The sequence below is a fragment of the Micromonospora sp. DT178 genome, assembly GCF_049841695.1.
Classification (GTDB): Bacteria; Actinomycetota; Actinomycetes; order Mycobacteriales; family Micromonosporaceae; genus Micromonospora.
In genome coordinates this window covers 1-56,167 of record NZ_JBNCKV010000019.1, presented here as the reverse complement: position 1 = coordinate 56,167, position 56,167 = coordinate 1, and the positions used below count along the sequence as shown (strand labels likewise).

The window sequence follows — 56,167 nt, the reverse complement described above, 5'->3', positions numbered from 1 at the left end:
CCGCCCTGCACGCCGCCCTGGGCCCGGGGCGGCACGTCTGCCTCTCCGCCGCGCTCGGTCCCGCCCGGCGCTACCGGGCGTTCCTCGCCGCCCGGCGCGGCGACGCGGCGGTGGTGGTCGGCACCAGGGCCGCGATGTTCGCCCCGGTCGCCCGGCTCGGGCTGGTGGCGATCTGGGACGACGGCGACGACCTGCACGCCGAGCCCCGGGCTCCCTATCCGCACGCCCGCGAGGTGCTGCTCACCCGCGCCCAGCTCGGCGACGCCGCAGCGCTGGTGGGCGGGTACACCCGCACCGCCGAGGCGCAGCTGCTGGTGGAGACCGGGTGGGCCCGCGAGGTGGTGGCCGACCGGGCGACCGTCCGGGCCCGGATGCCGGCGATCGCGCCCACCGGCGACGACCCGCAGCTGGCCCGGGACCCCGGGGCGGCCACCGCCCGGCTGCCCAGCCTGGCCTGGACCACCGCCCGGGAATCGCTGCGGGCGGACCTGCCGGTGCTGGTCCAGGTGCCCCGCCGCGGCTACCTGCCCTCGGTGGCCTGCGCCGAGTGCCGCACCCCGGCCCGGTGCCCGCACTGCGCCGGCCCGCTCGCGCTGCCCTCCGCCGAGGGCACCCCGGCCTGCCGCTGGTGCGGGCGGGTCGCCGCCGCGTACGCCTGCCCGGAGTGCGGCGGGCGGCGGCTGCGCGCCTCCGTCACCGGCGCCCGGCGCACCGCCGAGGAGCTGGGCCGGGCCTTCCCCGGCGTGCCGGTGCGCACCTCCGGGCGGGAGGAGGTGCTGGCCGCGGTCCCGGGTGGCGCCGGCCTGGTCATCGCCACGCCCGGCGCCGAGCCGGTCGCCGAGGGCGGCTTCGGGGCGGTGCTGCTGCTCGACTCGTGGGCCCTGCTCACCCGGGCCGACCTGCGGGCGGGGGAGGAGGCGCTGCGCCGCTGGCTGGCGGCCGCCGCGCTGGCCCGTCCCGCCTCCGCCGGTGGCCGGGTGGTGGTGGTCGCCGACGGGGCCCTCGCCCCCGTGCAGGCGCTGCTGCGCTGGGACGCCGGCTGGTTCGCCGCCCGCGAGCTGGCCGAACGGCGGGAACTGGGCTTCCCGCCGGCGGTACGGATGGCCAGCGTCACCGGCCTGCCGGCCGCGGTGGCCGACCTGCTGGCCGAGGCCCGGCTGCCGGCGGAGGCCGAGCTGCTCGGGCCGGTGCCGGCCGACGGGGAACGGGAGCGGATGCTGGTCCGGGTCCCCCGGGCCCGGGCCGGCGCGCTGGCCGACGCGCTGCACTCGGCGGCGGGGGTGCGTACCGCCCGCAAGGCCGCCGAGCCGGTCCGCCTCCAGGTCGACCCGCTGGCCCTCTTCTGACCGGCGGTCCGGCCGGTCCCGCGCCGCTCCCGCCGCCCGACCTGGCCCCTCGTCGCACGCCGTGTCCGGCGGTGTGTCGACACGCGGGTGATAGCATCGCCCGTCATGCCCGGGCGTACGACGGCTCCAGGTCGCGGCGCGGCGCCGGACGCGCCGAGCCGGGGTCGTCGCAGGATCGCGCGACGATGGCGGGAGCGCGTCGGTTTCGGCGCGGTGTCGATGATTCCAAACAGCCGGTGATCAGGGGTGGACCAGTCGTGACCGTTCGTCAGTCGATCGTCTTCAATGGTGACCTCGGTAGCGGCAAGAGCACCGTCTCCGTGGTCATCGCCGAGCGGCTCGGCCTGCGCCGGGTCAGCGTCGGCGACCTCTACCGCCAGATGGCGCAGGAGCGGCAGATGACGGCGCTCCAGCTCAACCTGCACGCGGAGCTGGACCAGGCCGTCGACGGCTACGTCGACCAGCTCCAGCGGGACATCGCGGCCTCGGGCGAGCGGCTCGTCATGGACTCCCGGCTGGCCTGGCACTTCTTCACGGACGCGCTCAAGGTGCACATGATCACCGAGCCGGGCGAGGCGGCCCGACGGGTGCTCGCCCGCCCCTCCGGCCCGGCCGAGAGCTACGCCTCCATGGCGGAGGCCAAGGCCAAGCTGCGCGAGCGCAGCGAGAGCGAGCGGGGCCGGTTCATCGTCCGTTACGGGGTGGACAAGGCCCGGTTGCGCAACTACGACCTGATCTGCGACACCACCCGCGCCTCGGCCTCCGAGGTCATCGAGCACATCATCGACGCGTACGAGGGCCGGCTGTGCGCGGACGTGCTGCGCGACGCGCCGCCGCTGCTGCTGCTCGACCCGGCCCGCGTCTACCCGACCGAGGACATCGCCCACCTGCGCGACCTGTGGGACTCGGAGTTCGTCGGCGAGGTGGCCGCCGCCGGCGACGAGGCACTGGAGCCCCTGCGGATCGGCTACACCGGCGAGTACTTCTTCGTCGTCGACGGGCACCGCCGCCTCAGCGCGGCCCTGCAGAACGGCTTCCGCCTGGTGCCGGCCCAGCTCGTCGCCGAGGTGGACGAGCCGGTGGTCGGCGGGATGAGCGCGGTCGACTACTTCGCCGCCCAGGTCCGGCCCGGCCTGATCCACGACTGGGAGGCCGCCCACAAGATCGAGCTGCCGCTGCCCGAGCACGCCCTGCTCGGCGGCGACGCGGTCCTGGCCGGGGAGCCGGGCACCGGCGTCTGAGCCGAGCGCGCCCCCGTGCCGCCCGGGCGCGGGAGCGCCGCCGCCGGTCCCCGGTGGGCCGGTACGCCACCCGCCCCGGCGGGGCAGCCGGATGTCGCCGTCCGGGGCATGATGAGGTCTCCCGGCCACGGACGGGAGGCTGACCATGGACGCCGCCGACGCCGTCGCGCTGCTCATGTCGCCGGGAGGGCGGATCGACCCCTACCCGACGTACGAGCGGCTGCGCGCCCTCGGGCCGGTGGTGCAGGCCGGTCCGGCGATGTACGCGGTCACCGGCTACGCCGAGGCCGACGAGCTGCTGCGTGACCCCCGGATCGGGGTGCTCGACGACGCGCTGCGCGACCGGTTCATGCCGGGCTGGCGGGGCAGCCCCGCCATCGCGTCGATCTCCCGGTCGATGCTGCGCACCAACCCGCCCGACCACAGCCGGATGCGCCGGCTGGCGGCGGGCGCCTTCACCCCCCGCCGGATCGCCGCTATGCGGGACGTGGTGGCGGCCCAGGCCGAGGAGCTGGCCGACGCCATGGCGGAGCGGGGCGCCGGCGGCGAGCCCGTCGACTTCCTGGCGGAGTTCGCGTACCCGCTGCCGGTCGGGGTGATCTGCGCGTTGCTCGGCGTGCCGGCGGCGGACCGGCCGCTGTTCCGGCGCTGGGCGGCCGACCTGACCGGGGTGCTGGAGCCGGTGATCACGCCGGACGAGCTGGCCGTGGCCGACCGGGGCGCGATCGAGCTGCGCGACTACTTCGCCGAGCTGGTCGCGGCCCGCCGGCGTACGCCGGCCGACGACCTGACCACCGCGCTGGTGCAGGTGCACGACGCCGACGGCGAGCGGCTCTCCGGCGACGAGCTGCTGGCCAACCTGGTGGTGCTGCTGGTCGCCGGCTTCGAGACGACCACCAACCTGCTCGGCAACGGCCTGGCCGTGCTGCTGGCGCACCCGCGCGCGGCCGACGCGTTGCGCGGGCATCCGCAGCTCGCCCCGGCGTACGTCGAGGAACTGCTCCGCTACGACCCGCCGGTGCAGCTCACCACCCGGCTGAGCAGTGCGGCGGTCACCGTGGGCGGCGTCGAGGTGCCCGCCGACGGCTGGGTCCTGCTGCTGCTCGCCGCGGCCAACCGGGATCCCCGGCGCTACCCCGAGCCGGAACGCTTCGACCCGTGGCGGGCCCAGAGCCATCCGCTGTCCTTCGGCGCCGGTCCGCACTACTGCCTCGGGGCCGGCCTGGCCCGGCTGGAGGCGCAGGTCGCCTTCCCGCTGCTGCTGCGCCGACTGCCCGGGCTCGCCCTGGCCGCCCCGCCGCGGCACCGGTCCCGGCTGGTCCTGCGCGGCTACGAGAGCCTCCCCGTGACCATCGACACGCAACGGTCCGCGCCGCTTCGCGGCACGCCGGCCGGGGCGGCCGACGGCACTCCGTAGACTGGTACGGCACCAGTCCGCCCGCCGAAGGAGCCATGCCGAGTGACCGTCCAGCCCATCCGTCTGTTCGGGGATCCGGTGCTGCGCACGCCGGCCGATCCGGTGGTCGACTTCGACGTCGAGCTGCGCAAGCTCGTCGCCGACCTGACCGACACGATGCGTGAGCAGAACGGCGCCGGCCTCGCCGCGCCGCAGCTCGGTGTGGGCCTGCGGGTGTTCACCTTCGACGTCGACGACGTGGTCGGCCACCTGGTCAACCCGGTGCTGGAGTTCCCCGACGCCGAGGAGCAGGATGGTCCCGAGGGCTGCCTGTCCATCCCCGGCCTCTACTTCGACACCAAGCGCCGGCAGAACGTGATCGCCAAGGGCTTCAACGGCTACGGCGACCCGATGCAGATCGTCGGCACCGGTCTGATGGCGCGCTGCGTGCAGCACGAGACCGACCACCTCGACGGGGTGCTCTTCGTGGACCGGCTGGACCCGGCCGGGCGCAAGGAGGCGATGAAGGCGATCCGCCAGGCGGAGTGGTACGACCCGGCCACCCCGCCGACGGTCAAGCTCAACCCGCACGCCTCCGGCAGCCCCTTCGGCCTGGGTCGGTGAGCCGGTGCGCGTGATCTTCGCCGGTACGCCGGCCGTCGCCGTTCCCGCCCTGGCCGCCGTGGCGGCCTCCCGTCACGAACTCCTCGCCGTGGTCACCCGGCCGGACGCCCCCGCGGGGCGCGGTCGCGGGCTGGTCCGCTCCCCGGTGGGGGCGTGGGCCGACGAGCACGGGATCGAGGTGCTCACCCCCGCCCGGCCGCGTGAGCCGGAGTTCCAGGACCGGCTGCGTGAGCTGGCCCCCGACTGCGTCCCCGTGGTCGCGTACGGCGCGCTGGTGCCGCCGGCCGCCCTGGAGATCCCCCGCCACGGCTGGATCAACCTGCACTTCTCGCTGCTGCCGGCCTGGCGTGGGGCCGCGCCGGTGCAGCACGCCGTGCTGCACGGCGACGAGCTGACCGGGGCGAGCGTGTTCCAACTGGAGGAGGGGCTGGACACCGGTCCGGTCTACGGCACGCTGACCGACGAGATCCGTCCGACCGACACGTCCGGCGACCTGCTGGAGCGGCTGGCCCACTCCGGTGCCGGCCTGCTGGTGGCCGTCCTCGACGCGATCGACGACGGCACGGCCCGGGCCGAGCCGCAGCCCGCCGACGGGGTGTCGCTGGCGCCGAAGCTGACCGTGGAGGACGCCCGGGTGCGCTGGTCCGACCCCGCCTTCGCGGTGGACCGGCGGATCCGCGCCTGCACCCCGGCGCCCGGCCCCTGGACGACGTTCCGGGGCGAGCGCGTCAAGCTGGGCCCGGTCACCCCGGTGCCCGACGGTCCGGAGTTGAAGCCGGGCGAGCTGCTGGTGGAGAAGTCCCGGGTGCTGGCCGGCACGGCCACCACCCCGGTGCGGCTCGGCGAGGTCCGGGCGGCGGGCAAGCGGGCGATGCCGGCGACCGACTGGGCGCGGGGCGTCCGGGTCGCCGCGGGGGAGGAAGTCGCGTGACGGGCACTTCGGAAGGGCCCTCGGGCGACCGTCTCTCCGGCGAACGGCGCGGTGAGCGCTCCGACGGCGAACGACGCGGTGAGCGCTCCGACAGCGGGCGTTTCGGCGGTGAGCGCTCCGGCGGGCGCGAGCAGCGTCCCGCGGGCGGCCAGCGCGGCGAGCGGCCGGCGCGGGGCGGTCAGTGGGGTGCCCGGGCCGGCGGTGACCGCCGCGACGGCGGCCGGCGCCCCCCGGCCCGCCCGACGGTGGACCTGCCCCGCCAGGTGGCCTACGAGGCGGTCGCGGCGGTGCACCGGGACGACGCGTACGCCAACCTGGTGCTCCCGTCACTCCTGCGCGACGCGGGGCTGGTCGGCCGCGACGCCGCCTTCGCCACCGAACTGACCTACGGCACGCTGCGCCACCTCGGCACCCTCGACGCGATCCTCAGTGACGCCGCCGGGCGGGACGTGCAGCGCATCGACCCGCCGGTGCGCGACGCGCTGCGGCTCGGGGCGTACCAGCTGCTGCACACGCGGGTGCCGGCGCACGCCGCGGTCTCCTCGACCGTCGACCTGGTCCGGGCGGTCGGCCCCGGCGCGACGGGCTTCGCCAACGCGGTGCTGCGCGAGGTCGCCGGCCGCGACGCCGACGCCTGGGTGGCCAAGTTGGCCCCGTCGGCGGAGAGCGACCCGGTCGGGCACCTGGCCCTGGCGTACAGCCATCCGCAGTGGATCGTGCGGGCCTTCGCCGAGGCGCTCGGCGGCGACCTCGGCGAGACGACCCGGCTGCTCATCGAGGACAACGAGCGCCCGCCGGTGCACCTGTGCGCCCGGCCCGGGCTGGCCGATCCGGCGGAGCTGGCCGACGAGGCCGGCGGCGCACCTGGGGCCTTCTCCCCGTACGCGGTCTATCTCTCCGGTGGCGCGCCCGGCGACCTGCCGGCGCTCGCGCAGGGGCGTGCCCACGTGCAGGACGAGGGCTCCCAGCTGGTGGCCAACGCCCTGGCGGTGGCCCCGCTCGACGGCCCGGACGGGCGCTGGCTGGACCTGTGCGCCGGCCCGGGCGGCAAGTCCGGCCTGCTCGGCGCTCTGGCTGCCCAGCGGGACGCGCGGCTGACCGCGGTCGAGGTCTCCGAGCACCGGGCCCGGCTGGTCGAACAGGCCACCCGCGGCCTGCCGGTGACCGTGCTGCACACCGACGGCCGCACCGTCGGCGCGGACCCGAAGCTGCCGGAGGCGCACTTCGACCGGGTCCTCGTCGACGCACCCTGCACGGGGCTGGGGTCGCTGCGCCGTCGCCCGGAGTCCCGCTGGCGGCGCCAGCCCTCGGACCTGCCGCCGCTGACCCGGTTGCAGCGCGAGCTGCTGGCCGCGGCGCTGCGCGCGACCCGCCCGGGTGGGCTGGTCGCCTACGTGACGTGCTCCCCGCACACCGTGGAGACGCACGTGACGGTGACCGAGGCGGCCCGCCGCTCCGGCGTGCCGGTCGACTTCGTCGACGCCCGGCCGCTGCTGCCGGCGGGCATGCCCGGCCTCGGCGACGGGCCGACGGTGCAGCTGTGGCCGCACCGGCACGGCACCGACGCGATGTTCCTCGCGATGCTCCGCCGCACCTGAGCGGGGGTTCCCACGGGCTCGTCCGGCCGCGACGCGGAGGACCACGGCCGCGACGCGGAGGACCACGGCCGCGGCACGCTCACCGGGCGTGCCGCGGCCGTGGTCCGCGTACGGTGACCGTCGGGACCTGAAGGGCACCCGTCACCCCCGGTCGAGGTCCCAGACGAAGCAGAAGGGTTTGCCGGCGGGATCGGCGTACACCCGCCAGTTGTCCCCCTCGCCGGGCAGGCGGGTGGCGCCGAGCGCGAGCGCCGCCGGCTCGGCCGCCGCCACGTCGTCGACCCGCACGTCGAGGTGGATCTGCTGCGGGTGGGCGGGGTCGGGCCAGCGCGGCGGCGAGTAGTCGGCCACCTGCTGGAACAGCACCGGTTGGGCGCCGTCCTCGCCGATCATCGCCATGCCGTCGCCCTCGTAGGTCACCGGCTTGCCGAGCAGTTCCGCGTAGAACACGCTGAGCGCCCTGGCGTCGGGGCAGTCCAGCATCACGCCCGCCAGCGTGGTGCGCGGGTCGTCGGCGTTGAGGCACAGGTCGAACGGGTGCCCGGCGGGGTCGGCCAGGGTGTGCCACCGCTCGTTGCGACGCAGCAGCGTCGCGCCCAGCTCCTGCGCCCGGGCGGTGGCCGCCGCCAGGTCGGGCACCCGCAGGTCGAGATGGGCCTGCTGGGGGCGGGCGGGATCCGGCCACCGCGGTGCCACGTGGTCCGGCGCGAGCTGGGCCGCCACCCGCCAGCCGTCGTCGGTGGTCATCGTGATCCAGTCGTCCTCGGCATGGATCTGCCGCCACCCGGCCAGCTCCTGGTAGAACCTTGCCAGGCCGGCGAGGTCACGGGTGTCCAGGGCGACGGTCCACAAGGTGCCGATCATCGGTCCTCCCCCCTCCGTCGGGCGTCGACACATGATTGCCCACCGGTACGACACCACGCCCGTCGGTCCGTCGCCGGTACGCGGGCGCGGCGGGAAGCCCCGCCCTTTCGTCTGCTTCCACGATCGCGCTCCACGGTGGCATCATCAGGCGGCCACCTATCGAGGAGCGTCCATGAAACGAAGAATCCTGACCGCCGGCCTCGCGCTCGCCGTCGTCACCGGCGGCATGGCGGCGCCGACCGCCGCGCTGGCGTCGGCGGCCCCGGCCGCCGGCGTGCTCGCGCCCGCCGCGCAGGCCCTGGCCGCGCCGGACATCGCGATCGCCGACGTCCAGGCCCACCTGACGCAGTTCCAGACCATCGCCACCCAGAACGGCGGCAACCGGCGGGCCGGCTCCGCCGGCTACACGGCCTCCGTCGCGTACGTCAAGACGAAGCTCCAGGCCGCCGGGTACACGGTGACCGAGCAGGTCTGCACCGACTGCACCTACCGGTCGAACAACCTGATCGCCGAGTGGCCGGGCGGCCCCGCCGACCAGGTCGTCATGTTCGGCGCGCACCTCGACGGCGTCTCCGCCGGCCCGGGCATCAACGACAACGCCACCGGCTCGGCCGCGCTGCTGGAGAACGCGCTGGTGCTGGCCCGGCAGAACCCGACGATGACCAAGCGGGTCCGGTTCGCCTGGTGGACCGACGAGGAGCAGGGCCTCAACGGCTCGGACTTCTACGTGCGTTCCCTCAGCGCCACCCAGCGGGGATACGTCAAGGGCTACTACAACTTCGACATGGTGGGCTCCACCAACGGCGGCTACTTCATCAACCGGATCACCTCCACCACCGCCGCCCCGCTGAAGGCGTACTGGGACTCGCTGAACATCCAGCCCGAGGAGAACGTCGAGGGCCAGGGACGCTCCGACGACTACTCGTTCCAGCAGGCCGGCATCCCGACCTCCGGGTACGCTGCCGGCGCCAGCGCCCGGAAGACCTCGGCGCAGGCCGCCAAGTGGGGCGGCACGTCCGGCTCGGCGTACGACCCGTGCTACCACCGGTCCTGCGACACCACCTCGAACGTCAGCGCCACGGTGCTCAACCGCAGCGCCGACGGGATCGCGTACGCCCTCTGGCAGCTCGCCGTGGGCACGGGGACCAACGACTTCTCGGTCGCGGTGAGCCCGACGTCGGGTTCGGTGCAGCGGGGCGCGTCCACCACGGCGACGGTCGCCACGGCCACCACCGGCGGCACCGCCCAGACGGTCAGCCTGTCGGCGACCGGCGCCCCGGCGGGCGTCACCGTTTCCTTCAGCCCGTCGTCGGTCACCTCCGGCGGCTCCGCCACCATGACGGTCAGCGCGTCGGCCTCGGCCCCGGTGGGCACGTACACCCTCACGGTCACCGGCGCGGGCTCCGGCGGCGTCTCGCGCTCGGCCAGCTACACCCTGACCGTCGGTGGGGGTGGCGGTTGCGCCGGTGGGCAGGTGATCGGCAACGGTGGGTTCGAGAGCGGGTCGTCGCCGTGGACCGCCTCGTCGGGTGTCATCACGAACGACACCCGCCAGCCGGCGCGGACGGGTTCGTACAAGGCGTGGCTGCTGGGGTACGGCTCGTCGCGGACCGAGACGCTGTCGCAGTCGGTGACGATCCCGGCGGGCTGTGCGAGCTACACGCTGTCGTTCTGGCTGCACGTCGACACGGCGGAGACGACGACGAGCACCGCGTACGACCGGTTGGTGGTGCAGGTGGGGACGGCCACCCTGGCGACGTACTCGAACCTGAACGCGGCGGCGGGCTACACGCAGCGGTCGTTCAACGTGGCCGGGTACGCGGGACAGACGGTGACGCTGAAGTTCACCGGCACGGAGGACGCCTCGTTGCAGACCAGCTTCGTCATCGACGACGTGACGCTCCAGGCCAGCTAGGCGCGGCAGGGGTCGGGGCGGCCATCCGCGGTGGCCGCCCCGGGCCTCAGGTGACCGGCAGGCCCCTCGTGCCGGCGCCCTTCACCGACCTGGTGAGGTTGCGGTCGCTGACCCACAGGAAGCACTGCACGCCCCGGTTGCCGTTGCGCCACTCCCGCTCGAACGGGTGGTAGTAGATCGAGCCGGCCCGGTACTGCAGGTCGCCGTTGTCCGGCACCCTGGCGTACTTCGCGATCAGCGTCCGGCACGCCCGGTGCACCTTCCGGGTGTCCCGGCTGAAGTCGTCGTAGCTGGTGTCGGGGGCCTGCCACACGCCGACGAACTCGGCGCGGTGCTTGCTGGTGCAGGCCACCGGCACCATCTCCCGCACCTCGTCGGCCCGCGTCTTCGGGTTGAAGCAGCGGTGGGCGAGCGGGGCGGCGCCGCTCAGCGCGCCCTTCAGGCTGCCCGTGCGGGCCTTCGCGGCGGCCTCGTCGAGGCTGGTCTGTTCGCTCAGGTCGCAGCGGAACCAGCGGGCGCCCCCGCCCCACGCCTGCGGCGACGGCAGCACCACGCTCAGCCCGAGCCGGCCGGACCGCCAGTCGCCGCCGACCAACTGGTTGACCTTCGCGTCGCACTCGGCGCGGGCGGCGCGCATGCCGGCCGAGCCGGCCGGCGGGGGCGTGACCCGGTCGGCCCCCGCCCCGGTCAGCGTGCCGACGTGCACGGTCTCCGTGCGGTGTGACGTTGCGCAGTCGACGGGGTGGTAGGCGGTGAGGTAGCCGACGTCCTGCACGCCGGCGTGGCAGACCCCCGCGGCGGGCACGAACGCCTGCGGCGCGGCGGGCGCCGGCCAGTCGTCGGTCAGGTCACGGTCGGTGCCGGCCGGGGTGCCGCAACCGGCGAGCGCCAGGGCCGCCACCGCGCCCACCGTGGCCGCCGTCCACCACCGTCGCATCCCGACCTCCCGCGGTTCGTGGGCCGCACCCGGCGGCGGCCAGCGCGGCGGTCCCGCCGGCGCGGAGGCGGCCGGACACGCCACGGTGCGGCAGCATACGGCACCCTCGCTCAGCTCGCGGGCAACCCTTGCGGGCCGGCGCCCCGCATGGAGCGGGTCAGCTTCCGGTCGTCGCTCCACAGGAAACACCGCACCCCCCGGTCGCCCTCCTGCCACTCCCGCTGCGACGGGGGATAGAAGATCGAGCCCGCCCGGTACGGCAGGTCGCTGTTGTTGGGCACCTCGGCGAAGGCGGCGATGAGCGCCATGCAGCGCGTGTGCGCCTGCCGGTGGGACCGGCCGAACTCGGCCCAGGTGACGTCCCGCTCCAGGTAGACGCCGACGAACTCGGCGCGGTGCGGCTCGGTGCACAGCACCGGTGCCATGTAGTTCAGGTTGTCGCCGATCAGCTTGGGGTCGAAGCAGCGGTGCAGCAGCGGGGAGTCGCCGATCATCGCGCCCCGCAGGCTGCCCGTGCGGTTCACCGGCCGGGTGTTGTCGATGCTGCCGGTCTCGCTCAGGTCGCAGCGGAACCAGCGGGCGCCCCCGCGCCACGCGGGCGCGGAGGGCAGCGCGACGGTGAGCGTGATGCGGGCGGCGTGCCAGTCGCCGCCGAGCACCTCGCGGGCGCGCTGGTCGCACTCGGCGCGGGCGGGACGCAGGGTCGCGGATCCCGGTTCGGGCCGGTCGCCGTCGGCGGCCGGGCCGGCGAACCTGCCCACGTGCACGGTCTCGGCCAGGTGGTTGCGGGAGCAGTCCACCGCCTCGTAGGTGCGGGCCTGCACGACGGCGGTGATCCGGGGCAGGCAGGCGTCCGTGGCCGGCACGAACAGCTGCGGCGCCCGCAGCGCCGGCCAGTCGTCGGTGAGGTCGCCGTCGGAGCCGCCCGGTCGTACGCAGCCGGACAGCAGGACCGTCAGCGTGCCGGCCAGCGCCAGCGCCGCGAGCCACCGTCGCATCGTCCGCCCTTTCCGGGAGCTGACGCGTCGACCGCCGCCGGGCCACCGCGAGGGCGTCACCGTCCCTGATGGAGTCTTGCCGCGTTTCCGTCGTCCGGCCAGTCGCGGATGGCCCTTCGTCCGGTTTCGCCGACCCGGGAGGACCAATTCTGCACCACTGGTCACCGTCGGGTCACCGGGTGTCCCGGTTGGTGGCGCGCTGCGGGTGGTCGTCGGCCGCGTTCGTACACTGGCCCCGTGACCGTACCGCCGCCGATCGTCGCGCCCAGCATCCTCGCCGCCGATTTCGCCCGCCTCGCCGAGGAGGTCCGCGCCGTCGAGAACGCCGCGGACTGGCTGCACGTGGATGTCATGGACAACCACTTCGTGCCCAACCTGACCATCGGGCTGCCCGTGGTGCAGAGCCTGCGGGCCGCCACCGAGCTGCCCTTCGACGTGCACCTGATGATCGAGGACCCGCGCCGCTGGGCGCCCGGTTACGCCGACGCCGGGGCGTACAACGTCACCTTCCACGCCGAGGCGTGCGACGACCCGGTGGCCCTGGCCAAGGACCTGCGCTCGGCGGGGGCCAAGGCCGGGCTGGCGATCGACCGGGACACCCCGATCGAGCCGTACCTGGAGCTGCTGCCGAGCTTCGACACGCTGCTGATCATGACCATCAAGGCCGGTTTCGGCGGGCAGCGGTTCATCCCGCAGCTGCTGGACAAGGTGCGTACGGCCCGCCGGCACGTCGACGCCGGCCACCTCGAACTGCGCATCGAGGTCGACGGCGGCATCGCCGCCGACACCATCGCCCAGGCCTCCGAGGCGGGTGCCGACGCGTTCGTCGCCGGCACCGCCGTCTACGGCGCCGACGACCCCGCCGAGGCCGTCCGGAAGCTGCGGGCACTCGCGGAGCGCGCCGCCCCCGGGGCCTGACGTGGAACCGGCCGGGGACCGCCCGGACGTCATCCTCGTCGTCGACGACGACGAGGACATCGCGCGTTTCGTCGCGTTCAACCTCCGGCTGCACGGCTTCGAGGTGATCCACGCCAGCGACGGGCAGGAGGCGCTCGAGGTGATCGAGCGCCAGCGCCCCGACCTGGCGGTGGTCGACCTGATGATGCCGCGCATCGACGGGCTGGAGCTGACCCGGCGGCTGCGCGCCGACCCGATGACCTCCGCCCTGCCGGTGATCATGCTGACCGCCAAGGGCATGACGGTCGACAAGGTGCACGGGCTCAGCGCCGGCGCCGACGACTACCTGGTCAAGCCCTTCGACACCGCCGAACTGGTCGCCCGGGTCAGCTCCACGCTGCGCCGCAACAAGGAGTTCCGCGAGGTCTCGCCGCTGACCGGGCTGCCCGGCAACAGCCGGATCCGCCGGGAGATCTCCGACCGCGTCCGCAGCGGGGTCGACTACGCCGTCGGCTACATCGACATCGACCGGTTCAAGAGCGTCAACGACCGGTACGGCTTCGTCCGCGGCGACGACTTCATCTCGGCCCTGGCCCGCAGCCTGCACCGGGCGGTGGTCTCGGTCGGGCTGCCGCCGGCCTTCCTGGGGCACGTCGGCGGGGACGACTTCGTCATCGTCTGCGCCCCGGAGCAGGTCCGGCCGCTCACCTCCCGGGTCTCCGCCGACTTCGAGAAGGCCGCCGACTCGCTCTACGACCCGGTCGACGCCGCGCGCGGCTACGTGGAGCTGAAGGACCGCCGGGGCAACATCCGGCGGGCGGCCCTGGTCACCCTCTCGATCGGCGTGTCCCTCTCCGACTCCGGCAAGCGGTTCACCGACCCGCTGGAGGCGATCGCGGTCGCCTCCGAGATGAAGACAGTGGCCAAGAGCCAACCCGGCTCGTACGTGGCGGTGGACCGCCGGCGCGGGGTCACCTGATTCGTGCGCTGTTGCTGTGAAGTACCACGCCCGGGTGGCGCGACCCCCCGTCCGGCGTGTAACACTTCCCGTGTACCCACCACGCGCTGGCGGGACTCGGTGTAATTCCGAACCGGCGGTGATCCACGGTGTGACCGTGGTAAGCCCGCGACCCGGTCGGCCTCGTGCCGCCCGGTGGACCTGGTGAGAATCCGGGGCCGACGGTTGGGAGCGGGAAACCCCGCCCCCAGACAGTCCGGATGGGAGACAGCGCGCGGGACGGACGGGCCCTGCCCGGCCGCTGAGTTCAGCGTGCCGTGCGCGCCCCCCGGGGCGGCCCCGCCGTACCCGGATCTCCGCCGCCGCACGCTCGCGGCCCCATGCCGTTGCCTCCCGTGACCGCCCGCGCGTCGACCGGCGAGTGAGAGGGCAGGGCATGGCCGGCGTCTCCGTCGACGAGGCGATGCGTCGCGCGGTGGAACTCGCCGCGCGCGGTCTCGGCACGACCAGCCCCAACCCGGTGGTCGGCTGCGTGCTGCTCGACGCCGACGGGCAGGTGGTCGGCGAGGGGTTCCACGCCTACGCCGGAGGGCCGCACGCCGAGATCGTCGCGCTCGCCCAGGCGGGGGAGCGGGCCCGCGGCGGCACCGCCGTGGTCACCCTGGAACCCTGCGACCACACCGGCCGCACCGGCCCCTGCAGCAGCGCGCTGGTGCGCGCCGGCGTCGCCCGGGTCGTCATCGCCGTGCCCGACCCCAACCCGCTCGCCACCGGAGGCGCCGCCACGCTGCGCGCCGCCGGGATCCAGGTCGACACGGGGGTACGCGCGTGCGAGGCGGAGGCCGGCAACGTCGCCTGGCTCACCTCGATGCGCCGGGGCTGGCCGTACGTGATCTGGAAGTTCGCCGCGACGCTGGACGGCCGGTCGGCGGCGGCCGACGGCACCAGCATGTGGATCACCTCCGAGGCCGCCCGGATGGACGTGCACGCGCTGCGCGGCACCGTCGACGCGGTGCTCGCCGGGGTGGGCACGGTCCTCGCCGACGACCCCCGGCTCACCGCCCGCAACCTGCGCGACGGCACGCTCGCCATCCGGCAGCCGCTGCGGGTCGTGGTGGACACCGACGGGCGTACGCCGGCCGACGCCCGGGTCCGCGACGGCGCGGCGCGCACGTGGATCGCCACCGCGGCGGAGGTCGGCACCGGGCCCGACGGCCGGGTCGACCTGCCGGCGCTGCTCGCCGCGCTGCACCAGCGCGGGGTCCGCGCCGCGCTGCTGGAGGGCGGCCCGAAGCTGGCCGGGGCCTTCCTGGCCGCCGGCCTGGTCGACAAGATCGTCGGCTACGTCGCGCCCCGGCTGCTCGGCGCCGGCCCGACCGCCCTGGTCGACGCCGGTGTGAACACCATCGCCGAGGCCATCGACCTGGAGTACGTCGACGTTACGCAGGTCGGACCCGACCTGCGGATCACCGCGCTGCCCCGGAAGAGGGAGGGCTGACATGTTCACCGGCATCGTCGAGGAGTTGGGTGAGGTCGTCCGGATCACGGAGACGGCGGGTGACTCGGCGCTGGTCGCGGTCCGCGGCCCGCTGGTCACCTCGGACGCCCGGCACGGCGACTCGATCGCGGTCAACGGCGTCTGCCTGACCGTGGTCGACGTCGAGAACGGGACCTTCACCGCGGACGTGATGGGGGAGACGCTGCGCCGCTCCGCACTGGGCGCGCTGCGGGCCGGCGACCCGGTCAACCTGGAGCGGGCCGCCGCGCTGAACAGCCGCCTCGGCGGACACCTCGTGCAGGGGCACGTCGACGGCGTCGGCGAGGTCGTCGCCCGTGAGCCGGCCGCGCAGTGGGAGACCGTCCGGTTCCGGCTGCCCGCCGCCCTGGCGCGGTACGTGGTGGAGAAGGGCTCGATCACGGTCGACGGCGTCTCGCTGACCGTCGCCGAGGTCGGCCCGGACTGGTTCGCGGTCGGCCTGATCCCGACCACGCTGAAGCTGACCACCCTCGGCGCCCGGCGCGTCGGCGACCCGGTCAACCTCGAGGTGGACGTGCTCGCCAAGTACGTCGAGCGGCTGCTCGGCGCCCGGCTGGCCGATCCCGCCCTCCCGGACGCCGGCCCGCCCGGCGGGCTGCCGGTCACCCTGCCGGGTGCCGCCGCACCGGGTGGGGTGGCCTGATGGGCCCGCTCGGGTGGTTGCTCGACGCGCAGGTCGGCATCGCCGGCTCGCCGGTGCTGGTCCGCGAGATCGTCGGCAACGGCTTCGGGCTGGCGTCGGCGGTGTTCGGCCTGCGCCGGCTGGTCTGGGCCTGGCCCGTCGGCATGATCGGCAACGCGTTGCTGTTCACCGTCTTCCTGGGCGGTGTCTTCGCCACCCCGCAGGCGCACGACCTCTACGGGCAGGCGGGCCGGCAGGTCTTCTTCTTCTCGGTCAGCGTCTACGGCTGGTGGCGCTGGTCGCAGCACCGCCGCCGGGGCGTCGACGGCGACCGGACGGCGGTGGCGCCCCGCTGGGCCACCGGCCGGGAACGGCTCGGCCTGCTGCTCGCGGCCGTGATCGGCACCGCCGCGGCGTACCCGCTGCTCGCCGCCCTCGGCTCCTGGGGGCCCCTGCCGGACGCCTGGATCCTCACCGGCAGCCTGCTCGCCACCTACGGCATGGCCCGCGGCTGGGTGGACTTCTGGCTCATCTGGATCGCCGTCGACGCGGTCGGCGTGCCGCTGCTGCTGCGGGGCGGTTTCTACCCCTCGGCCGCCATGTACCTCGTCTACGGCGCCTTCTGCGCCTGGGGCCTGGTCGCCTGGTGGCGCACCTCGCGGGCCGCCCGCCCGGCGCCCGCACCGATCCCGTCGACCTACTCGGAGGCCGTGGCATGAGTGAGCGAAGTGAGCGAATCATCAGGCTCAGTGCGGTGGTGCCTCATGTCGGCACGGAGCGAAGCGGAGTGCCGGCATGAGCGAGCGAAGTGAGCGAATCATCAGGCTCAGTGCGGTGGTGCCTCATGTCGGCACGGAGCGAAGCGGAGTGCCGGCATGAGCACCTTTGGCAGCATCGAGCAGGCGGTGGCGGACGTCGCCGCCGGCCGGCCCGTCGTCGTGGTCGACGACGCCGACCGGGAGAACGAGGGCGACCTGATCTTCGCCGCCGAGCTGGCGACGCCGGAGCTGCTCGCCTTCATGGTGCGCCACACGTCCGGCTACATCTGCGCGCCGCTGACCGAGAGCGAGTGCGACCGGCTGGACCTGCCGCCGCAGCACCACACCAACCAGGACCGGCGCGGCACCGCCTACACGGTGACCGTGGACGCCCGGGAGGGCGTCAGCACCGGCATCTCCGCCGCCGACCGGGCGCACACCATCCGGCTGCTCGCCGACCCCGGCACCGGCCCGGCCGACCTGGCCCGCCCCGGGCACGTGGTGCCGCTGCGGGCCCGCGAGGGCGGCGTGCTGCGCCGGCCCGGCCACACGGAGGCCGCGGTCGACCTGACCCGGCTGGCCGGGCTGCGTCCCGCCGGCGTGCTCTGCGAGCTGGTCAACGACGACGGCACCATGATGCGGGTGCCGGACCTGGAGAAGTTCTGCGCCGAGCACTCCCTGACCCTGATCACCATCGCCGACCTGGTCGCGTACCGGCGGCGGACCGAGAAGCAGGTCGAGCGGGTCGCCGACGCCCGGATGCCCACCCGGCACGGCGTGTTCCGCGCCCTGGGCTACCGCAGCGAGCACGACTCGGCCGAGCACGTCGCCCTGGTCGCGGGTGAGATCGGCGACGGGCACGACGTGCTGGTGCGGGTGCACTCCGAGTGCCTCACCGGGGACGTGTTCGGCTCGGTGCGCTGCGACTGCGGCCCGCAGCTCGACGCCGCCCTGGACCGGGTCGCCCGGGAGGGTCGGGGCGTGGTGCTCTACGTACGCGGCCACGAGGGGCGCGGCATCGGGCTGCTGCACAAGCTCCAGGCGTACCAGCTCCAGGACCAGGGCCGCGACACTATCGACGCCAACCTCGACCTGGGCCTGCCGGCCGACGCCCGCGACTACGGCACCGGCGCGCAGATCCTCTACGACATCGGGGTGCGCTCGATGCGGCTGCTCACCAACAACCCGGCCAAGCGCGCCGGCCTGGAGGGCTACGGGCTGACCGTCACCGGCCGCGAGGGGCTGCCGGTGCGCCCACACCCGGAGAACGTGCGCTACCTGCGCACCAAGCGGGACCGGATGGGACACCTGCTGGACGAGCTGGACGAGGTGACCGAGGCCCCGATGGGCCGGCCGGTCCTCGGCGACGAGATCGGAGCGTAGACATGGCGGGTTTCGGTGAACCGGGCGTGACGGCGGTGGACGCCGCCGGGATGACCGTCGGCGTGGTCGCCGCGCGCTGGCACGGCGAGCTGACCGACCACATGCTCGACCGGGCGGTCGCGGCCGCCGAGGCGTGCGGCGCCCGGGCGGTCACCGTCCGGGTGGCCGGCTCGGTCGAGCTGCCCGTGGTGGCCCAGGCCCTCGCGCGGCGCTGCGACGTCGTGGTCGCGCTCGGCGTGGTGGTCCGCGGCGCCACCGCCCACTTCGACTACGTCTGCCGCTCCGTCACCGACGGGCTGACCCGGGTGGCGCTGGACGAGGGCAAGCCCGTCGCGCACGGCGTCCTCACCGTCGACACCCTCGCGCAGGCCCGCGACCGGGCCGGGCTGCCCGGCTCGGCGGAGGACAAGGGCTGGGCGGCCACCGTCGCCGCCCTCGACGCCGCCCTGGCCATCCGCGCCCTCGCCAGCAACGGCCACCGGGTCGGCTTCGGCGGCTGACCCGTTCCCGGCGCGGGGCCGCACCCGTCGTGCGGGCGTTCCCGGTCGGTGAGCGGGGCCTGACCCGGCGCGTCGGGGCCGTCGGGGCGGCTGGAAGAATCGCGGCGTGAAGACGTTCGAGGAGTTGTTCGCCGAGCTGCAGGCCAAGGCCGCCGCGGGCACCCCCGGCTCGGGCACGGTCGCCGCGCTCGAGAAGGGCGTGCACTTCATCGGCAAGAAGGTCGTCGAGGAGGCGGCCGAGTCGTGGATGGCCGCCGAGCACGAGGGGCCGGAACGCACCGCCGAGGAGATCTCCCAGCTGCTCTACCAGGTCCAGGTGCTGATGCTGGCCAGCGGTCTCGACCTGAAGGACGTCTACCGACATCTGTGAGTGCGCCCCGTCGTTGATCAGTTTCGATCGAAGGAGCACTCCGTCATGCTGCGTGTCGCCATCCCGAACAAGGGCACCCTGGCCGAGCCGGCCGCCCAGATGCTGCGCGAGGCGGGCTACCGCCAGCGCACCGACCCGAAGGACCTGGTCTGCCGGGACGAGGCCAACGACGTCGAATTCTTCTACCTGCGCCCGAAGGACATCGCCACCTACGTCGGCTCCGGCGACCTGGACCTGGGCATCACCGGCCGGGACCTGCTGATCGACTCCGGGGCCCCCGCCGAGGAGGTCGTTGACCTCGCCTTCGGCCGGGCCACCTTCCGCTTCGCCGCCCGCCCCGACGACATCGCCTCGGTGCGGGAGCTGGGCGGGCACCGGATCGCCACCGCGTACCCGGGGCTCGTGGAGCGGCACCTCGCGGAGCTCGGGCTCAAGGCCGAGGTGATCCGCCTCGACGGCGCGGTGGAGAACGCCGTCCGGCTCGGCGTCGCCGACGTGGTCGCCGACGTGGTGGAGACGGGCGCCACGCTGCGCCAGGCCGGCCTGGTGGTCTTCGGCGAGCCGCTGCTGCGCTCTTCGGCGGTGCTGGTCCGCCGCGCCGACGCCCCGACCCACCCGCAGGCCGCGCAGCTGCTGCGCCGGCTGCACGGGGTGCTGGTCGCCCGCCGCTACGTGATGCTCGCCTACGACGTGCCGGCCGGCCTGCTGGACCGGGCCAGTTCGCTGACCCCGGGCATCGAGTCGCCGACCGTCTCCCCGCTGCACCGCGAGGGCTGGGTGGCGGTGCAGGCGATGGTGCTCCGCGACGACGTGCACCGGATCATGGACGAGCTGTACGAGCTCGGCGCCCGCGCGATCCTGGTCACCAACATCCACGCCTGCCGGCTGTGAGACGCCCGGCCACGCCGGGGACGGTGCCGGGGCGCCCGCCCACCGCGTCGGGCCTGCCGCCGTGGGCGGCGCTGACCCTGGTCACCCTCGCCGGCGTCGCCTCGGCGGCCCAGGGCGCGATCAACGCCGAGCTCGGCGAGCGGGCCGGCAACGCGACCCTGGGGGCGGTGGTCAACAACCTCGGCGGGGCGCTGCTGGTCGGCCTCGGAGTCCTGGCGCTGCCGTCGGCGCGCACCGGCCTGGCCGCGCTGCGCCGGGCAGGGCTGCCCTGGTGGGCGTACCTGGGCGGGCTCGGCGGCGCGGGCATCGTGCTGGCCGGCGCGTACATCGTGCCGGTGCTCGGGGTGGCGATCTTCACCATCGCCCAGGTCGCCGGGGGCAGCCTTGGCGGGCTGGCGGTCGACCGGGCCGGGCTGGCGCCGGTGGGGCGGCTGGCGCTCACCCGGCCACGGGTGGCCGGGGCGCTGCTCGGCGTGACCGCCGTGACGCTGGCCCAGCTCGGTCAGCCCGTCGGCGACCTCGCCCTCGGCCTGGTCCTGCTCGCCGTGGCCGGCGGGCTGGGCGTCGCGCTCCAGTCCGCGCTGAACGCGCGGGTCTCCGCCGCCAGCTCGGCCGCCGCCGGGATGGTGGTCAACTTCGCCACGGCCACGCCCGTCGTGCTGCTGGTCGCGGTGCTGGCCGGCGCCCTCACCGGGCCGGGCCCGACCTGGCCAAACGACTGGTACCTCTACACCGGCGGCCTGCTCGGCGTCGTCATCGTGGCCGCCCTGCTGGTCGGCGTCCCGGCGGTCGGCGTGCTGCGCACCGGGCTCGCCCTCGTCGCCGGCCAGTTGGGCGGCGCCCTGCTGCTGGACGCGCTGCTGCCGGGCGGCCCCGGCCTGCGGCTTCCGGTGCTCGCCGGAGCGCTGCTCACCCTGGCGGCCGCTCTGGTCGCCGGCCGTGGGCGCGGCCGGCGGGGTCCGCGCGACGCCGCGACGCCCACCGCCGCCGGTCCGGGGGCTCCCGCCGCGACCGCCGGATCAGCGACGCCGGGGTAGGCGCCGTGATCCGGCGGTACGCAGGACCGGCCCGTCGGTCAGTTCGCCCGCTCGGAGAGCCCGTGCCGTCGTTCGTACGTCCGGATCGCCGCGTCCCACGCCTCGGTGTACTCCGACGGCCCCATGCCGAGATCGCCGTGCCCCCGCACGGCCTCCCGCAGCAGCTGCACCAGGTCCGGCACCGTCTCCCGACGCTCCTCCACGTACCGGCGGAAGACCTCGGCGAACTGTTCACCGGTCAGCCGGGCCGCGTGCGCGGTCACCGGATCGTCCTCCAGGCTCTGCAGCACGGCGCACCACCGGCGGGTCAGCTCGTCGGCCTGCTGGGCCCTGATCTTCTGCAGCTCGTGGTCGCACTCGAGCTTGATCCGCTCCTCCCAGTACGGCCGCAGCCGCTCCCGCACCCGTTCGTCCGGGCTGACCCGCACCTGCACCCGGAAGTAGGGCTGGGAACCCTCCCGCGGCCAGCGCTGACCGACCAGCCGGTCGTTGAGCGCCCGCTCCAGGTCGTGCGAGCGGTGCGGCTCGTACTGACGGGCCAGATCCACCGCCCGCTCCCGGACGACGCCACCCGCCCAGGCGAGATACCGCTCGGCCCGCAGCCGCAGCTCCTCGTAGGACATGTTCTGCGCGGTCCAGGTGTAGACGGCGTGCAGCCGGAAGTCGAAGGCGTCGCCCCTCGCCGGGACCAGGATCGGCTGCGGCACGTCGTGGCGGAACGTCACCGTGTCGGGGACCTGGGGCGCCGGGGGAGCGGGCAGAGTAACCGGTTCGACCGGCGGGAAGAAGGCGTGCCACCAGCGGCGACGCTCCGGCTGAGGCGGTACGAACGCTGCCGTGGTGGGCGGCCCGGTGGGGTGAGTCGTCATGACAGGTCCTCGTCGATGAGTGCGTGTACGGCGTCGAGCAGGTCGTTGCGCGGCATGATGGGCCGCCAGACGTGGCGGATCTGGTGGTCGAGGCGGTGCCGCAGCGGCGGCCGGCCGGCGATCACGTGCCGGAGCAGGGCCAGACACTGGGACGCGACCTCGGGATTTCCGTCCGCCCGGTTGAGCCAGAAGCCGAGCGTCCGCCACGACCGGTAGGCCGTCTGCGGCATGCCCAGCGCCACGGCCCAGAGCGCGGCCACGTCGCCCGGCCCGACGATCCGCCGCCGGACGAGATCCAGCAGCTCCGGCCAGTGTTCCCTGGGCGGCTCCGCCCAGCGGTCGGCGAGCACGCGCAGCGTCCGCGCCGCGTGCAGCCGCACCTCCGGGTCGTCGGAGGCGGTCCAGTCGACCAGTTCCGGCACGAGCGTGGCGGCGTGGCCGTTCCGGTAGACCTCGACCAGGCCCCGGACCACGGAGTTGTTCCGCCGCTGCATGCGGGCCTGCGCCACCAGGCGCAGTTGCATGAGGGCGGCGTCGGGCCAGAGGCGGGCCAGTCCGAGGCCGTACGCCCGCGCGACGGTGTCCCGCAGGTGCGCCGCCGGCCCGGCGGCCCACTGGTCGAGTTCGGTCCGCACGCGCTGTCGCAGGCCGGGTTGCATCGCCATCGCGACCAGCGCGATGGCGGCGGCCTGCCGGACGCCCGCGCGCCGTTCCCGGGCCAGGTCGCCGACCGTCTCCAGGGCTGCCCGCACGTCCCGCCCGGCCGACCAGCCGATGGCGCCCGCGGCGGCCTGCCGGATCCCCGGCACGTCGGACCGGACCAGGTCCGCCAGCCAGCCGAGCAGCTGTCCGGGTAGCCACCAGTCCGTCCAGGCGACCTCGAGCAACGTCGAACGGAGCTGCTCGCTGCCGGCGGCGAACTCGATCCGCCGGCCCCCCGTGGCGCGTTCGTCACCGATCACGACGACGGCCTGGCGCAGCGTCGACCCGAGGAGCGTGTCGACTTCCGGGCCGCGCAGACGGGGGCCGGTGGGCGTGATCCCGGTGGGGTCGGCCCCGGCCAGCCGGCGGGCCGCCTGATGGATCTCCGTCACCGGCTGCCCGGCCAGTACGGCGCAGGCCAGCCGGAAGGCGCGGGCCTGGTCGGCCGCCCAGCCGTCGACGCCGTCCGGGCCGTCGGGTCGGCCGGCGTCGAGGATCTGCGTCGCGCGCTCGCGCAACTGGCGGGGGAGCAGCTGCTCCAACCTCTCGGTCAGGGCGGGACCGTGCGGAACCGTCCGGGCGATCAGCTCCACCACGGGCACCACCTCGTCCGGACGGGGCTCGCCGGCGAGGTAGGCCGAGAGCAGCGGATGGGTGACGCATGCGTCGTCGACGTACCGTTCCACGCAGGTGCCGTCGCATCCGTCCGGGCACCAGCCGACGCACAGTCCGGTCAACTGCTGGCGCAGCCGCGCCCGGAACACCTCCACGGCCGACGGCACCCGGTGCTCCACCACGTGGCCGGCGAGATCCTGACCGCGCCGGGAGAAGTCACCGACCAGGATCAGCGTCATGCCGGTCGCCTCGGCCCGCGCCGCGAGGGCCACGAGGGTGAACCCGTCGACGGCGTTCGCCGCGGTGTCCGCGAGCCGGAGCACGTACCCGCGTCCGGCGGGCAACCGTTTGCTCGACCCGAGCAGGTCGGCGGGCTGTTCCGCGCCGAGGACGCAGGCGCGGTCGAGCCCGTGCCTGCGGGCGGTGGCGAGGACGGCGGAGGTGAACCGGCCGCTCGAGGACGGACCGGACAGGCACACCAGGTGCCGGCGCTTGAGGTGCCGGTCGAGCTGCTGGTCACTCGGCGCCGGCGCGTACCCCTCCGCGAGTTCCCGGACCTCGTTGCCGCTCAGGCTCTCGTACCAGATCCGCCCCGTGCCGTCGGTTCCCGCGGTGGTCACGTTGACGGTGCCGATCGCGACGGCGCCGTGACCGGTGGCGTTCTGGCCCCGTACGCGTACGTCGCCGAGACCGATCGTGGAGCCGCCGAGCAGGTCGGCCAGTCGGCGGATGACATCCCCCGAGTCGAGCGGCTCCTCCGGCTCGTCCGGCTCGTCCGCCTCGCCGCCGTCCGGCGACTCGGTTCCCGCCGCCGGGTCCGCCGGGTCCGTCCGCCCGTCCGGTGGACCCTGGTCCGGGCCCGCCGCCGGGCCTTCCGTGAGACGGTCGTACCCGTCGTCACCGGGGGCGTCCCGGGGCCCGTCCGGGTCGCCGACGCCGTCGTCGACGACGGGCGGGTACGGGAAGTGGGGTGCGGTCACCGTGCCCGGCCCTTCCGTCCGCCACCGAAGTTCAGATCGCGTCCGACGGAACCGATCGCCGTGGCGCCGTGCCCGATCGCGTTCTGGCCGTCCACCCGGACGTCACCCGTCCGGATGTCGCCCGTGCCGGGCGGCGTCCGGGGCGCCGCCGACTCCGGCGGCTCGCCCCGGTGGTCCCCACCCGGCGCCACGCCTGCCGGTGCGGGCGGCGTCGTCGCCGGGGCGGGTGCCGGGAGAGGCGTGCCGGCGTCCTCCGGTGCCGGCGGGGCGGACAGGTCCTCGTCCACGACGCAGAGCCAGGCGTCCTCCCGGAACCCCTTGTCCGGGTGGGCCACCTCGACCCGCCGGAACCGCTCGGGGCGCATCTCCTCCGGGTACTCGGTGACGACGTCGCGGTAGATCTCCGCCGACACGACCAGCGCCACCCCAGCGTCGGGGAAGGCCGCCAGGGCCCGCTTCACGGGGTCCGCCTCGCACAGCCGGCAGACGAAGACGACGGCGTTGCCGGGGAAGCCGTTGGCCCCGTCGAGGTGGACGAGTCCCTGGTGGACGGCGACCCGCAGGCGGATCCGGGCGGCCGGCACCCGGCTGCTGTTGTAGCTGCGCAGCCGCCTGTTCAGCTCCGGTACGAAGCGGCCGATGACGCGGGACTCGGCCACGTCCCGGGGAAGGATCGCCAGCTCGCCGTCGCCGGCCTGCTGCGTCGTCCAGGCGACCCGGTCGAGGCCGACGTCGCCGGCGGCCTCGTGCAGCAGTTCCCGGAAGTGCTTCTGCGCCTCGTACTGCTGGAGGTTGGTGCGCCGGCTGTACCGCTCCATGTCCACGGAGATCAACAGTCGCCGCTCGGGATGTCGCATCGTCGTGCCGCCCTTCATCGCCCGACCCGCCCCACAGGCGGGCACCGCAGGGGACATCGAACCGGGGCGGGCCCTGCGGAACCCCGTAGAAGTACGGCATCGCCCGGAACTGTCGGCGGGGCGTCTTCCCTTCCTGTTCGGGGGTCCGGCACGCGGTCGACCGGTGTCCTGTTCGCATGAGGATCGGGCTGATGGAGTTGCTGCTCGCGGTCGGCTGGCCGCCGGGCGTCCTGCTGGCGTTCGTGATCGTCCAGCTCGCCGTCGCCGCCGCCCTTCGGCTGCGGGCGTCGCGCTACGCGCAGGGCCGGCTACGCTTCGACGGCTGTCGCTGGCCGAGGAGGATGAGACCGCTGATGCGACGACCAGCCGAACTGTCCGACGCCACCTGGCCGTACGGCACGTTCCTGCAACGACTCGGCCCCGCGGTGCGTGTCGCCCTGCTGGAGCTGGGCGTGCGCCGGCGGGTGCCGCCCGGGCAGATCGTCATTCACGAGGGCGTACGGGAGTCGCACCTGGTGCTGCTCGAGGAGGGGTTGACGAAGGTCACCGCGACCCTCCCGGACGGGCGCGCCGCGCTGCTGGCCATGCGCGTCGGCGGTGACCTCGTGGGCGAGATGTCGGCGCTCAACGACCGACCTCGTTCGGCGAGCGTCACCACCTGCGGGCCGGCGACCTACCGGGTCATCCAGCCCGACCGGTTCAAGACGTTCCTCAAGGAGCACCCGGACGCCGCGCTGGAGCTGGCGGCGATGGTGTCGGATCGGCTGCGCTGGTCCAACCGGCGACGCATCGACTTCACCTCCTACCCGGTGATGATCAGGGTCGCCCGGGTGATCGCCGAGCTCTGCCGCACCCACGGCCGCCAGGTTCGCGACGGCGTCGTCATCGACGTGCGGCTCACCCAGCCCGAGCTCGCCAGCATCTGCGGCGCCGCCGAGACCTCCATCCAGAAGGCCCTGCGCGAACTGCGCACGGAGGGCCTGGTCGACACGGACTACCGCCGGATCACCGTCCGCGACCTGCCCCGCCTGCGGCGGATGGGCGAACTGGAGGCCGAGGAGGACTGAGGGGCGCCGGGCAGGGCCGGAACGTGTGGCGGCGCCGGAACGGCCCGCATCGGGTGGCAGACTGGTGGGGTGAGCGAAATCGAGTCCGTCCACCTCCGCCCGCGCCGTATCCGAGTGGTCTGCTGGGCCTGCGCGGCCGTGCTGTTCGTGGTGTTCAGCCTGCTGGCCACCTCGCTGAGCGGCGCGACGGGCAACGGCTACGGCAGCTTCCAGCGGGGCGACCAGATCGCGATGGTCGGGCTCGGCGTCCTCGGCGCGCTCGCCTTGCTGATCTTCACCCGGCCCCGGGTCGACGCGAACGCGTCGGGGGTGCGCGTGCGCAATGTCGTCGGCTCGTACGAGCTGCCGTGGGAGGTCGTCCGGGGGGTCCGCTTCGACCGGGGCGCGCCCTGGGCGAGCCTGGAGCTGCACGACGACGACCTGCTGCCGATGGTCGCCCTGCAGGCCGCCGACAAGGAGCGGGCCGTCGAGGGGGTCCGCGCCCTGCGCCGGCTGCACCAGGCGCACCAGGCCCGGCTCACCGAGGGCGTCACCGGCCGCTGACCCGGGTGCCCGGTTGGGAGGGTGTCCGGGCGAGGGTGTAGTGTTACGAAGTCGACCAGGCTGTCTTCGTGTGTGCGCATCGCGCCCACGCGTGCGGCCTTGAAAGAGGAGCGCCTGCTCCCACCCGAGTCGCCACCACGGTGGCCGGGTCCGGTCACCGGTTCCGGGCACGTCCCGGCACCGGATGCGCGATCATGTGATCGTGCCGACCGGTCGAGCGGGCCCTGGCATGCGCCGGGGCCTTCTGCTTTCCAGTCGGCTCCCACCCGGGAGCCGCGAGGGTCGGCCACGTAGAGATTCCGACTCGAGGAGGCCCCATCAGCGTCGAACCACGCGTGAACGAGCAGATCCGGGCACGTGAGGTCCGACTGGTCGGCCCCGAGGGCGAGCAGGTGGGCATCGTCCCGCTGGAGCGCGCCCTTCAGCTGGCCGCGGACGTCGACCTGGACCTGGTCGAGGTTGCGCCGATGGCGCGCCCGCCGGTGTGCAAGCTCATGGACTTCGGCAAGTTCAAGTACGAGAGCGCACTGAAGGCGCGCGAAGCGCGGCGTAACCAGCAGCAGACCGTCATCAAGGAGATGAAGCTCCGGCCGAAGATCGACCCGCACGACTACGAGACCAAGAAGGGTCACGTGGTGCGGTTCCTCAAGGCGGGCGACAAGGTCAAGGTGACGATCATGTTCCGCGGTCGCGAGCAGAGCCGTCCGGAGCTGGGTTACCGGCTCCTGCGCCGGCTCGAGTCGGAGATCTCGGAGCTGGGGTACGTCGAGGCCGCTCCGAAGCAGGACGGTCGAAACATGATCATGGTGCTCGCGCCGCACCGCGCCACCAAGGCCGCCGCGGTCGCCGCCACGGCCACCCGGGGCGGGCCCAGGGAGCGGGACGCCGAGGGCGCCCCGGCCGACGAGCCCGCAGCGGCCGGTGACACCGGCACCGTCGCCGACAACAGCGGCGAGTAACAGGGGAGAGACGTTCCACATGCCGAAGATGAAGAGCCACACGGGAATGGGCAAGCGGGTCAAGGTGACCGGCAAGGGCAAGATCGTTGCCCAGCAGGCCGGCCTCCGGCACAACCTGGAGAAGAAGCCCTCCACCCAGACCCGTCGGCTGACCGGCACCGTGGTGCTGGCCAAGGCCGATGTCAAGCGCATCAAGAAGCTGCTCGGCCGCTGACGCGCGCCACCTTACGTAATTAGGAGTTGAGATGGCACGCGTCAAGCGGGCTGTGAACGCCCAGAAGAAGCGTCGTACCCTGCTGGAGACCGCGAGCGGCTACCGCGGTCAGCGCTCCCGCCTCTACCGCAAGGCCAAGGAGCAGGTGCTGCACTCGATGCAGTACGCCTACCGGGACCGTCGCGACCGCAAGGGCGACTTCCGGCAGCTGTGGATCCAGCGGATCAACGCGGGCGCCCGCGCCAACGGGATGACCTACAACCGCCTGATCCAGGGCCTGCGCCTGGCCGGCATCGAGGTCGACCGCAAGATCCTGGCCGACCTGGCCGTCAACGACGCCGCCGCCTTCGCGGCGATCGTCGAGCTGGCCCGGGCCGCGGTCGCGGCCGAGGGCACCGGCGGCGCGGCGGCCCAGGCCGCCTGATCCCCGCGCACCAGCAGATCGAGGCGTCTCCCATGCAGTCACCATCGCGCGGGAGACGCCTCGACGCTGTCTCCGGCCCCTTCACCCCGCGTACCCCCAGGGTGGTCGCCGCCCGCCGGTTGCAGCGCCGCCGGGACCGCGAGGCCGCCGGCCGCTTCCTGGCCGAAGGGCCGCAGGCGGTCCGCGAGGCCCTGGCCCGCCCGGGGGTGGTCACCGAACTCTTCGGTACGCCCGCCGCCCTGGACCGGCACGCCGACCTGGCCGCCGTCGCGGCCCGCGCCGACGTGCCCGTCTCCGAGGCGACCGACGAGGCGCTCGCCGCGCTTGCCGAGACGGTCGCCCCGCAGGGCCTCGTCGCCGTCTGCCGCCACCTCGACGTGCCGCTGGAGCGGGCCCTGGCCGACGGGCCCCGCCTGGTGGCCGTGCTCGCCGAGATCCGTGACCCGGGCAACGCCGGCACCGTGCTGCGCACCGCCGACGCCGCGGGCGCCGGTGCGGTGGTCTTCGCCGGCGAGGCCGTCGACCCGTACAACGGCAAGTGCGTGCGGGCGTCGGCCGGCAGCCTCTTCCACGTCGACGTGGTCCGCGCGCCCGACCCGGTGGACGTCGTCGCGGCGCTGCGCACCGCCGGGCTCACCGTCCTCGCCACCACCGGCTACGGCGAGGACGACCTCGACGACCTCGCCGACGACGGGCGGCTCGCCGCCCCCACCGCCTGGCTGTTCGGCTCGGAGGCGCACGGCCTGCCCGAGGCGCTCACCGCCGCCGCCGACGCCCGGGTCCGGGTGCCCCTGCACGGGCGCGCCGAGAGCCTGAACCTGGCTGCGGCCGCCGCCGTCTGCCTGTACGCTTCGGCGAGAGCACAGCGGCGGCCGTGACCCGGCCGCCCGAGGCACAGACCGCAGGGGAGAGCGTCCGCCCATGAACGCGCCACGGCGTTCGTTTAGCCAGCCCGCCGGTGTCGGCGGGCGGCGGGCCTGACCTGCTCTCCGCACAACTCCCACCGGCGGGCTGCGGCACAGCCGCGCGTCCGTAGACTCGCTTCGCCGCCCGTGAGGGCTGGCGCCGCCGTGAGGGAGTGCCCGTACGCCATGAGCTACCGCAACGATCCGTACGACCCGAAGCAGGTCGCCCTGCTCGACCCGGCCGCCCTGGCCGAGGCCGTCGCCGCCGCCGAGAAGGCGTTCGCCGAGGCCGGTGACCCGGACGCGCTGACCGCGCTGCGCCCGGCGCACCTCGGCGACCGGTCCCCGGTCTCGCTGGCCCGCCGCGAGATCGGCGCGCTGCCGCCGGCCGCGAAGTCCGACGCCGGCAAGCGGGTCAACGAGGCCCGCCGCGCCATCGACGCCGCGTACGCGGCCCGCCAGGAGGTCCTGGACCGGGAGCAGGCGCAACGGGTGCTGGTGGAGGAGCGCGTCGACGTGACGCTGCCCCACGACCGGCGGCCCCGGGGCGCCCGGCACCCGATCAGCACCCTGATGGAGCAGATCAGCGACCTGTTCGTCGGCATGGGCTACGAGGTGGCCGAGGGGCCCGAGGTCGAGCTGGAATGGACCAACTTCGACGCCCTGAACATCCCCGCGGACCACCCGGCGCGCGGCCTGATGGACACCTTCCACGTCGCCCCCGCCGACGGCTCCGCCGAGGCGGCGGGCTCCGGGCTCGTCCTGCGTACCCACACCTCGCCGGTGCAGGCGCGCACCATGCTGACCCGCAAGCCGCCGATCTACGTGATCGTGCCCGGCCGGGTCTACCGCACCGACGAGCTGGACGCCACCCACGCGCCGGTCTTCCACCAGGTGGAGGGCCTCGTCGTCGACCGGGGCATCACCATGGCGCACCTGCGCGGCACCCTGGACCACTTCGCCCGGGCGATGTTCGGCGAGGGCGCGAAGACCCGCTTCCGGCCGCACTACTTCCCATTCACCGAGCCGTCCGCCGAGTTCGACGTCTGGTTCCCCGAACACCGCGACGGCCCGCGCTGGGTCGAGTGGGGCGGTTGCGGCATGGTCAACCCGCGGGTGCTGCGCGCCTGCGGCATCGACCCCGAGGTCTACTCGGGATTCGCGTTCGGCATGGGGATCGACCGGACGGTGATGTTCCGGCACGGGGTCAGCGACATGCGGGACATGGCCGAGGGCGACGTGCGGTTCACCCGCGCGTTCGGGGCCGGGGCGTAGGCGATGCGGGTACGAGTTACGGAGACGGTGGTCTGAGTCATGCGAGTTTCTGTCAGTTGGCTGCGGGAGTACGTCGACCTCCCCGCCGACCTGCCCACCGGCGACCTGGAGCAGGCCCTGGTCGGCCTCGGCATCGAGGTCGAGTCCGTGGTGGACCTGCGGGAGACCGTCACCGGTGCGCTGGTCGTCGGTGAGGTCCGCGAGATCGAGGAGCTGACCGGCTTCAAGAAGCCGATCCGGTTCTGCCGCGTCGACGTCGGCGACGCCAACGGCACCGGCGAGCCGCAGGAGATCGTCTGTGGGGCGCGCAACTTCGCCCCCGGCGACCGGGTCGTGGTGATCCTGCCCGGCGGCGTGCTGCCCGGCGGCTTCGCCATCGGCGCGCGCAAGACGTACGGGCGCAACTCCAACGGCATGATCTGCTCCGCGCGGGAGCTGGGCCTGGGTGACGACCACGACGGCATCATCGTGCTGCCCGGGGACACCCCGGCCAAGCCGGGCGACGACGCGCGGCCCGTCGTCGGCCTCGACGACGTCGTGGTCGATTTGGAGATCACCCCCGACCGGGGGTACGCGATGAGCGTCCGCGGCCTGGCCCGGGAGCTGTCGCACGCCCTCGGCGTGCCGTTCCGCGACCCGGGCCTGGCGCCCGCGCCCGGCGGCACCGACACGCCGGCGTACCCGGTCGAGGTGCGCGACACCGTCGGCTGCGACCGGTTCGCCGCCCGCCTCGTGCGCGGCGTCGACCCGACGGCGCCGACCCCGGACTGGATGCAGCGGCGGCTCACCGTCGCCGGCATCCGCAGCATCTCGCTGCCGGTCGACATCACCAACTACGTGATGCTCGAACTGGGCCAGCCGATGCACGCCTTCGACGCCGACCGGATCGCCGGGCCGCTGGTGGTGCGCCGCGCCGAGGCGGGGGAGAAGCTCACCACGCTCGACGGGGTCACCCGGGCCCTCGCGCCCGAGGACATGGTGATCTGCGACGACACCGGCCCGATCTCGCTGGCCGCCGTGATGGGTGGCGAGACCAGCGAAGTCGTCGCCGGGACCACGAACGTGCTCTTCGAGGCCGCCCACTGGGACCCGGTGATGGTCGGGCGTACCGCCCGCCGGCACAAGCTGTTCAGCGAGGCGGCGAAGCGGTGGGAGCGGGGCGTCGACCCGGCCCTGCCGCTGGTGGCCGTCGCGCGGGCGGTCCGGCTGCTCACCGAGCACGCCGGTGGCGCGGCCGGTGACGAGATCCTCGACATCGACCACGTCCGGCCGCGTACCCCGGTGGTCCTGCCGGCCGACCTGCCGACCCGGCGGATCGGCGTGAGCTACCCGCCGGCGCGGGTGGCCGCCCTGCTGGAGCAGGTCGGCTGCACGGTCGCCCGGGGCGCCGACCGGCTGGTCGAGGACCCGGGCGAGGTCGGCGTGGCCGCCGGCACCGGCGGCGCGCTCAGCGTCACCCCGCCGAGCTGGCGGCCCGACCTGACCGACCCGGCCGACCTGGTCGAGGAGGTGGTCCGCCTCGACGGGTACGACCGGGTGCCGTCCGTGCTGCCGACCGCGCCGCCCGGCCGCGGCCTGACCTGGCAGCAGCGCCGCCGCCGCGCCGTGGCCCGGTCGCTCGCCGAGCGTGGGTACGTGGAGGTGCTCGCGCACCCGTTCGTCGCCCCCGGGCTGGCCGACCAGCTCGGCCTGCCCGCCGACGACCCGCGTCGGCGGGCGGTACGGCTGGCCAACCCGCTGTCGGAGGAGGAGCCGCTGCTGCGCACCACGCTGCTCGGCCCGCTGCTCGGCATCGTGAAGCGCAACCTCGGCCGGGGCCAGCGCGACCTCGCCCTCTACGAGATCGGCGCGGTGTTCCACCCGCGTCCCGACGCCGGCCGTCCGCCGGCGATGGGCGTGGACCGGCGACCCACCGACGAGGAGTTCGCCGCCGCCGACGCGGTGGTACCCGACCAGCCCCGGCACGTCGCCGTCGTCCTGACCGGCGACGTCGAGCCGGCCGGCTGGTGGGGCGCTGGCCGCCCGGCCGGCTGGGCCGACGCCGTGGAGGCCGGCCGGGACGTGCTGGCCGCCGCCGACGTCCCGGCGGACCGGATCGAGGTCCGGGCCGCCGCGCACGCCCCCTGGCATCCCGGCCGCTGCGCCGAGCTGCTGGTCGACGGCAGGGTGGTCGGGCACGCCGGCGAGCTGCACCCGGCGGTCGTGGCGGCGCTGGAGCTGCCCCGGCGCACCAGCGCCATGGAACTCGACCTGGACGCGCTGCCGGCCGCCCCGGTGGCGTCCGCGCCGGTCGTCTCGGGCTTCCCTCCGGCGCTGATCGACGTGGCGCTGGTCGTCGACTCCTCGGTGCCCGCGGCGCAGGTGCAGCAGGCCCTCGTCGAGGGCGCCGGCGGGCTGCTGGAGGGGGTGCGCCTGTTCGACGTGTACGCCTCGGAGCAGCTCGGGGCGGGGCGCAGGTCGCTGGCGTACAAGCTCACCTTCCGGGCCCCGGACCGGACGCTGACCGTGGAGGAGGCGGTGGCCGCCCGGGACGCGGCGGTCGCCCGCGCCACGGAACGCTTCGGCGCCACCCTGCGCGGCGCCTGATCGACGACGAGGGCCCCTTCCGCCGGCGCGGGAGGGGCCCTCGTCGTTCCCCGGTCCCGGGTTGCCCGGCTCCCGCGGGTGGTGACCGGGTCGATCGGTGGTGGAAGAACGAGGCGCTGCCTCATCCTCATGCAGTCGGCTGTATGAACTTGCAGGGAGGCGTTGTCGCTTGCTAGCCTCCTCTGCATAGTCATGCGGAGGTGGGGATGGGTATCCGAGTCGCGGTCGCCGGGGCAAGCGGCTACGCAGGCGGCGAGCTGATCCGCCTGGTCGCCGGGCACCCGGAGTTCGACCTGGTCGCCGCCACCGCGCACAGCCAGGCGGGGCACCGGCTCGACGTCGTACACCCGCAGCTCGCCGGCCTGGACATGGTCCTCGGCGAGACGGACGCGGCGACGCTGGCCGACGCGGACCTGGTCTTCCTGGCACTGCCGCACGGTCAGTCGGCTGCCCTGGCGGCGCAGCTCCCGCCCGAGGTGCGCGTGGTCGACCTGGGCGCCGACCACCGCCTCGCCGACCCGTACGCCTGGGCCAACTACTACGGCGGCACGCACGCCGGGCCGTGGATCTACGGCCTGCCCGAGCTGCCCGGCCAGCGGGAGCTGATCGCCGGCGCCACCCGGGTCGCCAACACCGGCTGCTACGCCGCCGCGATCATCCTGGCCCTCGCCCCGCTGATCGCCGCCGGCGCCGCCTCCCCGGCCGACGTGGTGGTCGTCGCGGCCTCCGGCACCTCCGGCGCCGGCAAGGCGGCCAAGCCGCACCTGCTCGGCAGCGAGGTGATGGGGGACCTGTCGCCCTACCGCGTGGGCACCCACCAGCACGTCCCGGAGATCAAGCAGGCCACCGGCGCGACCGGCCTGTCGCTGACGCCGGTGCTCGCGCCGATGCCCCGGGGCATCCTCGCCACGGTGACCGCCGTGCCGGCCCGGGGCGTCGACCCGCGGGCGGTGCTCGCCGAGGCGTACGCGGACGCGCCCTTCGTGCACGTCCTGCCGGAGGGGGCCTGGCCGCACACCGCCGCCACCCTCGGCTCCAACTCCTGCCACCTGCAGGCCACGGTCGACGTCGACTCCCGCCGCATGATCGTGCTGAGCGCGCTGGACAACCTCGGCAAGGGCGCCGCCGGCCAGGCCGTGCAGAACGCCAACCTGATGTGCGGCCTGCCGGAGACGACGGGCCTGTCCGTATGGGGCGTGGCACCGTGAGCGCGAGGAGTGCAGCGCAGCGGAGCCCCGCAGTCGCGAACGAAGGAGTAGCGCTGTGAGCGCGAGGAGTGCGGCGCAGCGGAGCCCCGCAGTCGCGAACGAAGGAGTAGCGCCGTGAGTGTCACGACTCCGCGGGGGTTCCGGGCGGCCGGGGTGGCCGCCGGGCTCAAGACCAGCGGCGCGAGCGACGTCGCGCTGGTAGTCAACGACGGCCCGGACGCCGGTGTCGCCGGCGTGTTCACCGCCAACCGGGTCAAGGCCGCGCCGGTGCTCTGGACCCAGCAGGTGGTACGCGGCGGCGTCGCCCGCGCCGTGGTGCTCAACTCCGGCGGCGCCAACGCCTGCACGGGCCCGGCCGGCTTCCAGGACACCCACGCCACGGCCGAGCACACCGCCGCCGCGCTCACCGGGGCCAGTGCCCGGCTGATGCTGGGCGCCGCCGACGTGGCGGTCTGCTCGACGGGGCTGATCGGCGAGCGGCTGCCGATGCAGAAGCTGCTCCCCGGCGTACGCTCGGCGATCCGCCGGCTGTCGCGCGACGGCGGCGCGGCGGCCGCCGAGGCCATCATGACCACGGACACCCGGCCCAAGACCGCGGTGGCCCGGGGCAGCGGCTGGGCCGTCGGCGGCATGGCGAAGGGCGCCGGCATGCTCGCCCCGGCGATGGCCACCATGCTCTGCGTGCTGACCACGGACGCGGTGGCCGGGCCCGAGGCCCTCGACGCCGCCCTGCGGGAGGCGTGCCGGGTCACCTTCGACCGGATCGACTCCGACGGTTGCATGTCGACCAACGACACGGTGCTGCTGCTGGCCAGCGGCGCGAGCGGCATCGCCCCGACCCAGGCCGAGCTGACGGCCGCGGTCACCGCCGCCGCCCACGACCTGGCCCAGCAGCTCATCGCCGACGCCGAGGGCGCCACCAAGCAGATCGCCATCGACGTGGTCGGCGCGGCGAGCGAGGACGACGCGGTCGAGGTGGGGCGGTCGGTGGCCCGCAACAACCTGGTCAAGACCGCGCTGTTCGGCAACGACCCGAACTGGGGACGGATCCTCGCCGCCGTCGGCACCACCGCCGCCGCGTTCGAGCCCGACGCGGTCGACGTCGCCGTCAACGGCGTCTGGGTGTGCCGCTCCGGCGCCGCCGCCGAGGACCGGTCGAAGGTCGACCTGACCGGCCGGGACGTCACCATCCGGATCGACCTGCACGCCGGTGCCGCCGAGGCCACGATCTGGACCAACGACCTGTCCCACGCGTACGTGCACGAGAACTCGGCCTACTCGACATGAACCTCTCCACCGACCTCACCCGCGCCCAGGTCAAGGCGGCCACGCTGATCGAGGCGCTGCCCTGGCTGGCCCGCTTCTCCGGCTCGACCGTCGTGGTCAAGTACGGCGGCAACGCCATGGTCGACCCCGAGCTCCAGCGCGCCTTCGCCGCCGACATGGTCTTCCTGCGCTACGCCGGTCTCCGGCCGGTCGTGGTGCACGGGGGCGGCCCGCAGATCTCCGCCATGCTCGGCCGGCTGGGCATCGCCAGCGAGTTCCGGGGCGGCCTGCGGGTCACCACGCCGGAGGCGATGGACGTGGTCCGGATGGTCCTGGTCGGCCAGGTCGGCCGGGAACTGGTCGGCCTGATCAACGCCCACGGCCCGTTCGCGGTGGGCCTCTCCGGTGAGGACGCCGGGCTGTTCACCGCCGTGCGGCGGCCCGCGTACGTGGACGGGGAACCGGTCGACGTCGGGCAGGTCGGCGACGTGGAGTCGGTCGACGTCTCGGCGGTCACCGACCTGATCGGGGCCGGCCGCATCCCGGTGATCTCCACCGTGGCGCCCGACGCCGACGGGGTGCTGCACAACCTGAACGCCGACACCGCCGCCGCCGCGCTGGCCGTCGCCCTCGACGCCCGCAAGCTGGTCGTCCTCACCGACGTGCCGGGTCTCTACGCCGACTGGCCCGACACCGACAGCCTGATCAGCGAGATCACCGTCGACGAGTTGGCGGCGCTGCTGCCGTCGCTGTCCAGCGGCATGGTTCCCAAGATGGAGGCGTGCCTGCGGGCGGTGCGGCAGGGCGTGCCGGCCGCGCACGTCGTCGACGGCCGGGTCGCCCACTCCACGCTGCTGGAGGTCTTCACCTCGGAAGGATTCGGAACCATGGTCGTGAGCGCGAGGAGTGCGGGAGCGGAGCGACCAAGCCCCGCAGTCGCGAACGAAGAGGGTGTCGTGAGCGCGAGGAGTGCGGGAGCGGAGCGACCAAGCCCCGCAGTCGCGAACGAGGAAGGTTCTGTGCAGTCATGAGCACGCTCGTCGAGCGCTGGGCACAGTCCATGATGGACAACTACGGCACGCCACCGCTCGCCCTCGTCGCCGGCTCCGGCGCCGTCGTGGTCGACGACGCCGGCCGGGAGTACGTCGACCTCGTCGGCGGCATCGCGGTCAACGCCCTCGGCCACGCCCACCCGGCCGTGGTGGCCGCCGTGTCGAAGCAGGTCGCCACCCTGGGGCACGTCTCCAACCTCTACGTCGCCGAGCCGCCGGTGGCCCTCGCCGAGCTGCTGCTGGCCCTGGCCGGGCGGCCGGGGCGGGTCTTCTTCGCCAACTCGGGCGCGGAGGCCAACGAGGCGGCGTTCAAGCTCTCCCGGCTCACCGGCCGCTCGCACGTGGTCGCCACCCGGGGCGGCTTCCACGGCCGGACGATGGGCGCGCTCGCCCTCACCGGCCAGCCGGCCAAGGCCGACCCGTTCCGCCCGCTGCCCGGCGAGGTGACCCACGTCGACTACGGCGACGTGGCGGCCCTGGAGGCGGCGGTCACCGACGCCACCGCGATGGTGATCCTTGAGCCGGTGCAGGGGGAGAACGGCGTGGTGGTCCCGCCGGCCGGCTACCTGGCCGCCGCGCGCCGGATCACCGCCCGGCACGGCGCGCTGCTGGTGCTCGACGAGGTGCAGACCGGTGTCGGGCGTACCGGGCACTGGTTCGCGCACCAGGCCGAGGGGATCGAGCCCGACGTGGTGACCCTGGCCAAAGGGCTCGGCGGCGGGCTGCCCATCGGCGCCTGCCTGGCCTTCGGCCGCGCCGCCGAGCTGCTCGCCCCTGGTTCGCACGGCACCACCTTCGGCGGCAACCCGGTGAGTTGCGCCGCCGCCCTCGCGGTGGTGTCGACCATCGCCAGCGAGGGGCTGCTCGACCACGTCAAGCGGGTCGGCGAGCGGCTGCGCCGGGGGATCGAGGCGCTGGGCCACCCGCTGGTCGACGGCGTACGCGGCGCGGGCCTGCTGCTCGGTGTGGTGCTGTCCGCGCCCGTCGCGAAGGTGCTCGCCGAGGCGCTGCGGGAGGCCGGCTTCCTGGTCAACCCCGTGCAGCCCGGCGTGGTACGGCTCGCCCCGCCGCTGATCCTCACCGCCGCCCAGGCCGACGACTTCCTGGCCGCCCTCCCCGCCGCCCTCGACGCGGCCTCCCCGGCCGCCGCCGGCTCCGTCCCGACCACCGCCACCCGCGCCCCCGGTTCCGGTTCCGGCTCCGGCTCCGCGCCGGATCTTGGTAGGAAATGGCCCCTGGAGGGGCCGGAATCTACCAAGATCTCGACGCCGCCTACCGCGTCCACGCCGTCCCACGCGCCCACGCCGCCCACCGCGCCTACGCCCACCGCGTCCACGCCGCCCACCGGGCCTACGCCCGCCGCGCCCGCCGTGGCGATGCCGAGCACGACGGAGGCGGGGGCGTGATCCGGCACTTCCTGCGGGACGACGACCTGAGCCCCGCCGAGCAGTCGGCCGTGCTCGACCTCGCGGCGCGGATGAAGGCCGACCGGTTCGGTCACCGGCCGCTGGCCGGGCCCCGGTCGGTGGCGGTGCTGTTCGACAAGCAGAGCCTGCGTACGCGGTTCTCGTTCGACGTCGGCATCGCCGAGCTGGGTGGGCACCCCCTCGTGGTGGACACCCAGGTCACCCACTTCGGGCGGGGCGAGACCCTGGCCGACGCCGGCCGGGTGCTGTCCCGCTACGTCGCGGCGATCGTGCTGCGTACCCACGGCGACGACCGGATCGCCGAGGTGGCCGACGGCGCCAGCGTGCCGGTGGTCAACGCGCTCACCGACGGCTTCCATCCCTGCCAGCTCCTGGCCGACCTGCTCACCGTCCGCGAGCACTGCGGCGGCACCGCCGGGCGGACGCTGGCCTACGTCGGCGACGCGGCGAACAACCTCGCCCACTCGTACCTGCTCGCCGGGGCGACCGCCGGCATGCACGTCCGGGTCGCCGGGCCGACCGGCTTCGGCCCCGACCCGGAGGTGGTCGCCCGGGCCGCGAAGATCGCCGCCGGCACCGGGGGTTCGGTGCGGGCGCTGACCGACCCGGTCGCGGCGGTGGCCGGCGCCGACGTGGTCGCCACGGACACCTGGACCTCGATGGGGCAGGAGGACGACGGGCTGGACCGGATCACCCCGTTCCTGCCGTACCAGGTCAACGCCGCGCTGCTCGCCCACGCCGCGGCCGACGCCGTCGTGCTGCACTGCCTGCCCGCGCACCGGGGCGAGGAGATCACCGACGAGGTGCTCGACGGCCCGCGCAGCGTCGTGTTCGACCAGGCGGAGAATCGGCTGCACGCCCAGAAGGCGCTGCTGACGTTCCTCCTCGGGGCCGCGCCCGCCGCCCCGGACGCGGCGGCGCCGGGCCTCGCCGCGACCAGGGAGACACCATGACCGCCCCGCTGACCCGCGCCGCCCGGCACGCCCGCATCGTCGAGCTGATCCGCGCCAAGGCGATCCACTCGCAGACCGAGCTGGCCGACCTGCTCTCCGGCGACGGGATCCAGGTCACCCAGGCCACCCTCTCCCGGGACCTGAAGGAACTGGGCGCGGTCACCGCGCGCGGCGGCGACGGGCGGGCCGTCTACCACATCCCCGAGGACGGCCACCGGCCGCTGCGCGACGCCGAGGCGGCGCCGGCCCGGCTGGTCCGGCTGCTGCGCGAGCTGCTCAACGGGGTCGACGCCAGCGGCAACATCGCCGTACTGCGCACCCCGCCGGGCGCAGCCCAATACCTGGCCAGCGCGTTGGACCGGGCGGGCCTGCCCGAGATCGTCGGCACCATCGCCGGCGACGACACCATCCTCGTCGTGGCCCGCGAGGCCGTCGGCGGGGCCGCGCTCGGCGACAAGCTCGCCGGCTGGGCCCGCCGCGAAGAGAACGTCGAAGGGAACCCCACGCCATGACCGAGCGGGTCGTACTCGCCTACTCCGGAGGGCTCGACACCTCCGTCGCCATCCCGTACCTGGCCGACCGGACCGGCGCCGAGGTGATCGCGGTGGCGGTCGACGTCGGGCAGGGCGGCGAGGACCTCGACGCGATCCGCCAGCGCGCCCTCGACTGCGGCGCCGTGGAGTCCGAGGTGGTCGACGCGCGCGACGAGTTCGCCGCCGAGTACTGCCTGCCGGCCGTGCGCGCCAACGCGCTCTACATGGACCGCTACCCGCTGGTGTCCGCGCTGTCCCGGCCGCTGATCGTCAAGCACCTGGTGGCCGCGGCCCGCCGGCACGGCGGCACCATCGTGTCGCACGGCTGCACCGGCAAGGGCAACGACCAGGTCCGCTTCGAGGTCGGCCTCGGCGCGCTCGCCCCCGACCTCAAGATCGTCGCGCCGGCCCGGGACTACGCCTGGACCCGGGACAAGGCGATCGCCTTCGCCGAGGAGAAGGGGCTGCCGATCGACGTGTCGGCGAAGTCCCCGTACTCCATCGACCAGAACCTGTGGGGCCGCGCCGTCGAGACGGGCTTCCTGGAGGACATCTGGAACGGCCCGGTCGAGGACCTCTACTCGTACACCTCCGACCCGACGCAGGAGCGCGACGCCGACGAGGTCGTGATCACCTTCGACGCCGGCGTCCCGGTGGCGATCGACGGCGAGACCGTCACCCCGTACCAGGCGATCCTGGAACTCAACCGGCGCGCCGGCGCCCAGGGCGTCGGCCGGCTCGACATGGTCGAGGACCGCCTCGTCGGCATCAAGAGCCGCGAGGTGTACGAGGCGCCCGGCGCGATCGCGCTGATCACCGCCCACCAGGAGCTGGAGGCGGTGACCGTGGAGCGGGACCTGGCCCGGTTCAAGCGCGGCGTCGACCAGCGCTGGGGCGAGCTGGTCTACGACGGCCTCTGGTTCTCGCCGCTGAAGCGCTCGCTGGACGCGTTCATCGACGACGCGCAGCGGCACGTCACCGGCGAGGTGCGGCTGACCCTGCACGGCGGCCGGGCCACCGTCACCGGACGCCGCTCCGAGGCCAGCCTGTACGACTTCGGCATGGCCACCTACGACACGGGGGACACCTTCGACCAGTCCCTGGCGAAGGGCTTCGTGCAGCTCTGGGGCCTGCCCAGCAAGATGGCCGCCGCGCGGGACGCCCGGCTGGGAGGCTGCTGACCATGGGCACCACAATGGGCGGCGTGGACGACAAGAGCCTGACCGAGAACAGTGCCGCCACCAACCGCACGAGCCTCTGGGGCGGCCGCTTCGCCGGTGGCCCCGCCGAGGCCCTGGCCCGACTGTCGGTGAGCGTGCAGTTCGACTGGCGGCTGGCCCCGTACGACATCGCGGCGTCCCGGGCGCACGCCCGGGTGCTCGCGGGGGCCGGCCTGCTCGACCCGGAGGAACTGGGCCGGATCCTCGCCGCCCTCGACGACCTGGAGGCCGCCTGCGCCTCCGGGCAGTTCCGTCCCACGGTCGACGACGAGGACGTGCACACCGCCCTGGAGCGCGGCCTGCTGGAGCGGCTCGGCAGCCTCGGTGGCAAGCTGCGCGCCGGCCGGTCCCGCAACGACCAGGTCGCCACCGACCTGCGGCTCTACCTGCGCGACCACGCCCGGGGCGTGGCCGGTCGGCTGGTCGAGCTGGCCGAGGCCCTGGTCGAGCAGGCCGAGCGGCACGTGGAGACCGCCGCGCCCGGCATGACGCACCTGCAGCACGCCCAGCCGGTCACGTTCGGGCACTGGCTGCTGGCCCACGTGCAGCCGCTGCTGCGCGACCTGGAGCGGCTGAGCGACTGGGACCACCGCACGGCGATCAGTCCGCTCGGCGCGGGCGCGCTCGCCGGCTCCGGCCTGCCGCTGGACCCGGTGGCCGTCTCCAAGGAGCTGGGCTTCCGCACGTCCTTCGCCAACTCGATGGACGCGGTCGCCGACCGGGACTTCGTCGCCGAGTTCCTGTTCGTCACCGCGATGATCGGGGTGCACCTGTCCCGCCTCGGCGAGGAGGTGGTGCTCTGGACCTCGCAGGAGTTCGGCTGGGTGGAGCTGGACGACGCGTTCGCCACCGGTTCGTCGATCATGCCGCAGAAGAAGAACGCGGACATCGCCGAGCTGGCCCGGGGCAAGTCCGGCCGGCTCGTCGGCGGGCTGATGAGCGTGCTCACCATGCTCAAGGGCCTGCCGATGAGCTACGACCGGGACATGCAGGAGGACAAGGAGCCGGCCTTCGACGCGGTCGACACCCTGGAGCTGCTGCTGCCGGCGCTCGCCGGGATGATCTCCACGATGACCGTACGCGCCGACCGCCTCGTCGCCGCCGCGCCGGTCGGTTTCTCCCTCGCCACCGAGGTCGCCGACTGGCTGGTGCGCCGCAACGTGCCGTTCCGCGACGCGCACGAGATCACCGGGAAGCTGGTGGCGCTCTGCGTGGCCCGCGACTGCGCCCTCGACGAGGTCAGCGACGACGACCTCGCGGCGGTCAGCGAGCACCTCGACCCGTCGGTGCGCGACGTGCTCTCGGTCCGCTCGGCGCTCGCCGCCCGGATCACGCCCGGCTCGACCGGTCCCGGGCCGGTCGCCGACCAGCTCGCCACCGCCGCCGACAAGCTCGCCGGCTGGCGGGAGTGGGCCGCCGAGCGGGTCGTGCCCCGCTGAGTCGCGGACCCCGCGCGGCGCCGCCGGCGTCGCGCGGGGTTCAGCCCGCCGGGCGCTCCCGCTTGGGCAGCTTCGCCACCACCGCGTCGTACGACCCGTCGACCGCCTCGATCAGCTCCTCCTCGTCGATCCCGCCGGCCAGGCGCAGCGTGTTCCAGCCGGCCCGCCCGATGTACGGCGACGGCCGCGCGTCGCCCGGGTGCCGGTGCAGCCACTCGTCGGCCACCTCCCGGCTCGGGCCGCACTTCACCCCGACGGTCGGCTCGTCGCCGCCGGCGGAGCCGAGGAAGGCGAAGATCCGGCTGCCGACCTTCACCACCTCGTCGCCCTCCCACGGCTGGTCCAGCCAGGCCCCCGGCTTCCCCAGGCAGTACGCCAGCATCTCCTCGCGCGTCATCGCGTCCTCCTCGACACCGATCCCGCGCCCAGTCTCGTCCATTCGCGGCGTCATTCGGTGGTGGCGGTGCGGGCGGAGAGCCGTTCGAAGCGCTGCTTGGCGGCCTGCGCGCTGCCCAGCCCGAGCCCGTACGCGATCTGCTGCCAGGTCAGTCCGCGGCTGCGGGCCAGCGTGAACAGCCCCGCCTCCATCGCGTCGATCTCGGCGCGCAGGTGTGGCACGAGGGTGAGCGCCGCGCCGAGGTCCGCGTCGTCGACCGGCTCCTCGTCGGGCTCCACCTCGGCTCCGCCGGCGGCCAGGGCGGTGACCAGCGCGACCGCCTCGTAGGCGTCCGGCATGTAGGGGTTGGTGTGCCGGCGGCGGCGCGCCTCGGTGCCGGCGTGCCGCTCGGTGATCCGGTGCAGCGCGGCGTAGGTGCGGTGTGCCCGGGACGCGCCGGCGTCGGGGGCGGTGAAGGAGTCGGTCATGCCCGCACTCCACCACATCAACGGTTCATTGTCAACGAATTGTTGAAGAGTTGGTCGCCGGCCGGCGACCTGGCGGGCCGGCGGATAGGGTCGTTGCCGTGGTGGCGTACTCCGACCGCCGCCCCGCCGACCTGGCGGGGCTGGCCGACCTGCTCGCCGGCCCGGTGGTGCCGGCCGCCCGGGGCCTGCTCGGCTGCCGGCTCACCGCCGGCGACGTCACCGTCCGGATCACCGAGGTCGAGGCGTACGCCGGGACGGCCGGCGACCCCGCGTCGCACGCGCACCGGGGCCGCACCCCGCGCAACGCCGTCATGTTCGGGCCGGCGGGGCACGCCTACGTCTACTTCACCTACGGCATGCACTGGTGCATGAACGTCGTCACCGGGCCCGACGGGGAGGCCTCGGCGGTGCTGCTGCGCGCCGGCGAGGTGGTCGACGGCGTCGAGGCGGCCCGGGCCAGGCGCCCCGCCGTACGCCGGGACGTCGATCTCGCGCGCGGGCCCGCCCGGCTCTGCGCGGCGCTGGGCATCGACCGCAGCGCCTACGGCCGCTGGCTGCTCGGCGACGGCCCCGTCCGCCTGCGCCCGGCCGACGCCCCGGTGCCCGCGGACGCGGTCGCCGCCGGGCCCCGGGTGGGCGTGACCGGGGCGCACGACGTGCCGTGGCGGTTCTGGATCGCCGGCGACCCGACCGTGAGCGCCTACCGCCGGCACGTGCCGCGTAGCCGCTGACCTGCCCGGGGGCGCCCGCCGCGCGATCGACGCGGACGCGTGACGGGCGTGACGGCGCCCACCGGCGGCGCCTCCGGCGACGGAATAGTTGACTCGTCAAATATGTTGTGCGGTGCGTCCGGGAGCCGCAGCGGCCCCGGCCGGGACAACGCGAGGAGCTGGTCATGCAGTTCGGAGTCTTCACCGTCGGCGACGTCACGGCCGACCCGACCACCGGTCGCGAGCCGACCGAGCATGAGCGGATCAAGGCGATGGTCACCATCGCGCTCAAGGCCGAGGAGGTCGGCCTGGACGTCTTCGCCACCGGCGAGCACCACAACCCGCCGTTCGTGCCGTCGTCGCCGACCACCATGCTGGGCTTCATCGCGGCCCGCACCGAGCGCCTGCTGCTCTCCACCTCCACCACGCTGATCACCACCAACGACCCGGTGAAGATCGCCGAGGACTACGCGATGCTCCAGCACCTCGCCGACGGCCGGGTGGACCTGATGATGGGACGCGGCAACACCGGGCCGGTCTACCCGTGGTTCGGCCAGGACATCCGCAACGGCATCCCCCTCGCCATCGAGAACTACGACCTGCTGCACCGGCTCTGGCGCGAGGACGTGGTCGACTGGAAGGGCCGCTTCCGCACGCCCCTGCAGTCGTTCACGTCGACGCCGCGCCCGCTCGACGGCGTGCCGCCGTTCGTCTGGCACGGCTCGATCCGCAGCCCCGAGATCGCCGAGCAGGCCGCCTACTACGGCGACGGCTTCTTCGCCAACCACATCTTCTGGCCCAAGGAGCACACGCAGCGGATGGTCGGGCTCTACCGGCAGCGCTTCGAGCACTACGGGCACGGCTCCGCCGACCAGGCCATCGTAGGCCTCGGCGGGCAGGTGTTCATGCGGCGCAACTCGCAGGACGCGGTGCGGGAGTTCCGGCCCTACTTCGACAACGCCCCGGTCTACGGGCACGGCCCGTCGCTGGAGGAGTTCACCGCGCAGACCCCGCTGACCGTGGGCAGCCCGCAGCAGGTCATCGACCGCACGCTGGGCTTCCGCGACTACGTCGGCGACTACCAGCGCCAGCTGTTCCTCATGGACCACGCCGGCCTGCCCCTGAAGACCGTGCTGGAGCAGCTCGACCTGCTCGGCGAGGAGGTCGTACCCGTGCTGCGCAAGGAGTTCGAGTCGCTGCGCCCGGCGCACGTGCCCGCCGCACCCACCCACGCGTCCCTGCGCGACGCCGCCCGGGACGGTGCCGACCGGGCCGGGGCGGAGGCCGGCCGATGACCCGCCGCACCCTCGCCGTGGTGTCGGCCGGGCTGGGGCGGCCCTCCTCGACCCGGCTGCTGGCCGACCAGCTCGCCGCGGCCACCCGCGACGAGCTGGCCCGGCGCGGCGACGACGTCGACGTTCGCCCCGTCGAGCTGCGCGAGCACGCCCACGACATCGTCAACCACCTGCTGACCGGCTTCCCGTCGCCCGCGCTGCGGGAGGTGCTCGACACGGTCACCGGCGCGGACGGGCTGATCGCCGTCACGCCGATCTTCCACGCCTCGTACAACGGGCTGTTCAAGTCGTTCTTCGACCTGGTCGGATCCGGCGCGCTCGCGGACCGGCCGGTGCTGGCCGGCGCCACCGGCGGAACGGCCCGGCACTCGCTGGCGCTGGAGCACGCCGTCCGGCCGATGTTCGCCCACCTGCGGTCGGTCGTGGTCCCCACCGCGGTCTTCGCCGCCCCGGAGGACTGGTCCGCCGGCGCCGCCGACGGTGCGCTGCGGGCGCGGATCGTCCGCGCCGGCAGCGAGCTGGCCGAGCAGGTCCACCGGCGACCGCCGTCCACCGGCCCCGCCGACCCCTTCGCGCTCACCACCAGCTTCGACGAGCTCCTCGGGGGTCGGGACCACTGACCCAACGGCGAGACCCTGTCCCCGCCTCGCCGGGAGCGGTGTGCCAGACGGGGGCATCCTCACCGCCGCCGACCCGCCGACCCCGCCCGGGGGCCGGCGGGTCGGGGCACGTCAGCGCGCGTGACCGTACGGGCGGGCCACCAGCACCGGGCAGTGCGCGTGCTGCACGAGGGCCTGGCTGACCGAGCCGAGCAGCAGCCCGGCGAACCCGCCCCGGCCCCGGGAGCCGACCACCACCAGCGCCGCGTCCCCGCTGGCCTCGACGAGCGCCTGCTCGGCCTTCGGTGCCCGGAGCAGCCGCCCCTCGACGGCCAGCCCCGGGTGGCTGCCCCGGACGGCCGCCGCGGCGGTGGCCAGCAGCTCGGCGGAGCCCGCGTGCGCGGCGGCCTGCGTCTCCGTCACCTCGTCCGCCGTCGGACGGTCCCCGTCCGGCGGCTGGACGTGCACCAGCACCAGCCCGTCGCCACGGCGGGCCGCCTCGTCGGCCGCGTACCCGACCGCCAGCTCGGCGGGCTCCGACCCGTCGACCCCGACCAGCACCGGCCCGGCGACCGGGATCGGCTCCTCGGCGGGGCGCACCACCAGCACCGGGCAGTGCGCGTGGGCGGCCACCTGCGTGCCGACCGAGCCGAGCAGCAGCCCGGCAAAGCCGCCCAGCCCCCGGCTGCCCACCACCACCAGCTCGGCCCGCCGGGACTCCTCGACCAGCGTCGCACCCGGCCCGCCCGCCACCTGGCGCACCTCGACGGTCAGCCCCGGGCAGCGCCCGGCGAGGTCGGCGGCCGTGCGTTCCAACATCTTCTGCGCCTCCTCGGTCGGCGCCGGCAACCCCACGTCGTACGGGTTGAGCGGCACGCCGTAACCGAGCGGGTGCAGGTAGCCGTGCACCAGGTGCAGGGGGCGGGACCGCAGCACGGCGGCCCGCGCGGCGTGCTCCGCCGCCAGCAGGCTCGCCGGCGATCCGTCCACACCCACCACCACGGGTCGGTTCATCAGCCCTCCCAGAGATCGATCAGGCCATTGTCGACGCGGCACCGCCGACCCGCCGGCATTTGCGTCGACGCCGTCGCGCCGGCCGGGGGAGCGGCCGATGCGACGGCGTCGCGGTGCGGTGACCGGGTCAGGACGCGTCGGCCCCCTTCGGGTGCCGCACGATCACCAGCGGGCAGTGCGCGTGGTGCAGCACCGCGTGGCTGACCGAGCCGAGCAGCAGCCCGCCCAGCGCGCCCCGGCCGCGCGCCCCCACGACCACCAGCTGGGCCTTCTTCGACTCCTCGACCAGCACGCCGCCCGGGGAGCCCCGGACCAGCCGGTGCTGCGCCGGCACGTCGGGGTAGCGCTCAGCGAAGCCGGCGACGGCCTCCGCGAGGGCGCGCTCCTCGTCCGCGGCGAAGGCGTCCAGGTCGTACACCAGCGGCAGGACGTCGCCCGGGCCGACCGGGGTGGGGTAGAGCCAGGCCTGCACCGCGACCAGCGGGGCACCCCGGCGGCTCGCCTCCTCGAAGGCGAACGCGACGGCCTCGAGCGAACACTCGGAGCCGTCGACGCCCACCACGACCGGGCCGTCGGCGCGCTGCTCGCCGCGCACCACGAGGACGGGGACCTGCGCGTGGGCGGAGACCTGCACGGTGACGGAGCCGAGCAGCAGCCCGGCGAAACCGCCGAGGCCCCGATGGCCCAGCACCAGCAGGGCGGCGTCCCGGGACTCCCCGAGCAGGACGGGGGTCGCCGCGCCGTCGACCACCACGCCGGTCACCGGCACGTCCGGGGCGGTCTTGTCGGCCTCGGCAATCGCCTCGGCGACGTACCGCTCGGCCTGGTTGCGCAGGCCGGCACCGGCCGGCGCGCCCTCGGCGGCACCGAGCGGGGCGCGCGTCAGGGGCCAGATGAAGGCATGCACGACCCGCAGCGGGCGCTGTCGCTGCGCCGCCTCCCGCGCCGCCACCCGGACCGCGTCGAGTGCGGCGGCCGAGCCGTCCACACCCACCACGACGGGGGCACCGGTGTTGATGGTCATCGACTCCTCCTTCGTCCACCTTCAGCCTGCTCCATCCGCACGCTACCGGTCAGAGGCGGTCGTCCCGACCAGCGGGACCTTGGTCCCGAATCGCAGACCGACGGTCACCGACCGGGCCGTCCGCCCCAGGTGCGCCCCGCCCGCTCCGACCGACCCCGGCCGCAGCGTCCGGCACCGGCAGGGCGGCGTCCGCCGCGGTGCCGTCCGGCGGGGCCGCGTCCCGGGGCACAGCGTCCCCCACGGTGGTGTCCGCCGGGGCAACATCCCCCGGAGCGCCGCCGCCCGGCCGGCGGGCCAGTCGCAGCACCAGCCCGGGCAGCACGCTGACGGCGGCGCAGGCCAGCAGCTCCGCCACGCCGAGCGGCTGCGTGCCGAGCAGCTCCCGCAGCGGGGGCAGCAGCACCCCGGCGACCTGGAGCAGCGCGGAGACCGCCACCGCGACCGGCAGCGCCCGGTTGCCGTGCCGGGCACCGCGCAGTCGCGGCGCGCGGACCGCGAGCGCCACCCCGAGCTGGGCCAGGCCGAGCACCACGAAGACCACCGACTGCCAGGGCCGGTCCCATTGCGCGGCCAGCACGCCGGCACCGAGCACCACGGCGGCGATCAGCCCGCCGGTGACCAGCACGTCCCGGCCCAGGCCGGCCCCGAGCACCGACTCCGACGGGGAGCGGGGCGCCCGGCGCAGCGTGCCCGGCTCCGCCGGCTCCGCGCCCAGCGCCACCCCCGGCACGCCGTGGGTGAGCAGGTTCACCCAGAGGATCTGCGCCGGCAGCAGCGGTACGGCCAGCCCGAACAACGGACCGAGCAGCATCACGGCGATCTCGGCGACCCCGCCCGAGAGCGCGTACCGCAGGAACCGCCGGATGTTGTCGTAGATGCGGCGGCCCTCGCCGATCGCGGCGGCCACCGTGGAGAGGTCGTCGTCGACGAGCACCAGGTCGGCCGCCTGCCGGGCGACCTCCGTGCCGCCGCCCATCGCCACTCCGATGTCGGCGCGGCGCAGCGCCGGGGCGTCGTTCACCCCGTCGCCGGTCATCGCCACCACGTGCCCCCGCGACTGCAACCCGGCGATGATGTCGAGCTTCTGTTCCGGCTGGGTACGCGCGAACACCCGCGCCTGCGGGTGCGCCCGCGCCGGGTCGCCGTCGTCCCCGCGTACCACCGGGTCGCCCTCACGCCAGAGCCCCAGCTGGCCGCCGATCGCCGCGGCGGTCGCCGGGTGGTCGCCGGTGATCAGCACCAGCCGGACCCCGGCGTCGTCGAAGCTGCCCGCGATGTCGGCCGCGCCCGCGCGCAGCGGGTCGCCGACGGCGACCAGCCCCACGGGCCGCAACCCGACCGGCCGGGCGGGATCGGCCGGCGGGACGTCCACCACGGCGGACGCGATGGCCAGCACCCGCAGCCCCTCGGCGGCCAGCCGGTGCGCGGCGGCGGTCAGCTCCCCGATCTCCTCGGCGGAGGCGTCGACCAGCGGCGCGGCCAGCACGTTCTCGGGCGCGCCCTTGCACACCACCAGGTACCGGCGGTCGCAGGAGCGGTGCACGGTGGTCATCCGGCGCAGCTCCTGGTCGAAGGGGTGCTCCGCGACCCGCGGCCACGCCGCGCGGGTGCGCTCCGGGTCGAGACCGCACCGGGCAGCGAAGGCGACCAGCGCCGCCTCCAACGGGTCGCCGACGGCGGCCCACTCCGGCCGTTCGTCGGTGGGCGGGGCCAGGGTCGCGTCGTTGCAGAGCAGCCCGGCGCGCGCCAGGCGGCGCAGGTCGTCCGGTACGGCCACCGGCTCGCCCCGCCGGTGCACCGCGCCGTGCGGCGCGTAACCGCTGCCGGTGACGCCGTAGCGGGAACCGTCGCCGGTGACGGCGTGCTGCACCGCCATCCGGCCCTCGGTGAGGGTGCCCGTCTTGTCCGAGGCGATGACGGTGACGGAGCCGAGCGTCTCGACCGCGTGCAGCCGGCGCGGGATGGCCCGCGCCCCGGCCATCCGGCGGGCGCCGAGGGCGAGGGCGAGGGTGACGACCGCCGGCAGCGACTCGGGCACCGCCGCCACCACGAGGCTCACCGCGGTGACCGCCATGTCGACCACCGGCCGCCCGCCGACGACGCCGATGACGAAGACCAGCCCCGAGAGCACCACCGCGGCGAAGCCGAGCATCCGACCGAGCCCGGCGAGGCGGCGCTGCAACGGGGTGGCGGTGGGCCGGGTGGACGCCACCAGGGCGGTGATCCGGCCGAGCGCGCTCGCGGCGCCCGTCCGTACCACCGTGCCGGTGGCCCGCCCGGTGGTGACCACGGTCCCCGCGCTGGCCTCCCCGCCCACCGCCCGGGTCACCGGCACCGACTCCCCGGTCAGCGCCGACTCGTCGACGCTCAGTCGGGCCGCCTCGGCGAGCAGCAGGTCGGCCGGGACCACGTCGCCGGCCTCGACCCGCACCAGGTCGCCACGGACGAGATCGGCAGCGGGCAGGACGACGTCCCGGCCGTCCCGGACGACCCGGGCGGTGGGCGCGGCGAGCTGGTCCAACGCGGCGATCGCCCGGTCGGCGCGGACCTCCTGCACGACGCCGATGGCGGTGTTCACCAGCACCACCAGCACGATCACCGCGGTGTCCGGGTAGTCGCGTAGCACGGCGGTGACCACGGCGGCGGCCAGCAGCAACGCCACCAGCGGGTCGCTGAGCTGGTGCAGGACGCGGCCGCCCAGGTGGCGGCGGGCCGGCGCGACCGCCGCGTTCGGCCCGTCCGCGCGCAGTCGGGCGGCGGCCTCCGCCGAGCTGAGCCCGGCCGCCGGCCTGGTCGAGGTGTCAGCGGGCACCGGTACGCCCCCGCGGCCGCCGTTCTCCGGACCGTCCCACATCACCCTCCGCCCTGCCGGCGCCGTCGCGGCGCACCGTCCCGATCCCACCCTCGTCCCGACGGGCGGCACCGGCCAGAGGAGTTCCGCCCGCGCGACCCGGGACCAACGGCCCTGCCGCCCACGGCCGGCGTGCGGTGCGATGGGAGCCGGCACGACCCGTCGCAGGTATCCGGCCACCGCCGGCCCGGTTCGACGAGAGGGGCACCGCATGACCACCCTGGACGTACTGCGCGCGCATCCGTTCCTCGCCGGGCTGCCCGAGCCGTGGCTGCCCCGGCTCGCCGGGCACGCCCGGCCGGTGGTCTGGCACCCCGGGCACCGGCTGTTCCGGGCCGACGGGCCGGCGGAGCGCTTCTGGCTGGTCCGCACCGGCCGGGTCGCGCTCGACTTCGCGGTGCCCGGCCGGGGCGACGTGGAGATCGAGACGATCGGCGCGGGCGGGGTGCTGGGCTGGTCGTGGCTGTTCCCGCCGTACCGCTGGCAGTTCGGGGCGGTGGCCGCGCAGCGCAGCACGGCGGTGGAGTTCACCGCCGAGGGGGTGCGCCGGCTGATGGAGTCCGACGACGCGCTCGGCCGGCAGTTGACCACCCGCTTCATGAGCGTCGTGGTGGACCGGCTGCACGCGGCCCGGGGCCGGCTGCTCGACCTCTACGGCTACCCGGTGGGCGCCCCGCCCGCCGGCTGATCCGTCCGGCCCGCGCCGCTGTGGACGCTGTCCGTCATCCGTCGCCGACCGGCCGGCCGCGCACCACCAGCTCATCGACCTCCAGCCTGCCGATGCGCAGCTCGCGGATTACCGCCCGGCGGATCGCCAGTCGCCCGATCGCGAGCGCGCCGACGGCGGCGGCACCGCAGGCCAGCGCCCCCACGGCCAGCGCCCCGACCGACGCCGCCCCCGCCGCCCGCGCGCCCGCCGCCGCCGCGCCGGTGGCGCTCGTCCCGACCACCCGCGCGCTCCGTGCCGTTCGTCCCATCCCGCCATTGTCGGCGCACCGCCGGCGGCGTGCGACCGGATCATGCGCACCCGACCCGCGATCCGATTGTCGGTGGTGGGTCCTATCCTCGGGCCCGTGACCGCCGAGCTGCACCTGCGTCCCGTGCGCGACGACGACCTGCCCCTCTTCTTCGCCCACGAGCAGGACGCGGAGGCCAACTGGATGGCCGCGTTCGGGCCGGAGGACCCGGCCGACCGGGAGCGGTTCGACGCCCACTGGCGGCGCGTGCGCGCCGACGAGCGGATCGTCCCCCGCACGGTGGTCGTCGACGGCGAGGTCGTCGGCCACGTCGTGGCCTTCCCCGTCGGCGAGCAGACCGAGGTCAGCTACTGGATCGACCCGCGACGCTGGGGCCGGGGGCACGCCACGGCGGCGCTCGCCGCGCTGCTGCGCGAGCTGCCCCAGCGGCCCGTGCACGCCCGCGCCGCCAAGGACAACCGCGCCTCGCTCGCCGTGCTGCGCAAGTGCGGCTTCGTCGTCACCGGCGAGGACAAGGGGTACGCCAACGGCCGGGGCACCGAGGTGGAGGAATGGGTGCTGGAGCTCGCCGGCGACTGACCCGCCGCCGCCCGCCGGGTCACCGCGTCCGCGCGAGCACTACTCTCGCGGGGTGAACTGGCTGGAACTGATCGGCTGGACCGGCTCCGCGCTGCTGGTCTGGTCGCTGCTGCAGACGCGCATCCTCCGGCTGCGTGCCCTGAACCTGGTCGGCTGCCTGATCCTGATCGGTTACAACGCCGCCGTGCAGGTCTGGCCCATGGTCGGGCTGAACGTCGTGCTCGCGGTGATCAACGTCTGGTACCTGCGGACCATGCTCGCCACCCGCCACGACGAGGCCACCTACCAGGTGGTCGAGGTCGGGGTCGACGACCAGTTCCTGGCCCACACGCTGAGTGTGCACGCCGCCGACATCGCCCGGTTCAACCCCGGCTTCCGCTGGCCCCCCGGCACCGCCGCCGAGCGTTCGGCGTTCCTGGTCGTACGCGCCGACGAGGTGGTCGGCGTGGTGCTGTCGCACGCCGAGGCCGACGGCGTGGCGCAGGTCGACCTCGACTACGTGACCCGACGGTTCCGGGACTTCACCCCCGGCGAGTTCGTCTACCGGCGCAGCAGCCTCTTCACCGACCGCGGCTTCCACCGGGTGATCACCCCGCCCGGCATGGTCGCCCCGTACTACCACCGGCTCGGCTTCCGCCCCGAGGGCCGCTCGTACGTCCTCGACCTGCCCGCCCCGCCGGTCGCCCGACGGGCCTGATCACATCGGGCACCGGATGAGGATTCGCCGGTCGGCCCGGTGGGCACAGACTGGCCTACGCCGGCCGTGACCATCGGCCGGCGGTGCCCGTCGTGCCGGCGGGCACCTTTCCCGCGTGAGGAGAGCCGGGCGTGCAGAGCATCTGGACCCAACTGGCCCTGGTCGGTGTCCTGGTCATCCTCAACGCGGTCTTCGCCGGCAGCGAGATGGCACTGGTCTCGCTGCGGGACAGCCAGATCCAGCGGCTGGAACGCACCAGCCGGGCCGGCCGGGTGCTGGCCCGCCTCGCCAAGGACCCGAACCGCTTCCTGGCCACCATCCAGATCGGGATCACCCTCGCCGGCTTCCTGGCGTCAGCCGCGGCGGCGGTGTCGCTGGCCAAGCCCCTCGTGCCGCTCCTCAGCGCGCTCGGCGGCGCCGCCGAGACCGTCGCGATCGTGGTGGTCACCCTCGCGTTGACCTTCGTCACCCTGGTCTTCGGCGAGCTGGCCCCGAAGCGGATCGCCATGCAGGCCGCGGAGCGGTGGGCGCTGCTGGTCGCCCGCCCGCTCGACCTGCTGGCCTCCGTGACCCGGCCGGCCGTCTGGGCCCTCGGCGCCACCAGCGACCTGGTGGTACGCCTGGTCGGGCTCAACCCGAAGCACGAGCCCGACGAGATCGGCCCCGACGAGCTGCGGGACATCGTCGCCGGCAACCACGGCTTCACCAAGGAGCAGCGGACCATCATCGCCGGCGCCGTCGAGATCGCCGACCGGCAGCTGCGGGCGGTGCTCGTACCCCGGTTGCAGGTCTTCACGCTCGACAGCGGCACCACGGCGGAGGCCGCGCGGCTGCTGCTGGCCGCCACCGGCCACTCCCGGGCGCCGGTGGTCCGGCACGGCGGCCTCGACGACGCGGTCGGCGTGATCCACCTGCGTGACCTCGTCGGCGTCCCCGAAGACCGGCCGGTCGACGAGTGCGCCCGCCCGCCGATGCTGCTGCCGGACTCCCTGCCGGTGGTGGACGCGCTGCGGCAGTTCAAGGCCGAACGCCAGCACATCGCCCTGGTGGTGGACGAGCGGGGCGCCGTCGACGGCATCGTCACCCTGGAGGACATCCTCGAGGAGATCGTCGGGGAGATCTACGACGAGACCGACCGGGACGTGCGCTCCGTGCGCACCGAGCCCGACGGCACCCTGCTGCTCCCCGGCACCTTCCCCGTGCACGACCTCATCGATCTGGGCGTCGAGCTGCCCGGCCGCCCCGGCGGCGACTACACCACCATCGCGGGTCTCGTGCTCGCCTGCCTCGGCCACATCCCCACCGTGGCGGGGGAGAGCGTCGTCGTGGACGGATGGGAGCTGGAGGTGACCCGCATCGACCACCGCGCCATCGCCGGGGTCCGACTGCGCCGGCAGGCCGAGCCGACGTCCGACGAGGCCGAGGTTGTGCTGGACGAGGCCCGAAGCTGACCGGTCAGGCCGGCTGACCGGTCAGGCCGGGTAGAGGTTCTGCAGCCGGACCTGGCCGCGGGCCACGAGCCGGGCGTCGGCGTCGGTGATCTCCACCTGCCAGAGCTGCTGGCTGCGCCCCCGGTGCACGGGCGTGCCCACGGCGGTCAGCTCGCCGTCGCGGACGGCGCGCAGGAAGTCGGTCTGGTTCGACACGCCGACGACGCGTCCGCGCTCGCCCAGCCACAGCGACCCGCCGATGCTGGCGGCCGTCTCGACCACCGAGCAGTACACGCCGCCGTGCTGGATGCCGAACGGTTGGTGCAGCTCCGGGCGGACCTGCCAACGGATCACCACCCGGTCGCCGTCGACCTCGTCGAGCTTGAGGCCGAGCAGGGCGACGAAGCCGCCCGTCAGATCCGGCATGTCCACGGCGTTCCCTCCCTCGATCACGGCGCCGCCAGCCTACGCCGACGTCCGCCGGGCAAACCCGGTACGTTCCGCCCCCGGTCATGGGGGACAATCGGTGACCGTGACCGACAGCATCCCCCCGCCGCCGGGGCGGGACTCCCTGACCGACGACCTGCGGTGGCGGGGCCTGATCCAGGACTCCACCGGCCTCGACGAGCTGCGTGCGTTGCTCGACGGCGGCTCCGCCGCCTACTACGTGGGCTTCGACCCGACCGCGCCGAGCCTGCACGTCGGCCATCTCATGCAGGTCGCCACGGCACGTCGGCTCCAGCTCGCCGGGCACCGGCCGCTGCTGCTCGTCGGCGGCGCCACCGGCCAGATCGGCGACCCGAAGGAGAGCGCCGAGCGGAGCCTCAACCCGCCCGAGGTGGTCGCCGGCTGGGTGGCCCGGATCCGCGACCAGCTCGCCCCCTTCGTCTCGTACGAGGGGGAGAACGCGGCGCACCTGGTCAACAACCTGGACTGGACCGGCGAGATGTCGGTGGTCGAGTTCCTCCGCGACGTCGGCAAGCACTTCCCGGTCAACAAGATGCTGGCCCGGGAGGTGGTGAGGGCGCGGCTGGAGAGCGGCATCAGCTTCACCGAGTTCAGCTACCAGCTGCTCCAGGCGAACGACTTCTTCGAGCTGCACCGCCGGCACGGCTGCCAGCTCCAGTTCGGCGGCTCGGACCAGTGGGGCAACATCACCGCCGGCGTCGACTACATCCGCCGGCGCGGCGCCGGGCCGGTGCAGGCGTTCACCACGCCGCTGGTGACGAAGTCCGACGGCACGAAGTTCGGCAAGACCGAGGGCGGCGCGATCTGGCTCGACCCCGAGATGACCAGCCCTTACGCGTTCTACCAGTTCTGGGTCAACGTCGACGACCGGGACGTGAGTCGCTACCTGCGGTACTTCAGCTTCCGCTTCCGGGAGGAGCTGGAGGCGCTGGAGAAGGAGACCGCCGAGCGGCCGGCGGCCCGGGCGGCGCAGCGGGCGCTGGCCGAGGAGCTGACCACGCTGGTGCACGGCGAGCGGGAGATGGCGCAGGTGGTGGCCGCGAGCCAGGCGCTCTTCGGCCGCGGCTCGCTGGACGAGCTGGCACCGGCGACGCTGCGGGCCGCGCTGGCCGAGGCCGGCCTGGTCCACGTCGACGAGCTGCCCGACGTCGCCGGGTTGCTGCGCGACTCCGGGCTGGTCCCCAGCCTCAAGGAGGCGCGCCGGGTGATCGCCGAGGGCGGCGCCTACGTGAACAACAGCCGGGTGACCGAGACCGACGCCACTGTGGACCCCGGCGACCTGCTGCACGGCCGGTACCTGGTGCTGCGCCGCGGCAAGCGGTCGTTCGCCGGGGTCGAGCTGCGCGGTTAGCCGTACGTCGCCCGACGTGACGCGGGACGCCCCCGGCGGATTTGACGATCGATCCGCCGGGGGCGTAACTTTCTCTCTGCCAGCGCGGAACGGACGAACCGGGGCGAAGCCACCGGAGGCCGGGCGCGGGAATGAGCTTCGGGTCCGGTGTGTTGCACTCACCGGTGCCCGGACCGGGCGGTGCCCCGGATCCGCCGCGAGGCGGATTTGGCGAGGCGGAACCGACCGGGTATGGTTCATCGCCGGTAGGGAACCGGGCGAGCTCGTGGGAGACCGCGGCGGCCGGCCTGCCGGAAGTCACGATCGACAACGGCGGAAGCCGATGTCGTGTGGCGCCCGGAAATGGGATTGAAGTGGTGCGGATCGCTACGAAGCGGTTTGACACGGCGGAAACCACCGGGTAACGTAGTA

At 74.8% G+C, this 56,167-nt stretch carries 54 protein-coding genes and 1 riboswitch (1 of these 55 cut by a window edge); of the genes, 41 read left to right on the top strand and 13 right to left on the bottom strand.

Annotation, left to right across the window (positions count from 1 at the left end; genetic code table 11):
- From ACLQ22_RS27215 to ACLQ22_RS27190, 6 genes are all read left to right on the top strand, one after another.
- Positions 1-1,346: the 3' portion of a primosome assembly protein PriA gene (locus ACLQ22_RS27215; protein ID WP_425694864.1), read on the top strand. Its footprint begins 709 nt before the window's first position; 1,346 of the gene's 2,055 nt are visible here — the last part of the coding sequence; its start codon lies beyond the left edge, outside the window; the stop codon is at positions 1,344-1,346.
- A gap of 257 nt (positions 1,347-1,603) precedes the next feature.
- A complete protein-coding gene (locus tag ACLQ22_RS27210) occupies positions 1,604-2,587 on the top strand; it encodes an AAA family ATPase (protein ID WP_425694810.1) in 984 nt (327 codons plus the stop codon).
- A 145-nt stretch (positions 2,588-2,732) separates the two neighbouring features.
- A complete protein-coding gene (locus ACLQ22_RS27205) occupies positions 2,733-4,004 on the top strand; it encodes a cytochrome P450 (RefSeq protein WP_425694809.1) in 1,272 nt (423 codons plus the stop codon).
- A gap of 42 nt (positions 4,005-4,046) precedes the next feature.
- Positions 4,047-4,607, top strand: coding sequence for a peptide deformylase (def, locus tag ACLQ22_RS27200; protein WP_121395221.1), 561 nt, complete (start codon positions 4,047-4,049; stop codon positions 4,605-4,607).
- Between the two features lie 4 nt (positions 4,608-4,611).
- Positions 4,612-5,538, top strand: a complete 927-nt coding sequence (gene fmt / locus ACLQ22_RS27195) for a methionyl-tRNA formyltransferase (protein ID WP_121395219.1) — start codon at positions 4,612-4,614, stop codon at positions 5,536-5,538.
- On the top strand, positions 5,535-7,136 hold the full coding sequence (locus tag ACLQ22_RS27190) for an RsmB/NOP family class I SAM-dependent RNA methyltransferase (RefSeq protein ID WP_425694808.1): 1,602 nt from the start codon (positions 5,535-5,537) through the stop codon (positions 7,134-7,136). The genes fmt and ACLQ22_RS27190 overlap by 4 nt, the downstream gene beginning before the upstream one ends.
- 141 nt (positions 7,137-7,277) lie before the next feature.
- Here the strand turns inward: ACLQ22_RS27190 and ACLQ22_RS27185 are convergent, their stop codons facing one another.
- Positions 7,278-8,000, bottom strand: a complete 723-nt coding sequence (locus tag ACLQ22_RS27185; protein WP_425694807.1) for a VOC family protein — start codon at positions 7,998-8,000, stop codon at positions 7,278-7,280.
- Positions 8,001-8,172: 172 nt separating this feature from the next.
- Between ACLQ22_RS27185 and ACLQ22_RS27180 the strand changes: the two genes are divergently transcribed.
- Positions 8,173-9,915 (top strand): M28 family peptidase, encoded by a 1,743-nt coding sequence (locus ACLQ22_RS27180; RefSeq protein ID WP_425694806.1) that lies wholly within the window; start codon positions 8,173-8,175, stop codon positions 9,913-9,915.
- A gap of 46 nt (positions 9,916-9,961) precedes the next feature.
- Here ACLQ22_RS27180 and ACLQ22_RS27175 read toward each other — a convergent pair whose 3' ends face one another.
- A complete protein-coding gene (locus tag ACLQ22_RS27175; RefSeq protein WP_425694805.1) occupies positions 9,962-10,852 on the bottom strand; it encodes a septum formation family protein in 891 nt (296 codons plus the stop codon).
- A gap of 110 nt (positions 10,853-10,962) precedes the next feature.
- On the bottom strand, positions 10,963-11,850 hold the full coding sequence (locus ACLQ22_RS27170) for a septum formation family protein (RefSeq protein ID WP_425694804.1): 888 nt from the start codon (positions 11,848-11,850) through the stop codon (positions 10,963-10,965).
- 237 nt (positions 11,851-12,087) lie between these two features.
- Here ACLQ22_RS27170 and rpe point away from each other — a divergent pair, with 237 nt between their 5' ends.
- From rpe to ACLQ22_RS27120, 10 genes are all read left to right on the top strand, one after another.
- Positions 12,088-12,768: a ribulose-phosphate 3-epimerase gene (gene rpe / locus ACLQ22_RS27165; protein WP_121395207.1), complete on the top strand. Its 681-nt coding sequence runs from the start codon at positions 12,088-12,090 to the stop codon at positions 12,766-12,768.
- Position 12,769: 1 nt separating this feature from the next.
- Complete coding sequence (locus ACLQ22_RS27160; protein WP_121395205.1) at positions 12,770-13,726, top strand: GGDEF domain-containing response regulator; 957 nt, start codon at positions 12,770-12,772, stop codon at positions 13,724-13,726.
- A gap of 81 nt (positions 13,727-13,807) precedes the next feature.
- Positions 13,808-13,981: riboswitch (FMN riboswitch) on the top strand.
- A 160-nt stretch (positions 13,982-14,141) separates the two neighbouring features.
- Entirely contained in the window at positions 14,142-15,203 is a 1,062-nt protein-coding gene (gene ribD, locus ACLQ22_RS27155) for a bifunctional diaminohydroxyphosphoribosylaminopyrimidine deaminase/5-amino-6-(5-phosphoribosylamino)uracil reductase RibD (RefSeq protein WP_425694803.1), read from the top strand.
- A 1-nt stretch (position 15,204) separates the two neighbouring features.
- Complete coding sequence (locus ACLQ22_RS27150) at positions 15,205-15,885, top strand: riboflavin synthase (RefSeq protein WP_425694802.1); 681 nt, start codon at positions 15,205-15,207, stop codon at positions 15,883-15,885.
- Entirely contained in the window at positions 15,885-16,583 is a 699-nt protein-coding gene (gene pnuC / locus ACLQ22_RS27145) for a nicotinamide riboside transporter PnuC (protein ID WP_425694801.1), read from the top strand. Before ACLQ22_RS27150 ends, pnuC begins: the two co-directional genes overlap by 1 nt.
- Before the next feature lie 156 nt (positions 16,584-16,739).
- Positions 16,740-18,005: a bifunctional 3,4-dihydroxy-2-butanone-4-phosphate synthase/GTP cyclohydrolase II gene (locus ACLQ22_RS27140; protein ID WP_425694800.1), complete on the top strand. Its 1,266-nt coding sequence runs from the start codon at positions 16,740-16,742 to the stop codon at positions 18,003-18,005.
- Positions 18,006-18,007: 2 nt separating this feature from the next.
- Entirely contained in the window at positions 18,008-18,505 is a 498-nt protein-coding gene (ribH, locus tag ACLQ22_RS27135; protein WP_425694799.1) for a 6,7-dimethyl-8-ribityllumazine synthase, read from the top strand.
- 106 nt (positions 18,506-18,611) lie between these two features.
- Positions 18,612-18,875, top strand: coding sequence for a phosphoribosyl-ATP diphosphatase (locus ACLQ22_RS27130; RefSeq protein WP_088947482.1), 264 nt, complete (start codon positions 18,612-18,614; stop codon positions 18,873-18,875).
- 45 nt (positions 18,876-18,920) lie between these two features.
- Entirely contained in the window at positions 18,921-19,766 is an 846-nt protein-coding gene (gene hisG / locus ACLQ22_RS27125; protein ID WP_416610291.1) for an ATP phosphoribosyltransferase, read from the top strand.
- Between the two features lie 23 nt (positions 19,767-19,789).
- A complete protein-coding gene (locus ACLQ22_RS27120) occupies positions 19,790-20,803 on the top strand; it encodes a DMT family transporter (protein ID WP_425694798.1) in 1,014 nt (337 codons plus the stop codon).
- Between the two features lie 38 nt (positions 20,804-20,841).
- Here the strand turns inward: ACLQ22_RS27120 and ACLQ22_RS27115 are convergent, their stop codons facing one another.
- Genes ACLQ22_RS27115 through ACLQ22_RS27105 form a run of 3 tightly spaced genes read right to left on the bottom strand, consistent with a single transcriptional unit; the run spans position 20,842 to position 24,826 of the window.
- On the bottom strand, positions 20,842-21,672 hold the full coding sequence (locus ACLQ22_RS27115) for a hypothetical protein (RefSeq protein WP_425694797.1): 831 nt from the start codon (positions 21,670-21,672) through the stop codon (positions 20,842-20,844).
- Positions 21,669-23,969, bottom strand: a complete 2,301-nt coding sequence (locus ACLQ22_RS27110) for a hypothetical protein (RefSeq protein ID WP_425694796.1) — start codon at positions 23,967-23,969, stop codon at positions 21,669-21,671. The genes ACLQ22_RS27115 and ACLQ22_RS27110 overlap by 4 nt, the downstream gene beginning before the upstream one ends.
- Positions 23,966-24,826, bottom strand: a complete 861-nt coding sequence (locus ACLQ22_RS27105; protein ID WP_425694795.1) for a hypothetical protein — start codon at positions 24,824-24,826, stop codon at positions 23,966-23,968. Before ACLQ22_RS27105 ends, ACLQ22_RS27110 begins: the two co-directional genes overlap by 4 nt.
- 176 nt (positions 24,827-25,002) lie before the next feature.
- On the opposite strand from ACLQ22_RS27105, the gene ACLQ22_RS27100 reads away from it, so the two are divergent.
- From ACLQ22_RS27100 to argH, 16 genes are all read left to right on the top strand, one after another.
- Positions 25,003-25,893, top strand: a complete 891-nt coding sequence (locus ACLQ22_RS27100; RefSeq protein ID WP_425694794.1) for a Crp/Fnr family transcriptional regulator — start codon at positions 25,003-25,005, stop codon at positions 25,891-25,893.
- Positions 25,894-25,962: 69 nt separating this feature from the next.
- Positions 25,963-26,436: a PH domain-containing protein gene (locus tag ACLQ22_RS27095; protein ID WP_425694793.1), complete on the top strand. Its 474-nt coding sequence runs from the start codon at positions 25,963-25,965 to the stop codon at positions 26,434-26,436.
- A gap of 335 nt (positions 26,437-26,771) precedes the next feature.
- Complete coding sequence (gene infC / locus ACLQ22_RS27090; RefSeq protein WP_121395190.1) at positions 26,772-27,395, top strand: translation initiation factor IF-3; 624 nt, start codon at positions 26,772-26,774, stop codon at positions 27,393-27,395.
- Between the two features lie 19 nt (positions 27,396-27,414).
- Entirely contained in the window at positions 27,415-27,609 is a 195-nt protein-coding gene (gene rpmI, locus ACLQ22_RS27085; protein ID WP_007458415.1) for a 50S ribosomal protein L35, read from the top strand.
- A 31-nt stretch (positions 27,610-27,640) separates the two neighbouring features.
- Positions 27,641-28,033: a 50S ribosomal protein L20 gene (gene rplT, locus ACLQ22_RS27080; protein WP_030335718.1), complete on the top strand. Its 393-nt coding sequence runs from the start codon at positions 27,641-27,643 to the stop codon at positions 28,031-28,033.
- A gap of 32 nt (positions 28,034-28,065) precedes the next feature.
- Entirely contained in the window at positions 28,066-28,911 is an 846-nt protein-coding gene (locus ACLQ22_RS27075) for a TrmH family RNA methyltransferase (protein WP_425694792.1), read from the top strand.
- A 213-nt stretch (positions 28,912-29,124) separates the two neighbouring features.
- On the top strand, positions 29,125-30,213 hold the full coding sequence (pheS, locus tag ACLQ22_RS27070) for a phenylalanine--tRNA ligase subunit alpha (RefSeq protein WP_121395186.1): 1,089 nt from the start codon (positions 29,125-29,127) through the stop codon (positions 30,211-30,213).
- A 39-nt stretch (positions 30,214-30,252) separates the two neighbouring features.
- The gene (pheT, locus tag ACLQ22_RS27065; protein WP_425694791.1) at positions 30,253-32,799 is read left to right on the top strand and encodes a phenylalanine--tRNA ligase subunit beta; all 2,547 of its coding nucleotides are present in this window, start codon (positions 30,253-30,255) and stop codon (positions 32,797-32,799) included.
- Positions 32,800-33,005: 206 nt separating this feature from the next.
- Entirely contained in the window at positions 33,006-34,007 is a 1,002-nt protein-coding gene (argC, locus tag ACLQ22_RS27060; RefSeq protein ID WP_425694790.1) for an N-acetyl-gamma-glutamyl-phosphate reductase, read from the top strand.
- A gap of 114 nt (positions 34,008-34,121) precedes the next feature.
- Entirely contained in the window at positions 34,122-35,294 is a 1,173-nt protein-coding gene (argJ, locus tag ACLQ22_RS27055; RefSeq protein ID WP_425694789.1) for a bifunctional glutamate N-acetyltransferase/amino-acid acetyltransferase ArgJ, read from the top strand.
- Positions 35,291-36,304: an acetylglutamate kinase gene (gene argB / locus ACLQ22_RS27050; protein WP_425694788.1), complete on the top strand. Its 1,014-nt coding sequence runs from the start codon at positions 35,291-35,293 to the stop codon at positions 36,302-36,304. Before argJ ends, argB begins: the two co-directional genes overlap by 4 nt.
- Positions 36,301-37,731 (top strand): acetylornithine transaminase, encoded by a 1,431-nt coding sequence (locus ACLQ22_RS27045; protein ID WP_425694787.1) that lies wholly within the window; start codon positions 36,301-36,303, stop codon positions 37,729-37,731. The genes argB and ACLQ22_RS27045 overlap by 4 nt, the downstream gene beginning before the upstream one ends.
- Entirely contained in the window at positions 37,728-38,705 is a 978-nt protein-coding gene (gene argF / locus ACLQ22_RS27040; RefSeq protein ID WP_425694786.1) for an ornithine carbamoyltransferase, read from the top strand. Before ACLQ22_RS27045 ends, argF begins: the two co-directional genes overlap by 4 nt.
- Positions 38,702-39,217, top strand: coding sequence for an arginine repressor (locus ACLQ22_RS27035; protein ID WP_425694785.1), 516 nt, complete (start codon positions 38,702-38,704; stop codon positions 39,215-39,217). The genes argF and ACLQ22_RS27035 overlap by 4 nt, the downstream gene beginning before the upstream one ends.
- Positions 39,214-40,419 (top strand): argininosuccinate synthase, encoded by a 1,206-nt coding sequence (locus ACLQ22_RS27030; RefSeq protein ID WP_121395172.1) that lies wholly within the window; start codon positions 39,214-39,216, stop codon positions 40,417-40,419. The genes ACLQ22_RS27035 and ACLQ22_RS27030 overlap by 4 nt, the downstream gene beginning before the upstream one ends.
- Before the next feature lie 14 nt (positions 40,420-40,433).
- On the top strand, positions 40,434-41,897 hold the full coding sequence (gene argH / locus ACLQ22_RS27025; RefSeq protein WP_121395170.1) for an argininosuccinate lyase: 1,464 nt from the start codon (positions 40,434-40,436) through the stop codon (positions 41,895-41,897).
- 40 nt (positions 41,898-41,937) lie between these two features.
- Here the strand turns inward: argH and ACLQ22_RS27020 are convergent, their stop codons facing one another.
- The gene (locus tag ACLQ22_RS27020; protein WP_121398845.1) at positions 41,938-42,294 is read right to left on the bottom strand and encodes an MmcQ/YjbR family DNA-binding protein; all 357 of its coding nucleotides are present in this window, start codon (positions 42,292-42,294) and stop codon (positions 41,938-41,940) included.
- Between the two features lie 50 nt (positions 42,295-42,344).
- Positions 42,345-42,761 (bottom strand): DNA-binding protein, encoded by a 417-nt coding sequence (locus tag ACLQ22_RS27015; RefSeq protein WP_425694784.1) that lies wholly within the window; start codon positions 42,759-42,761, stop codon positions 42,345-42,347.
- A 101-nt stretch (positions 42,762-42,862) separates the two neighbouring features.
- On the opposite strand from ACLQ22_RS27015, the gene ACLQ22_RS27010 reads away from it, so the two are divergent.
- From ACLQ22_RS27010 to ACLQ22_RS27000, 3 genes are all read left to right on the top strand, one after another.
- The gene (locus tag ACLQ22_RS27010) at positions 42,863-43,492 is read left to right on the top strand and encodes a DNA-3-methyladenine glycosylase (protein ID WP_425694863.1); all 630 of its coding nucleotides are present in this window, start codon (positions 42,863-42,865) and stop codon (positions 43,490-43,492) included.
- A 164-nt stretch (positions 43,493-43,656) separates the two neighbouring features.
- Positions 43,657-44,766, top strand: a complete 1,110-nt coding sequence (locus ACLQ22_RS27005) for an LLM class flavin-dependent oxidoreductase (RefSeq protein WP_425694783.1) — start codon at positions 43,657-43,659, stop codon at positions 44,764-44,766.
- Complete coding sequence (locus ACLQ22_RS27000; RefSeq protein WP_425694782.1) at positions 44,763-45,386, top strand: FMN reductase; 624 nt, start codon at positions 44,763-44,765, stop codon at positions 45,384-45,386. Before ACLQ22_RS27005 ends, ACLQ22_RS27000 begins: the two co-directional genes overlap by 4 nt.
- 111 nt (positions 45,387-45,497) lie before the next feature.
- Here the strand turns inward: ACLQ22_RS27000 and ACLQ22_RS26995 are convergent, their stop codons facing one another.
- From ACLQ22_RS26995 to ACLQ22_RS26985, 3 genes are all read right to left on the bottom strand, one after another.
- Positions 45,498-46,379, bottom strand: a complete 882-nt coding sequence (locus ACLQ22_RS26995; protein ID WP_425694781.1) for a universal stress protein — start codon at positions 46,377-46,379, stop codon at positions 45,498-45,500.
- A 127-nt stretch (positions 46,380-46,506) separates the two neighbouring features.
- Positions 46,507-47,403 carry a universal stress protein gene (locus ACLQ22_RS26990; RefSeq protein ID WP_425694780.1) on the bottom strand — a complete coding sequence of 299 codons (897 nt, stop codon included), beginning with the start codon at positions 47,401-47,403 and terminating at the stop codon, positions 46,507-46,509.
- Positions 47,404-47,452: 49 nt separating this feature from the next.
- Complete coding sequence (locus ACLQ22_RS26985) at positions 47,453-50,257, bottom strand: cation-translocating P-type ATPase (protein ID WP_425694779.1); 2,805 nt, start codon at positions 50,255-50,257, stop codon at positions 47,453-47,455.
- 208 nt (positions 50,258-50,465) lie between these two features.
- Between ACLQ22_RS26985 and ACLQ22_RS26980 the strand changes: the two genes are divergently transcribed.
- A complete protein-coding gene (locus ACLQ22_RS26980; RefSeq protein ID WP_121395156.1) occupies positions 50,466-50,942 on the top strand; it encodes a cyclic nucleotide-binding domain-containing protein in 477 nt (158 codons plus the stop codon).
- Positions 50,943-50,976: 34 nt separating this feature from the next.
- On the opposite strand, the gene ACLQ22_RS26975 is transcribed toward ACLQ22_RS26980, so the two are convergent.
- A complete protein-coding gene (locus ACLQ22_RS26975) occupies positions 50,977-51,231 on the bottom strand; it encodes a hypothetical protein (protein ID WP_425694778.1) in 255 nt (84 codons plus the stop codon).
- A gap of 96 nt (positions 51,232-51,327) precedes the next feature.
- On the opposite strand from ACLQ22_RS26975, the gene ACLQ22_RS26970 reads away from it, so the two are divergent.
- From ACLQ22_RS26970 to ACLQ22_RS26960, 3 genes are all read left to right on the top strand, one after another.
- Positions 51,328-51,810 carry a GNAT family N-acetyltransferase gene (locus tag ACLQ22_RS26970; protein WP_121395152.1) on the top strand — a complete coding sequence of 161 codons (483 nt, stop codon included), beginning with the start codon at positions 51,328-51,330 and terminating at the stop codon, positions 51,808-51,810.
- 52 nt (positions 51,811-51,862) lie between these two features.
- Positions 51,863-52,507, top strand: a complete 645-nt coding sequence (locus ACLQ22_RS26965; RefSeq protein WP_121395150.1) for a hypothetical protein — start codon at positions 51,863-51,865, stop codon at positions 52,505-52,507.
- Between the two features lie 131 nt (positions 52,508-52,638).
- Positions 52,639-53,958 (top strand): hemolysin family protein, encoded by a 1,320-nt coding sequence (locus tag ACLQ22_RS26960; protein WP_425694777.1) that lies wholly within the window; start codon positions 52,639-52,641, stop codon positions 53,956-53,958.
- Positions 53,959-53,979: 21 nt separating this feature from the next.
- Here ACLQ22_RS26960 and ACLQ22_RS26955 read toward each other — a convergent pair whose 3' ends face one another.
- On the bottom strand, positions 53,980-54,387 hold the full coding sequence (locus tag ACLQ22_RS26955) for a PaaI family thioesterase (protein WP_199729486.1): 408 nt from the start codon (positions 54,385-54,387) through the stop codon (positions 53,980-53,982).
- Positions 54,388-54,469: 82 nt separating this feature from the next.
- Here ACLQ22_RS26955 and tyrS point away from each other — a divergent pair, with 82 nt between their 5' ends.
- Positions 54,470-55,756, top strand: a complete 1,287-nt coding sequence (tyrS, locus tag ACLQ22_RS26950) for a tyrosine--tRNA ligase (RefSeq protein ID WP_425694776.1) — start codon at positions 54,470-54,472, stop codon at positions 55,754-55,756.
- The last annotated feature ends 411 nt before the right edge of the window (positions 55,757-56,167 follow it).

Excerpts from the sequence above, each read along its gene's own strand:
- ACLQ22_RS27205 (WP_425694809.1), top strand. The coding sequence starts at position 2,733 with ATGGACGCCGCCGACGCCGTCGCGCTGCTCATGTCGCCGGGAGGGCGG.
- ACLQ22_RS27185 (WP_425694807.1), bottom strand. The coding sequence starts at position 8,000 with ATGATCGGCACCTTGTGGACCGTCGCCCTGGACACCCGTGACCTCGCC.
- ACLQ22_RS27180 (WP_425694806.1), top strand. The coding sequence starts at position 8,173 with ATGAAACGAAGAATCCTGACCGCCGGCCTCGCGCTCGCCGTCGTCACC.
- ACLQ22_RS27175 (WP_425694805.1), bottom strand. The coding sequence starts at position 10,852 with ATGCGACGGTGGTGGACGGCGGCCACGGTGGGCGCGGTGGCGGCCCTG.
- ACLQ22_RS27170 (WP_425694804.1), bottom strand. The coding sequence starts at position 11,850 with ATGCGACGGTGGCTCGCGGCGCTGGCGCTGGCCGGCACGCTGACGGTC.
- ribD (WP_425694803.1), top strand. The coding sequence starts at position 14,142 with ATGGCCGGCGTCTCCGTCGACGAGGCGATGCGTCGCGCGGTGGAACTC.
- ACLQ22_RS27150 (WP_425694802.1), top strand. The coding sequence starts at position 15,205 with ATGTTCACCGGCATCGTCGAGGAGTTGGGTGAGGTCGTCCGGATCACG.
- pnuC (WP_425694801.1), top strand. The coding sequence starts at position 15,885 with ATGGGCCCGCTCGGGTGGTTGCTCGACGCGCAGGTCGGCATCGCCGGC.
- ACLQ22_RS27140 (WP_425694800.1), top strand. The coding sequence starts at position 16,740 with ATGAGCACCTTTGGCAGCATCGAGCAGGCGGTGGCGGACGTCGCCGCC.
- ribH (WP_425694799.1), top strand. The coding sequence starts at position 18,008 with ATGGCGGGTTTCGGTGAACCGGGCGTGACGGCGGTGGACGCCGCCGGG.
- hisG (WP_416610291.1), top strand. The coding sequence starts at position 18,921 with ATGCTGCGTGTCGCCATCCCGAACAAGGGCACCCTGGCCGAGCCGGCC.
- ACLQ22_RS27115 (WP_425694797.1), bottom strand. The coding sequence starts at position 21,672 with ATGACGACTCACCCCACCGGGCCGCCCACCACGGCAGCGTTCGTACCG.
- ACLQ22_RS27105 (WP_425694795.1), bottom strand. The coding sequence starts at position 24,826 with ATGCGACATCCCGAGCGGCGACTGTTGATCTCCGTGGACATGGAGCGG.
- ACLQ22_RS27100 (WP_425694794.1), top strand. The coding sequence starts at position 25,003 with ATGAGGATCGGGCTGATGGAGTTGCTGCTCGCGGTCGGCTGGCCGCCG.
- rpmI (WP_007458415.1), top strand. The coding sequence starts at position 27,415 with ATGCCGAAGATGAAGAGCCACACGGGAATGGGCAAGCGGGTCAAGGTG.
- rplT (WP_030335718.1), top strand. The coding sequence starts at position 27,641 with ATGGCACGCGTCAAGCGGGCTGTGAACGCCCAGAAGAAGCGTCGTACC.
- ACLQ22_RS27075 (WP_425694792.1), top strand. The coding sequence starts at position 28,066 with ATGCAGTCACCATCGCGCGGGAGACGCCTCGACGCTGTCTCCGGCCCC.
- pheS (WP_121395186.1), top strand. The coding sequence starts at position 29,125 with ATGAGCTACCGCAACGATCCGTACGACCCGAAGCAGGTCGCCCTGCTC.
- pheT (WP_425694791.1), top strand. The coding sequence starts at position 30,253 with ATGCGAGTTTCTGTCAGTTGGCTGCGGGAGTACGTCGACCTCCCCGCC.
- argC (WP_425694790.1), top strand. The coding sequence starts at position 33,006 with ATGGGTATCCGAGTCGCGGTCGCCGGGGCAAGCGGCTACGCAGGCGGC.
- argB (WP_425694788.1), top strand. The coding sequence starts at position 35,291 with ATGAACCTCTCCACCGACCTCACCCGCGCCCAGGTCAAGGCGGCCACG.
- ACLQ22_RS27045 (WP_425694787.1), top strand. The coding sequence starts at position 36,301 with ATGAGCACGCTCGTCGAGCGCTGGGCACAGTCCATGATGGACAACTAC.
- ACLQ22_RS27035 (WP_425694785.1), top strand. The coding sequence starts at position 38,702 with ATGACCGCCCCGCTGACCCGCGCCGCCCGGCACGCCCGCATCGTCGAG.
- ACLQ22_RS27030 (WP_121395172.1), top strand. The coding sequence starts at position 39,214 with ATGACCGAGCGGGTCGTACTCGCCTACTCCGGAGGGCTCGACACCTCC.
- argH (WP_121395170.1), top strand. The coding sequence starts at position 40,434 with ATGGGCGGCGTGGACGACAAGAGCCTGACCGAGAACAGTGCCGCCACC.
- ACLQ22_RS27020 (WP_121398845.1), bottom strand. The coding sequence starts at position 42,294 with ATGACGCGCGAGGAGATGCTGGCGTACTGCCTGGGGAAGCCGGGGGCC.
- ACLQ22_RS27015 (WP_425694784.1), bottom strand. The coding sequence starts at position 42,761 with ATGACCGACTCCTTCACCGCCCCCGACGCCGGCGCGTCCCGGGCACAC.
- ACLQ22_RS27005 (WP_425694783.1), top strand. The coding sequence starts at position 43,657 with ATGCAGTTCGGAGTCTTCACCGTCGGCGACGTCACGGCCGACCCGACC.
- ACLQ22_RS27000 (WP_425694782.1), top strand. The coding sequence starts at position 44,763 with ATGACCCGCCGCACCCTCGCCGTGGTGTCGGCCGGGCTGGGGCGGCCC.
- ACLQ22_RS26995 (WP_425694781.1), bottom strand. The coding sequence starts at position 46,379 with ATGAACCGACCCGTGGTGGTGGGTGTGGACGGATCGCCGGCGAGCCTG.
- ACLQ22_RS26990 (WP_425694780.1), bottom strand. The coding sequence starts at position 47,403 with ATGACCATCAACACCGGTGCCCCCGTCGTGGTGGGTGTGGACGGCTCG.
- ACLQ22_RS26985 (WP_425694779.1), bottom strand. The coding sequence starts at position 50,257 with ATGTGGGACGGTCCGGAGAACGGCGGCCGCGGGGGCGTACCGGTGCCC.
- ACLQ22_RS26980 (WP_121395156.1), top strand. The coding sequence starts at position 50,466 with ATGACCACCCTGGACGTACTGCGCGCGCATCCGTTCCTCGCCGGGCTG.
- ACLQ22_RS26975 (WP_425694778.1), bottom strand. The coding sequence starts at position 51,231 with ATGGGACGAACGGCACGGAGCGCGCGGGTGGTCGGGACGAGCGCCACC.